The sequence below is a fragment of the Salegentibacter salarius genome (genome assembly GCF_900168265.1).
GTDB classification, from domain to species: Bacteria; Bacteroidota; Bacteroidia; order Flavobacteriales; family Flavobacteriaceae; genus Salegentibacter; species Salegentibacter salarius.
Genome location: NZ_FVZF01000023.1, coordinates 1 through 57,138 on the forward strand (window position 1 = coordinate 1; position 57,138 = coordinate 57,138).

General features: G+C 37.5%; 57 protein-coding genes and 1 other RNA gene (1 of these 58 only partly in view). 34 read left to right on the top strand and 24 right to left on the bottom strand.

Annotation, left to right across the window (positions count from 1 at the left end; translation table 11 throughout):
* Positions 1 to 200, top strand: a 200-nt coding sequence (locus B5440_RS12105; RefSeq protein WP_143533311.1) for a transposase, incomplete at its 5' end; no start/stop codon positions are given.
* Between the two features lie 119 nt (positions 201 to 319).
* Here B5440_RS12105 and B5440_RS12110 read toward each other — a convergent pair.
* The 3 genes from B5440_RS12110 to B5440_RS12120 all read right to left on the bottom strand — a co-directional run bounded on the left by B5440_RS12110 (position 320) and on the right by B5440_RS12120 (position 2,267).
* Positions 320 to 682: a DoxX family protein gene (locus tag B5440_RS12110; protein ID WP_070054130.1), complete on the bottom strand. Its 363-nt coding sequence runs from the start codon at positions 680 to 682 to the stop codon at positions 320 to 322.
* A 113-nt stretch (positions 683 to 795) separates the two neighbouring features.
* On the bottom strand, positions 796 to 1,200 hold the full coding sequence (locus tag B5440_RS12115; RefSeq protein ID WP_070054129.1) for an acyl-CoA thioesterase: 405 nt from the start codon (positions 1,198 to 1,200) through the stop codon (positions 796 to 798).
* The gene (locus B5440_RS12120; RefSeq protein WP_070054128.1) at positions 1,200 to 2,267 is read right to left on the bottom strand and encodes a glutaminyl-peptide cyclotransferase; all 1,068 of its coding nucleotides are present in this window, start codon (positions 2,265 to 2,267) and stop codon (positions 1,200 to 1,202) included. Before B5440_RS12120 ends, B5440_RS12115 begins: the two co-directional genes overlap by 1 nt.
* An 87-nt stretch (positions 2,268 to 2,354) precedes the next feature.
* Here B5440_RS12120 and ffs point away from each other — a divergent pair.
* The 3 genes from ffs (at position 2,355) to fsa (ending at position 4,014) form a co-directional block, all read left to right on the top strand.
* An RNA gene (gene ffs / locus B5440_RS12125) (signal recognition particle sRNA small type) lies at positions 2,355 to 2,453 on the top strand.
* Positions 2,454 to 2,497: 44 nt separating this feature from the next.
* Positions 2,498 to 3,319: an SDR family oxidoreductase gene (locus tag B5440_RS12130; RefSeq protein WP_070054127.1), complete on the top strand. Its 822-nt coding sequence runs from the start codon at positions 2,498 to 2,500 to the stop codon at positions 3,317 to 3,319.
* 38 nt (positions 3,320 to 3,357) lie between these two features.
* Entirely contained in the window at positions 3,358 to 4,014 is a 657-nt protein-coding gene (gene fsa / locus B5440_RS12135) for a fructose-6-phosphate aldolase (RefSeq protein WP_070054126.1), read from the top strand.
* Between the two features lie 147 nt (positions 4,015 to 4,161).
* On the opposite strand, the gene B5440_RS12140 is transcribed toward fsa, so the two are convergent.
* A complete protein-coding gene (locus tag B5440_RS12140) occupies positions 4,162 to 5,580 on the bottom strand; it encodes a TlpA family protein disulfide reductase (protein WP_070054125.1) in 1,419 nt (472 codons plus the stop codon).
* A gap of 176 nt (positions 5,581 to 5,756) precedes the next feature.
* Here B5440_RS12140 and B5440_RS12145 point away from each other — a divergent pair, with 176 nt between their 5' ends.
* Positions 5,757 to 7,388, top strand: a complete 1,632-nt coding sequence (locus tag B5440_RS12145) for an ABC-F family ATP-binding cassette domain-containing protein (RefSeq protein WP_057480140.1) — start codon at positions 5,757 to 5,759, stop codon at positions 7,386 to 7,388.
* Between the two features lie 67 nt (positions 7,389 to 7,455).
* Here B5440_RS12145 and B5440_RS12150 read toward each other — a convergent pair whose 3' ends face one another.
* The 4 genes from B5440_RS12150 to B5440_RS12165 all read right to left on the bottom strand — a co-directional run bounded on the left by B5440_RS12150 (position 7,456) and on the right by B5440_RS12165 (position 12,703).
* Positions 7,456 to 8,391 carry a TonB-dependent receptor domain-containing protein gene (locus B5440_RS12150; protein WP_079711140.1) on the bottom strand — a complete coding sequence of 312 codons (936 nt, stop codon included), beginning with the start codon at positions 8,389 to 8,391 and terminating at the stop codon, positions 7,456 to 7,458.
* Positions 8,392 to 8,400: 9 nt separating this feature from the next.
* A complete protein-coding gene (locus tag B5440_RS12155; RefSeq protein ID WP_079711141.1) occupies positions 8,401 to 9,738 on the bottom strand; it encodes a TonB-dependent receptor plug domain-containing protein in 1,338 nt (445 codons plus the stop codon).
* 81 nt (positions 9,739 to 9,819) lie between these two features.
* Positions 9,820 to 10,125: a hypothetical protein gene (locus tag B5440_RS12160; protein WP_141728126.1), complete on the bottom strand. Its 306-nt coding sequence runs from the start codon at positions 10,123 to 10,125 to the stop codon at positions 9,820 to 9,822.
* Positions 10,126 to 10,345: 220 nt separating this feature from the next.
* On the bottom strand, positions 10,346 to 12,703 hold the full coding sequence (locus tag B5440_RS12165; protein WP_070054123.1) for a TonB-dependent receptor: 2,358 nt from the start codon (positions 12,701 to 12,703) through the stop codon (positions 10,346 to 10,348).
* Positions 12,704 to 13,194: 491 nt separating this feature from the next.
* Here B5440_RS12165 and B5440_RS12170 point away from each other — a divergent pair, with 491 nt between their 5' ends.
* On the top strand, positions 13,195 to 13,557 hold the full coding sequence (locus B5440_RS12170) for a CoA-binding protein (protein WP_070054122.1): 363 nt from the start codon (positions 13,195 to 13,197) through the stop codon (positions 13,555 to 13,557).
* Here the strand turns inward: B5440_RS12170 and B5440_RS12175 are convergent.
* The gene (locus tag B5440_RS12175) at positions 13,528 to 14,973 is read right to left on the bottom strand and encodes a sodium:solute symporter (protein WP_070054121.1); all 1,446 of its coding nucleotides are present in this window, start codon (positions 14,971 to 14,973) and stop codon (positions 13,528 to 13,530) included. The genes B5440_RS12170 and B5440_RS12175 overlap by 30 nt on opposite strands.
* Before the next feature lie 285 nt (positions 14,974 to 15,258).
* Between B5440_RS12175 and recR the strand changes: the two genes are divergently transcribed.
* The 4 genes from recR to B5440_RS12195 all read left to right on the top strand — a co-directional run bounded on the left by recR (position 15,259) and on the right by B5440_RS12195 (position 18,003).
* The gene (gene recR, locus B5440_RS12180; protein ID WP_070054120.1) at positions 15,259 to 15,876 is read left to right on the top strand and encodes a recombination mediator RecR; all 618 of its coding nucleotides are present in this window, start codon (positions 15,259 to 15,261) and stop codon (positions 15,874 to 15,876) included.
* 36 nt (positions 15,877 to 15,912) lie between these two features.
* Positions 15,913 to 16,182 (top strand): hypothetical protein, encoded by a 270-nt coding sequence (locus B5440_RS12185; protein WP_070054119.1) that lies wholly within the window; start codon positions 15,913 to 15,915, stop codon positions 16,180 to 16,182.
* Positions 16,172 to 16,483, top strand: coding sequence for a type II toxin-antitoxin system RelE/ParE family toxin (locus tag B5440_RS12190; protein WP_070054118.1), 312 nt, complete (start codon positions 16,172 to 16,174; stop codon positions 16,481 to 16,483). Before B5440_RS12185 ends, B5440_RS12190 begins: the two co-directional genes overlap by 11 nt.
* A gap of 182 nt (positions 16,484 to 16,665) precedes the next feature.
* Complete coding sequence (locus tag B5440_RS12195) at positions 16,666 to 18,003, top strand: dihydrolipoamide acetyltransferase family protein (RefSeq protein ID WP_070054117.1); 1,338 nt, start codon at positions 16,666 to 16,668, stop codon at positions 18,001 to 18,003.
* A 73-nt stretch (positions 18,004 to 18,076) separates the two neighbouring features.
* Here the strand turns inward: B5440_RS12195 and B5440_RS12200 are convergent, their stop codons facing one another.
* Positions 18,077 to 18,496, bottom strand: coding sequence for a BLUF domain-containing protein (locus tag B5440_RS12200; RefSeq protein WP_070054116.1), 420 nt, complete (start codon positions 18,494 to 18,496; stop codon positions 18,077 to 18,079).
* A gap of 132 nt (positions 18,497 to 18,628) precedes the next feature.
* Here B5440_RS12200 and B5440_RS12205 point away from each other — a divergent pair, with 132 nt between their 5' ends.
* The 13 genes from B5440_RS12205 (at position 18,629) to B5440_RS12270 (ending at position 27,715) form a co-directional block, all read left to right on the top strand.
* Positions 18,629 to 19,405 (top strand): 3'-5' exonuclease, encoded by a 777-nt coding sequence (locus B5440_RS12205; protein WP_070054115.1) that lies wholly within the window; start codon positions 18,629 to 18,631, stop codon positions 19,403 to 19,405.
* A 6-nt stretch (positions 19,406 to 19,411) separates the two neighbouring features.
* On the top strand, positions 19,412 to 20,095 hold the full coding sequence (locus B5440_RS12210; RefSeq protein ID WP_079711142.1) for a carboxypeptidase-like regulatory domain-containing protein: 684 nt from the start codon (positions 19,412 to 19,414) through the stop codon (positions 20,093 to 20,095).
* Positions 20,096 to 20,106: 11 nt separating this feature from the next.
* On the top strand, positions 20,107 to 20,367 hold the full coding sequence (locus tag B5440_RS12215) for a hypothetical protein (protein ID WP_070054113.1): 261 nt from the start codon (positions 20,107 to 20,109) through the stop codon (positions 20,365 to 20,367).
* A 10-nt stretch (positions 20,368 to 20,377) separates the two neighbouring features.
* A complete protein-coding gene (locus B5440_RS12220; protein ID WP_070054112.1) occupies positions 20,378 to 20,992 on the top strand; it encodes a fumarylacetoacetate hydrolase family protein in 615 nt (204 codons plus the stop codon).
* A gap of 4 nt (positions 20,993 to 20,996) precedes the next feature.
* On the top strand, positions 20,997 to 21,338 hold the full coding sequence (locus B5440_RS12225) for an Hpt domain-containing protein (RefSeq protein ID WP_070054111.1): 342 nt from the start codon (positions 20,997 to 20,999) through the stop codon (positions 21,336 to 21,338).
* A complete protein-coding gene (locus tag B5440_RS12230) occupies positions 21,335 to 22,597 on the top strand; it encodes a competence/damage-inducible protein A (protein ID WP_070054110.1) in 1,263 nt (420 codons plus the stop codon). The genes B5440_RS12225 and B5440_RS12230 overlap by 4 nt, the downstream gene beginning before the upstream one ends.
* Before the next feature lie 278 nt (positions 22,598 to 22,875).
* On the top strand, positions 22,876 to 23,115 hold the full coding sequence (gene rpmB / locus B5440_RS12240; protein ID WP_057480126.1) for a 50S ribosomal protein L28: 240 nt from the start codon (positions 22,876 to 22,878) through the stop codon (positions 23,113 to 23,115).
* Between the two features lie 25 nt (positions 23,116 to 23,140).
* Positions 23,141 to 23,323, top strand: coding sequence for a 50S ribosomal protein L33 (gene rpmG, locus B5440_RS12245; RefSeq protein ID WP_057480125.1), 183 nt, complete (start codon positions 23,141 to 23,143; stop codon positions 23,321 to 23,323).
* Positions 23,324 to 23,329: 6 nt separating this feature from the next.
* Positions 23,330 to 23,482: a DUF4295 domain-containing protein gene (locus B5440_RS12250; protein WP_070054108.1), complete on the top strand. Its 153-nt coding sequence runs from the start codon at positions 23,330 to 23,332 to the stop codon at positions 23,480 to 23,482.
* A 229-nt stretch (positions 23,483 to 23,711) separates the two neighbouring features.
* On the top strand, positions 23,712 to 24,665 hold the full coding sequence (gene ftsY, locus B5440_RS12255; protein ID WP_070054107.1) for a signal recognition particle-docking protein FtsY: 954 nt from the start codon (positions 23,712 to 23,714) through the stop codon (positions 24,663 to 24,665).
* Positions 24,666 to 24,745: 80 nt separating this feature from the next.
* Positions 24,746 to 26,368, top strand: coding sequence for an amidase family protein (locus B5440_RS12260; RefSeq protein ID WP_070054106.1), 1,623 nt, complete (start codon positions 24,746 to 24,748; stop codon positions 26,366 to 26,368).
* Complete coding sequence (locus tag B5440_RS12265) at positions 26,369 to 26,650, top strand: hypothetical protein (protein WP_070054105.1); 282 nt, start codon at positions 26,369 to 26,371, stop codon at positions 26,648 to 26,650.
* Between the two features lie 204 nt (positions 26,651 to 26,854).
* A complete protein-coding gene (locus B5440_RS12270; RefSeq protein ID WP_070054104.1) occupies positions 26,855 to 27,715 on the top strand; it encodes an aminotransferase class IV in 861 nt (286 codons plus the stop codon).
* A 68-nt stretch (positions 27,716 to 27,783) separates the two neighbouring features.
* On the opposite strand, the gene B5440_RS12275 is transcribed toward B5440_RS12270, so the two are convergent.
* The 4 genes from B5440_RS12275 to B5440_RS12290 form a co-directional block, all read right to left on the bottom strand.
* On the bottom strand, positions 27,784 to 29,151 hold the full coding sequence (locus tag B5440_RS12275) for an MltF family protein (protein ID WP_232756007.1): 1,368 nt from the start codon (positions 29,149 to 29,151) through the stop codon (positions 27,784 to 27,786).
* A gap of 216 nt (positions 29,152 to 29,367) precedes the next feature.
* Positions 29,368 to 30,210, bottom strand: a complete 843-nt coding sequence (locus tag B5440_RS12280) for an aldo/keto reductase (protein WP_070054102.1) — start codon at positions 30,208 to 30,210, stop codon at positions 29,368 to 29,370.
* A 131-nt stretch (positions 30,211 to 30,341) separates the two neighbouring features.
* Positions 30,342 to 30,848 (bottom strand): YkgJ family cysteine cluster protein, encoded by a 507-nt coding sequence (locus tag B5440_RS12285; RefSeq protein ID WP_070054101.1) that lies wholly within the window; start codon positions 30,846 to 30,848, stop codon positions 30,342 to 30,344.
* Between the two features lie 148 nt (positions 30,849 to 30,996).
* Entirely contained in the window at positions 30,997 to 32,130 is a 1,134-nt protein-coding gene (locus B5440_RS12290; RefSeq protein ID WP_070054100.1) for a DmpA family aminopeptidase, read from the bottom strand.
* Between the two features lie 525 nt (positions 32,131 to 32,655).
* Here B5440_RS12290 and rimO point away from each other — a divergent pair.
* Positions 32,656 to 34,005, top strand: a complete 1,350-nt coding sequence (gene rimO / locus B5440_RS12300) for a 30S ribosomal protein S12 methylthiotransferase RimO (protein WP_070054098.1) — start codon at positions 32,656 to 32,658, stop codon at positions 34,003 to 34,005.
* 20 nt (positions 34,006 to 34,025) lie between these two features.
* Here the strand turns inward: rimO and B5440_RS12305 are convergent, their stop codons facing one another.
* Both B5440_RS12305 and B5440_RS12310 read right to left on the bottom strand, forming a co-directional pair.
* On the bottom strand, positions 34,026 to 34,703 hold the full coding sequence (locus tag B5440_RS12305; RefSeq protein WP_070054097.1) for a TIGR02117 family protein: 678 nt from the start codon (positions 34,701 to 34,703) through the stop codon (positions 34,026 to 34,028).
* Between the two features lie 225 nt (positions 34,704 to 34,928).
* A complete protein-coding gene (locus B5440_RS12310; protein WP_070054096.1) occupies positions 34,929 to 35,219 on the bottom strand; it encodes a GIY-YIG nuclease family protein in 291 nt (96 codons plus the stop codon).
* 278 nt (positions 35,220 to 35,497) lie between these two features.
* Between B5440_RS12310 and B5440_RS12315 the strand changes: the two genes are divergently transcribed.
* Together B5440_RS12315 and B5440_RS12320 are read left to right on the top strand one after the other, a co-directional pair.
* Positions 35,498 to 35,911: a hypothetical protein gene (locus tag B5440_RS12315; RefSeq protein WP_070054095.1), complete on the top strand. Its 414-nt coding sequence runs from the start codon at positions 35,498 to 35,500 to the stop codon at positions 35,909 to 35,911.
* 75 nt (positions 35,912 to 35,986) lie between these two features.
* Positions 35,987 to 36,322 (top strand): hypothetical protein, encoded by a 336-nt coding sequence (locus tag B5440_RS12320; protein WP_070054094.1) that lies wholly within the window; start codon positions 35,987 to 35,989, stop codon positions 36,320 to 36,322.
* Here the strand turns inward: B5440_RS12320 and B5440_RS12325 are convergent.
* The 4 genes from B5440_RS12325 to B5440_RS12345 form a co-directional block, all read right to left on the bottom strand.
* Positions 36,319 to 36,753 carry a hypothetical protein gene (locus tag B5440_RS12325; RefSeq protein WP_070054093.1) on the bottom strand — a complete coding sequence of 145 codons (435 nt, stop codon included), beginning with the start codon at positions 36,751 to 36,753 and terminating at the stop codon, positions 36,319 to 36,321. The two genes, B5440_RS12320 and B5440_RS12325, sit on opposite strands and share 4 nt — an antisense overlap.
* A 113-nt stretch (positions 36,754 to 36,866) precedes the next feature.
* Positions 36,867 to 37,829 (bottom strand): calcium/sodium antiporter, encoded by a 963-nt coding sequence (locus tag B5440_RS12330; RefSeq protein ID WP_070054092.1) that lies wholly within the window; start codon positions 37,827 to 37,829, stop codon positions 36,867 to 36,869.
* Entirely contained in the window at positions 37,829 to 40,648 is a 2,820-nt protein-coding gene (locus tag B5440_RS12335; protein WP_070054091.1) for a M16 family metallopeptidase, read from the bottom strand. Before B5440_RS12335 ends, B5440_RS12330 begins: the two co-directional genes overlap by 1 nt.
* Before the next feature lie 534 nt (positions 40,649 to 41,182).
* Positions 41,183 to 43,663 carry a M14 family metallopeptidase gene (locus B5440_RS12345; RefSeq protein WP_070054089.1) on the bottom strand — a complete coding sequence of 827 codons (2,481 nt, stop codon included), beginning with the start codon at positions 43,661 to 43,663 and terminating at the stop codon, positions 41,183 to 41,185.
* 279 nt (positions 43,664 to 43,942) lie between these two features.
* Here B5440_RS12345 and bshC point away from each other — a divergent pair, with 279 nt between their 5' ends.
* From bshC to B5440_RS12360, 3 genes are all read left to right on the top strand, one after another.
* Complete coding sequence (gene bshC / locus B5440_RS12350) at positions 43,943 to 45,556, top strand: bacillithiol biosynthesis cysteine-adding enzyme BshC (protein ID WP_070054088.1); 1,614 nt, start codon at positions 43,943 to 43,945, stop codon at positions 45,554 to 45,556.
* Position 45,557: 1 nt separating this feature from the next.
* Positions 45,558 to 46,922 (top strand): pyridoxal phosphate-dependent decarboxylase family protein, encoded by a 1,365-nt coding sequence (locus B5440_RS12355; protein ID WP_070054131.1) that lies wholly within the window; start codon positions 45,558 to 45,560, stop codon positions 46,920 to 46,922.
* A gap of 246 nt (positions 46,923 to 47,168) precedes the next feature.
* Positions 47,169 to 47,975 carry a hypothetical protein gene (locus B5440_RS12360; protein ID WP_070054087.1) on the top strand — a complete coding sequence of 269 codons (807 nt, stop codon included), beginning with the start codon at positions 47,169 to 47,171 and terminating at the stop codon, positions 47,973 to 47,975.
* Here the strand turns inward: B5440_RS12360 and B5440_RS12365 are convergent.
* Positions 47,972 to 48,697: an SIMPL domain-containing protein gene (locus B5440_RS12365; protein ID WP_070054086.1), complete on the bottom strand. Its 726-nt coding sequence runs from the start codon at positions 48,695 to 48,697 to the stop codon at positions 47,972 to 47,974. The genes B5440_RS12360 and B5440_RS12365 overlap by 4 nt on opposite strands.
* Before the next feature lie 84 nt (positions 48,698 to 48,781).
* Here B5440_RS12365 and guaA point away from each other — a divergent pair, with 84 nt between their 5' ends.
* The 4 genes from guaA to B5440_RS12385 are packed head-to-tail and all read left to right on the top strand — an operon-like array spanning position 48,782 to position 53,264.
* Entirely contained in the window at positions 48,782 to 50,314 is a 1,533-nt protein-coding gene (gene guaA / locus B5440_RS12370; RefSeq protein ID WP_070054085.1) for a glutamine-hydrolyzing GMP synthase, read from the top strand.
* A 46-nt stretch (positions 50,315 to 50,360) separates the two neighbouring features.
* Positions 50,361 to 52,337, top strand: a complete 1,977-nt coding sequence (locus B5440_RS12375; RefSeq protein ID WP_070054084.1) for a PBP1 and LysM peptidoglycan-binding domain-containing protein — start codon at positions 50,361 to 50,363, stop codon at positions 52,335 to 52,337.
* Entirely contained in the window at positions 52,327 to 52,728 is a 402-nt protein-coding gene (locus B5440_RS12380; RefSeq protein WP_070054083.1) for an OsmC family protein, read from the top strand. Before B5440_RS12375 ends, B5440_RS12380 begins: the two co-directional genes overlap by 11 nt.
* The gene (locus B5440_RS12385) at positions 52,725 to 53,264 is read left to right on the top strand and encodes a DUF922 domain-containing protein (RefSeq protein ID WP_070054082.1); all 540 of its coding nucleotides are present in this window, start codon (positions 52,725 to 52,727) and stop codon (positions 53,262 to 53,264) included. Before B5440_RS12380 ends, B5440_RS12385 begins: the two co-directional genes overlap by 4 nt.
* On the opposite strand, the gene B5440_RS12390 is transcribed toward B5440_RS12385, so the two are convergent.
* The 3 genes from B5440_RS12390 to B5440_RS12400 all read right to left on the bottom strand — a co-directional run bounded on the left by B5440_RS12390 (position 53,261) and on the right by B5440_RS12400 (position 56,134).
* The gene (locus tag B5440_RS12390) at positions 53,261 to 54,205 is read right to left on the bottom strand and encodes an NAD(P)H-dependent flavin oxidoreductase (RefSeq protein WP_070054081.1); all 945 of its coding nucleotides are present in this window, start codon (positions 54,203 to 54,205) and stop codon (positions 53,261 to 53,263) included. The genes B5440_RS12385 and B5440_RS12390 overlap by 4 nt on opposite strands.
* A gap of 183 nt (positions 54,206 to 54,388) precedes the next feature.
* Positions 54,389 to 55,579 (bottom strand): tRNA 2-thiouridine(34) synthase MnmA, encoded by a 1,191-nt coding sequence (mnmA, locus tag B5440_RS12395; RefSeq protein WP_070054080.1) that lies wholly within the window; start codon positions 55,577 to 55,579, stop codon positions 54,389 to 54,391.
* Positions 55,580 to 55,738: 159 nt separating this feature from the next.
* Entirely contained in the window at positions 55,739 to 56,134 is a 396-nt protein-coding gene (locus B5440_RS12400) for a lipocalin-like domain-containing protein (protein ID WP_070054079.1), read from the bottom strand.
* A 227-nt stretch (positions 56,135 to 56,361) separates the two neighbouring features.
* Here B5440_RS12400 and B5440_RS12405 point away from each other — a divergent pair, with 227 nt between their 5' ends.
* A protein-coding gene (locus B5440_RS12405; protein WP_070054078.1) for a fasciclin domain-containing protein crosses the window boundary here: on the top strand, positions 56,362 to 57,138 show its 5' portion. 1,077 nt of this gene lie beyond the right edge of the window; the window shows 777 of its 1,854 coding nt (coding positions 1–777); it begins with the start codon at positions 56,362 to 56,364; its stop codon lies off the right edge, out of view.

Sequence of the window (57,138 nt, forward strand, 5' to 3'; positions counted from 1 at the left end):
AAAAAGCTAGGAACCTACTATTAAGTGAAGCGGGAATAGCACATCGTAAACGTCGGTGCTGGGATGTGGAAGCCGTTTTTGGGAATATCAAGCAAAACATGGGCTTCAAGCGATTTATGCTTCGGGGAATGGAGAAAGTAACTACTGAAATAGGGTTAATCGCTATGGCGCACAACTTAAGAAAATTCAGTATAGCATAGGAAGGGGGCTTCCTTCCTTTTTTATCATTAAGAATATCTACAAAAGAAGAAGCGCTTCTCTCACAAAAACTTTTATCAATAAAAAAGGCCATCTAAATACTTTTTAGACGGCCTCTTTTTTATAGCCATAAAATTGTTAGGCAAATCACAAGCAGAATTATAGCTGGCAAAGTTTGTTTTAAACTGTCCTTAATTTTTAAATGCATCGCAATAGCACCAAGCATCATTACAGCCATCCCAATTGCAGCAGGATCTACCAGCATTTCCAGCCAAATGCCTGCCAAAAGCATTAAAGCTAAGGTAACTTTTATAAAACCTACTAGATAAACCAGTTTCTCCGGTAATCCGTAGGCCTTGAATTCATCTTTCATATTTGCCGCTTCTCCGCCCCGGTAAGTAGTTTTCTTATTGAATCGTAAGAGCCAAACATTAAGTATTCCCAGGCCAACAATTAGCTGAAGTATTATTTTAAAAGTTTCCATAGTTTAAGTTTTAACTAAAGATATAAATGTTATTATTTATTTAAAAACATTGAACAAAATATTATGTTTGTTTCTTAAACTTTTGGTAAGTAAATACTTGATAAGAAGGCTTTCTATTGCTGAAAAACCTTTTTTAATTCTTCTGAAATCTTTGCAGGTTTCTTCTTTTCCTGGTCCATAAGCGCCCAGATGGTTTTTGCTTCAACCAATACCTTCCCGCTATCTGCATTTTTTATAATAACGTGACGGGTAGACTTTACGTGAGAGGTTTCACCAACATAGGTTTGCAGTAATATTTTATCTCCTAAAAAAGCCTGTTGTTTATAGCTAATTTCGTGCTTTACTACAATCCAGAAAAATTTATCATTCTGCTCTTTAGTCGCACGCGCATCCCAGTGAGCCCTTGCTACATCCTGGACCCATTGTACATATTGAACATTATTTACGTGGTTTTGCTCGTCTAAATGTTTTTTTTCAACTAAAAAACTCTGTTCAAATATTTCGGGAGTGGTAGCCATTATTTTTCTATTATTTCTACTTCAAAAATCGTATCCCAGTTTTTTCCGGTTACGTAGAGTTTTTGGGTGTTTTTATTGTATGCAATGCCATTTAGAACATGATTTTGAAGATCTAGACTTGGAAGATTTGATAATTGTTCGCGTAAACCTCTAAAATCTATTACTCCTTCTATTGCCCCATTTTCTGGATTGATAATAGTAACGCTGGGAAACTGGTAGGTATTGGCATAGATCTTTCCTTCAACCCATTCCAGCTCATTGAACTTCGAGTAAATTTTAGTGTTGGTAGCTACCTGTATAAAATCTTTTTCAGCAAGCGTTTCTGCATCTAAGATCCAGATCTTTTCGGTGCCATCACTTTTATAAAGCTTTTCGCCATCGTTACATAGACCCCAACCTTCTTTACTTTGGTTGTAACCGAAAGTACCGGTTTGCTCAAAAGTGTCCAGGTTATAGATCAAACCTTCTTTTTCGCGCCAGGTAAGCAGGTAAAGTTTGTTATTAAGAATAGTAAGTCCTTCGCCAAAATAAGTGTCCTCAAGGTTGATCTTATTTAAAACTTCCCCGGTTTCAAGATCGAGTTTTCTTAAAGAAGAATTTCCATATTGCCCGGTGCTTTCATATAAAGTGTCCTGGTAAAATTCTAAACCTTGCGTATATGCTTCACTATCGTGTGGATATTCCTTAATTACTTTATAGGTATAAGCTTTTGGTGCTTTATTGTTGTAAATTTTCAGTTCGTCACTAATAGTATCGGTTTCTCCTTCAGAAAAAACGATGGCTTCCAGTTTTTGGCGTCCTAATTTTGTTTTTTCTAGAGAAACTGAAAATGAAGTTTCCGCGGTTAGGGTTTTTAAATATTTCTGCTGAAAAAACAGGCGAATAGAATCTATTTGGCGGTCTTTTAGATTTTCAATCGAGCCTTGAATCGTCTCGCCAAGTTGAAATTCAGTCTTGTTTTCGTCGGTTTTCAACTTAAAATAAGAAGTTTTTTTATCAGAATTACTTCCGCAGGAAAAAATAATTAAGCCTAATAATAACAGGCACAGGAACTTAAATTTATTCATTGATTCTTTGCATTAAATACCTTGCTAAAATACTTAATTCACTTCAAAAAATACTTGCGCAAAGTAGGAAAGATTGTATATTTGCAGCGGCAAGTCCCACACAACCAGCTCCTGCTGAATCCCCCAGGGCGGGAACGCAGCAAGGGTAGGCGGTCGTAGCGGTGTGATGTGGGGTGCTTGCCATTTTTTGTTTCTAAAAGGTTCTAAATTTTATCGCATCTTTGCAGCCTATGAAAACAAATGCATCTCCTCACAAAGTAGTGCTTATAACCGGAGCTTCTTCCGGAATTGGAAAATCTATAGGCGAATATCTATCTAAACATAATTTTAAAGTTTACGGTACCAGCCGAAATCCTGCAAAAATATCTCATCCACCTTTTACCATGGTTGCTTTAGATGTAACCAAAAAAGAAACTATTGCTGCTGCAATTGAACAAATAATTGCGGAAGAAGGCAAGCTTGATGTGCTTATTAATAACGCAGGTGTAGGAATTACCGGACCTATTGAGGAGACTCCAGATGAAGAAATCGCAAAAGCTTTTGAAACCAATTATTTTGGACCTATAAAAGTGATTAAAGCGGTTTTGCCTGAAATGCGAAAGCAAAACAGCGGACTTATCATAAATATTACTTCTATTGCCGGCTATATGGGCTTGCCATACCGAGGAATTTATTCGGCTTCAAAAGGAGCTTTGGAACTCACAACCGAAGCTTTTAGAATGGAATTAAAAGATTTCAATATAAAAATGACCAATGTGGCCCCGGGGGATTTTGCTACCAATATTGCGGCGGGTCGTTATCACGCGCCGGTGCTGGAAGATTCTCCTTACAAAGAACCTTATGGCAATACTCTGAAATTGATGAATGAAGATGTAGATGCGGGGAAAGATCCTTTTGTTATGGCTAAAGCAGTGCATAAAATTATTCAGGAAAAAGATCCTCGTGGACATTATAAAGTAGGGGAAGCACTCCAAAAATTTTCTGTAGGCTTAAAGCGAATTCTGCCCGATAAAGTTTATGAAAAAATGCTGCTTAAGCATTATAAATTATAAATTTGCGAACACAACATATTAACAAACAACTATAGATTATGAAATTTTTTATTGATACCGCTAATCTTGATCAAATAAGGGAAGCCCAGGCACTTGGTGTTTTAGATGGTGTTACTACCAACCCGTCTCTTATGGCGAAAGAAGGAATTACCGGAAAAGATAATATTTACAAGCATTATAAAGCGATTTGTGATATTGTAGATGGAGATGTTAGCGCTGAGGTGATCGCAACCGATTTTGATGGGATTGTTAGAGAAGGTGAGGAGCTGGCAGAATTGCACGAGCAAATTATTGTAAAAGTTCCTATGATTAAAGAAGGAATTAAAGCGATAAAATATTTTAGTGATAATGGTATTAAAACCAATTGTACACTAGTATTTTCTGCAGGGCAGGCTTTGTTGGCTGCTAAAGCGGGAGCAACATATGTTTCTCCGTTTATTGGTCGTTTAGATGATATCTCTACCGACGGTCTTAACCTTATTGCTGAAATTAGACTGATTTACGATAACTACGGTTTTGAAACCGAAATCCTTGCAGCTTCTGTACGTCACACCATGCACGTATTAGAATGTGCGAAATTGGGTGCAGATGTTATGACGGGGCCACTTTCTTCTATTGAAGGGCTTCTAAAACATCCACTTACAGATATTGGTTTGGAGAAATTCCTTGCCGATTATAAGAAGGGAAATCAATAAGATTTTCTGATTAAAATTTTCCAGAAAGGCTATTTAAAGAGGTATTAAGTTTAACGTCATCCTGAACTTGTTTCAGGATCTAACAAGTTAGAAGCTGAAATAAATTCAGCTTGACGTGGCGTAATCAGAACTCTTTAAATAGCCTTTTTAATTGTTCAAAAACTCCAGGATTTGCCTTTCAAAATTAGGAGTATTGAGCTGGGCTTTCCCATTAATTATAGTGCCGTCTGTATCCAGGAAAATAAGTTTATTAAGGTAGTTCTTAAGCAAATTGATATTAATATCGGGGGAGTTTAATTTATATTCCCTGTTTTTATTCATATCATAGGCTTGCACAGTATTCTTCCATGCTTGTTTAGAACCTTCATCAATATTTATTCCTACAAACTCCAGTTCAGGATATTTCTCCCTTAGGTTGGAAATAATAGAATGTTGCCATTTATAATGTTCGGGTGCTTCCAAGGACCAGTGATAAGTAACAATAGGTTTATTTGAAATATCTTCTAATCGAACTATTTCGTCTTCAAAAGTGACTAAAGGTAGATTACCGATATTATTTCCGGGGAGCAGGCTCTTTTGAATATTAGCCATTTGCTCTAGATGTGGAAGGTTCTCACCATTGTAATTAATACGATCAAGAATGCCTAAAATGCTATCGATCTTTTCAGTATTACTTGAAAAAATTAGGCCTTGAATTGCCAGCCGGTTTATAAAAATATTCTTGATCTCATTTTGCTCAATTAAAGAATCGGCAAGATTAATTCGGTATTGGATATTTTCTACAGAATGGAGTTCAAAACAATTAGAGTTAGTATCAAGTTCATCCAGGCATCGCTCAATAGACCGGGTTCTTAGATGGTCTTCAATGAAGTTTAGATATCCATAATATTCTTTGAGCTGGGTATCGTTAAAATTCAGGTTTTTCCGGTAGCTATTAAAATCCTCCGGAATTTGCTGGGCAAGTTCGTTATAATATTTTTTTACTAAAAATGTATAGCGTTCTCTAAGGTGGTAGAAATCGTAGTCTATACTATTATTGGCGAGTTTCAGAAACGATTCAGAAAACTGCTCCTTCTCGTTTAAAGCTTTTAATTTATTTTTTCGTGATTTCTTTATGGAATCGGTGATCTCGGCAAATTCGGTAGGATTAATCTTATAATAGGAAAGCATCAAATTATTGTTCCTTTCGTTGTTAAGGAACATATCGAGTAAAAAACTACTCTTTGCCGCTCCGGTACCACTAAAATTAAGAGACTCGTCAAATTGCATGGTATTTAACCACACCAAAACACTATCTCCAGGTTCCAAATACATGATCTGGTTTTCGGGCGGATGTTTAAAACTATAAATTCCGGGCTCTATATCTTCCAGCTTTTTCCCAAACTGATTGTTTTGATCTAAAAAAAGCGTATCAATGGTTTTGTTGTCTTTAGAAAGTACAAAATAAGGATTGTAGGGGTTCATTATTTGCCCTCCAATAAAAGTTCCTTCCTGGTCTTTTTTAGAGTCTGTGCAACCGGTAAAAAGTATAACTCCGATAAGAAAAAAAAGTAGATGATATTTCATGTAAATCTTAAGAACTAAGGGACTGGAATGCTGTTAAATAATGCAGTAGGAGCAAATATAGCCAGTGCCCTATATACGGGATGTTAACCGGGAGTTAAAAGAATAATAAAAACGTTAATCTTTAGATAAGTCTTGAAGATTGGTTATTTTTGCAAAAATTTACAAATTCTATTTTTATGCTTTCAGTATCAAATCTTTCGGTTCAATTTGGCAAGCGGGTCTTGTTTGATGAAGTGAATACTACTTTTACCCAGGGCAACTGCTACGGAATTATTGGAGCCAATGGCGCCGGAAAGTCCACATTTTTAAATATCCTCTCCGGGAAATCTGAGCCTACTTCTGGTCACGTAAGTCTGGAGCCGGGTAAACGAATGTCTGTACTGGAGCAGAATCACAACTTGTATGACGATACCCCCGTTCTAGAAACCGTAATTATGGGGAACCAGCCTCTTGCGAAGATCAAGAAGGAAATGGATGAGATCTATATGAAAGAAGATTTCAGCGATGCCGATGGGGAAAGAGTAGGAGTTTTACAGGTAGAATTTGAAGAAATGAACGGCTGGAATGCTGAGAGTGATGCCGCTTCTTTATTGTCTAATTTGGGAATAAAAGAACAATATCACGCAACCTTAATGAAAGACCTTGATGGTACTCAAAAAGTAAGAGTGCTTTTGGCCCAGGCACTTTTTGGAAATCCGGATGTGCTAATTATGGATGAGCCTACCAACGATTTGGATTACGAAACCATCTCCTGGTTAGAGCATTTCCTTGCTAATTACGATAACACGGTAATCGTGGTTTCTCACGACCGTCACTTCCTGGATGCCGTATGTACTCATATTTCTGATATTGACTTCGGAAAAATAAATCATTTCAGTGGTAATTATACCTTCTGGTACGAGTCTTCTCAACTTGCCGCGAGACAGCGTGCTCAGCAGAATAAAAAATCTGAAGAAAAGAAGAAAGAATTACAAGAGTTTATACAGCGTTTTAGTGCGAACGTAGCTAAATCTAAACAGGCTACTTCCCGTAAAAAAATGATTGATAAACTTAATATTGAAGATATAAAACCTTCCAGCAGAAGGTATCCTGCAATTATTTTTGAACGCGAACGGGAAGCCGGAGACCAGATCTTAAATGTAGAGAAACTGGAAGCATCTATAGAAGGTGAAACGCTTTTTAAAAATGTAAATATCAACCTTGCTAAAGGCGATAAAGTTGTAATTTATTCAAGAGATTCCAGAGCTACCACGGCTTTTTATGAAATTATAAACGGAAATCAGGAACCGGTATCCGGTAAATATTCCTGGGGAGTTACCACTTCTCAATCTTATCTTCCGCTAGATAACTCAGAGTTTTTTGAAAATGATCTTACTTTGGTGGATTGGCTTAGACAATGGGCTAAAACCGATGAAGAAAGAGAAGAAGTTTATATACGCGGATTTTTAGGTAAAATGTTATTTAGTGGGGAAGAAGCGCTAAAAACCTGTAAAGTTCTCTCTGGAGGTGAAAAAGTGCGTTGTATGTTAAGCCGAATGATGATGATGCGGGCTAACGTTGTAATGTTAGACGAACCTACAAACCACCTTGACCTGGAATCTATTACTGCTTTTAATAATTCGCTAAAGAATTTTAAAGGAACGGTAATGTTCACCACACACGATCACGAATTTGCACAAACAGTTGCAAACCGTGTAATTGAACTAACACCTGGAGGAGCTATAGATCGTTATGCTACTTTTGATGAATATATGAGTGATAAAAAGATTAAAGAGCAACGTGATAAAATGTATGCTGTAGAGGCTTAAAACAACTGAATTATAAAATAATAAATCCCGCTATCTGCGGGATTTATTATTTTGTAATAGCCTTTAATTAAAAATTATAATTAATAAAAATCGTAAAATTTCTGCCCGGTTCGGTGATTGGTTGGCGGGTAAAGTCTGCCTGGTTATTAAATGCGAAATTTAAATGGCTGTAATAATATTTATCAAAAACATTTAGGATGCCCACACCAATATTTAGGTTTTTAATAGCGGTAGTTCCGGCTTTTAGATCCATTAAACTATAACCTGGAGTTCTGGTCTCTCCAAAGGAAGGAGCAATGTTCTCCTGGTCTGCGGTGATATTGTAATAGATCCCGGTCCAAAACTTAGAATTTTCATATTCTACTCGTGATCTACTTACCAATGGTGGAGACAGCGGTAGCGACTCTCCAAGATCTTCATTTTGGGTGTAAGTGTAAGCCAGGTCTGTGCTCAGTTTAATACCGGACTTAAACACTAGTTCTCCCGAGAGTTCAAAACCTGTTTTGTAAGCATCATCAAGATTTCTAAACACTTTTGGGTGCACAGGCGGCTGATTTGGCATATTCTTTCGCGTTAAGCTTTCATCTACTAAACCAACGATATAATTCTCATATATTGAATAAAATGCGCTTACGGAGAAATTGAAATTTTCCAGGGCACCGGTATAAACTTCTTTTCCATTAAGGCCCAGTTCGAATTGATTATTTGCTTCCGCTTTCAGATTAGGGTTTCCTACATATTCATAAGGATCTCTTCCAATATTAAAAAAGGCAATATAGCGTTCTTCCATATTTGCCGGCCTGGTACCTCTTCCGTAGGAAAGTTCCAGGGAATAATTCTCTTTTAATAGGTGTTTATAGGCTACAGTTCCACTAAAAAGCTGTTCGTTGCGCTTTCCATTTTCCGGGTATAATTCAGCAAAACTTTCGTCTGGGTCGCGGCTTTCTGAAACAATATGATCTATACGAGCTCCAAAATTAAAAATATTCTCTTTGTTGAGTATAAACCTGGCTTAGGCAAAAACGCCATAATTATTTACATAGCTATCCTGCCAAACTTTATCCTGGAATTCCATAGGCATTGCTAGAGGTTCGCCTGCCATATTCATTTTAACAAGTCGTTCTCTTTGCCCATCACGGGAGAGATTTGTGACATCTATTCCAGAAAATAACCGCCACTTGTTGTTTAGTTTCCATTCGGCTTCCAGTTTTCCACCATAAGTGGTTGCCTCTACATTAGAAATTGCTTCAATTCGATTAAAAGAAGGACGCTGGTAATTGTCCATAATATGGTCTACAAAAGAATAGTAGACCTTTGCGGTTAAACCTTTAAATTTTCCAGCTTCAGCCCTGTAGTTATAATCCAGGCTAAAAATACTGCTATTGTCTTCATCGGTATCCATCATTAATCCCGCGTGTTTTACATCGCGTCCAAAGGATTGCCTGAATCCTGCTTTTAACCTATTATTTTCGTTGAAGGAATAGCCTGCTTCCAAATTATAACCCAGACTGCGGAAGGAGGAAGGAATGCTTCTCCCATCTCCATCTTCATAATCTCCATAATCTCTTTGGCTAAAATTCCCCGAAAGATCCCATTTATTTAGGTGGCCTTCCAGTTGAACCATATTTACCATAGAATTCCCGTTACTTTCGTATCCTGAAGAAATGTTGCCGGAAAATTTATCAGTGGTTTCCACTGCATTGTCGGTTACCATATTAATAATTCCACCCGAAGTATTTCCGTATCGAACGCTAAAAGGGCCTTTAATAATTTCAATTCTACTAACTTCTTCGGGATTTACCAGGGTGGTAATGGGATCCATCCGACTTGGGCAGGCATGCATCGCCTTAGTACCACCGTCAAATTGAATGTTTATTTGTTCATATTGGCTGGCACGCATACTTGGATCCATAGCGTAACTACCTCGCTTAATAAGTGAAAACCCGTTTATATCGCTAAAAAGCTCTCCGGCATTCTTGGGCTGCACCACCTTTTCTCTAAAATTAGTTTTTACCAGGCTTTGTGCAGGATCTATTTGTGGGTTTCCCAGGAGAAGGATTTCACTTATTCTAAAAGTGAATCTTTTCAGGTAGATAACCTCACCCGGTTTGATGTTTGACATATTTTGTTTTCGGTATTTAAGGTGACTTATCTGAAGCGTATCTTCTTCAGAAAAATTTATAAAAACTTCTCCCTTTTTGTTGCTGACAGCTGCTTTACTGCTGCCTTTAACCTGTATAGTTGCATCTTTTATAGGTTCCATACTAAATTCGTCTACAAGACTTATTTTAGACTGCGCTTGTAGCAATAGGGTAGAGAATAGGAATAATAATATGCTTAAAATTCTCATTTAATTCTATTTAAAAATTGATATAAGTAGATTGTATCCGCCGGTTTATACCGATGGATTTTTATGATAAATCTGAAAAAATTAAGCTTTAAGAGAAGGTGGATGGAAAGACTTTGGCAAGTATTGGTAGGTATAATTATTTAAATAAGCTACTGGAGTTTTTTCGTCTTTTGAAAACTGAAAAACTTCCAGTTGTTGCATTGGGTTAAAAAAGAGAACTAGTTGCCGCTGTAGAAAATCAAGATGTGTTGGTTTCTCCTTGGTGGTAGAATCCTGACTTAATTTGGAAATTTCACACTTTCCATTACATTCCAATTCAGGTTTGTCCTTATTAACACAGAATAATTCAGTAAAACTTGAATTATCTACCAGGTAGAAGCTTATCATAAAACCACTCTTTACGCTGTTAAACAGCATAACTACCGTGAATAGTAAAATGATAAATGTGCTTCTTTTTTCCATTTAAATGCAAAGGTAAATGTAATTGTAGGTATTAGAATGTGACTTGAATCACATTGAAGAAGAATTAAATGTTAAAATAAAAAACCCGGTATCATCTACCGGGTTTTTTGGCTAATTAAACTAAACTACAAACTATCTAAATTCTTTAGAACATTCCGCCGCCATCGGCTTCGTTATCGTCTCTTTGTTTTCTTTTTAGAGCCCTGTTTTTTCCGCCACCAAATCTATATGAAAAGCCTACATATACGTTCTGGGTTTCTCCTTTAAACCTTCCTTCTTGAGGTAAAGGCCTTCCATTGGTGAAGCTGAATTCCTGGGTGTCAAAAACATCATTAAAATTAAGGCTAAGTGTAGCTTTGCCGTCCAGAAAAGAATATCGGCCTCCTAAATTCATAAAATACATTGGGTCCATATCCATTTGCAGGTCTTTGGCTTTGCTTCGGTAAAACCCGAATAATTGAAAAGTCAAATTCTCGGTTGCTTTAAAACTATGGTTGGTTCTAAAAGTCCAGGCTGTATTGTCGGTTTCTAAATACTCGGTGCCAACCACGCCTTTTAATTTCTGGCTATATAAGTCTAAATTTGTATTGGTGCTCCACCAGTCGGTGAATTTATAATTGGTGCCAAGTTCCAAACCATAAGCATTATTATCTTCAAAATTGTCAAATTGCAGTAGAAGTGAACCTTCTTCGTTGGGATCTTCTATAAAAACCTGGCTGATTTCATCATTAATATTTCTGAAGAATACTCCGGCAGTTAAGCTTCCTTTTTTAGTGAATTTTCGGGTGTAATTAAGTTCCAGGGAATTGGTAAACTGTGGGTCTAATTCAGGATTTCCCGAAACAGTTAATCTTGGTGTGCTGATCTCTCGAATAGGACTAACCTGCCCAAAACCGGGGCGATCAACTCTTCGGCTATAGCTTAATTGATAGGAATTTGTTTCACTTGGAGTATAATTCAAGAATCCGCTGGGATAAATATTGAAGTATTCATCACTAAAAACATTTTCGCCCTTGTAAATTGCATCTACGCTAAAATTCTCCAATCTGGCACCAAGCTGGTAAGACCATTTTTCGAAATTCTGCCCGTAAGTAGTGTAAAAGGAATAAATATCTCTTTTGTATTGATAAGTAGCAGCGTCAAGAAAAGTGCTGGTAGTCGTGTAACCGTTATCGGTTTCTAAAAGTCTAACTTCGGCACCAACTTCCAGCTTGCTATTTTCTGAAAGAGGATTTTCATAATCTACGTTTGCAATAATATTTTCCCTTGTTTCTTTTACGTGATCACGGTAATCTGTGAAACCATCAGTGTCTCCTTCAAAGTTGAAGACTGAATTTTCATCTTCATCAAAAGTATTGTAATCTAATTCAAATAGAATTTTATGACCTTCTTTCTCAAATTTTCGGTCATAAGCAAAATTGTAGGTGCTATTAATATTATTGAAATTAGCATCAAGGTTTTGCGTTAGATTTAACTCGGGATTAGTAGGATAAATTATTCTTAGTGCGCCCAGAGGTCCGCCATCGTAATGGTTCTGGTTTGTGTAAAATGAAAATGTATTCTTGTCGTTCAGGTAAAAATCTACCCCAAGCTTGTATAAATAAGATTCTCTGCTATTGGTGATATCGAAAGCCTGACGGTAATTATCTTCGGTAAAATTAATTCGTCCAAGGTTGTTGCGATCCCCAAACTGGGTGCCGAAATTTCCGTAGAAATTCAATTTCCCTTTTCTATAATTCATATCCAGCGAACCGTTATAGCGAGTGTTTTCACCAATGGTTACGCCAGTATTTAGATTCCCGTTGAAACCATCGTTAGCATTTTTATGTAATACAATATTGATGATCCCACTCATTCCTTCCGGGTTATATTTAGCTGAAGGATTAGTGATCAATTCAATAGTTTTTATAGAAGTCGATGGAATTTGTTTCAGCAATTGGGCCGGATCCATATTGGTTGGCTTGCCGTCTATAAGAATACTTACGTTAGAATTTCCGCGAAGCGCAATATTACCATTCTGGTCTACATTAACCGAAGGTACATTGTTCATTATTTCTGAAGCACTGGCGCCGGTAGTAGTAAGATCCTTTCCAACATTTATCACCTTGCGGTCAATTCTTTGTTCTATGGTAGTGCGTTCTGCAACTACCGTAACACCCTCCAGCATCGCTACATCTGGTTCTAACTCGATATTACCAAAGTTGTATGTTTTGTGATCTTTGGTGATTTCAATTTCTTTTGAAAAGGGTTTATAGCCCATAAACTGGACTTTAAAGGTGTAAGTGCCATTAGGGATTTTATCTATGCTGAAAGTACCATCGGCTGCTGAGGTGTTTCCTGAAACCAGGTTGCCTTCCATATCGGTAATACTAATGGTGGCGTAAGGAATAGGTTCTTCCAGGTCGCCATCCATTACTGAACCCGAAATTTTGCCCACGGGTTCATTGGCCATTGCAGTAAAACTGCCTATACATAATGCTAAAATTAAAAATAACTGTTTCATTTTTTGATTGATTTTGATGATTAGTATGTTTAAAATAATTCCTTGTAATACATATTACTTAAATGTATTTCTTGATAAATTCATAGTTGTGATGAATAGAATTTATCGGTTTTGATCGATGAATAACCCCGTTAATTTGTTATACCATATACTTTGCATAACATAATAGAAAAACATCGTTTTTTGCAATTTTGATCTTTCTCCTACTATAAAGACGAGTAGAAAAATGAAATGTTACAGTATTTTCAAAAGAATTAAAAAAAGCCATCTGAGCGTTTTAAAAAATGGTCCTCCTGTCAGGATCCAAGCTGCTATTAATTAAAACAACTTAGAAGTTGATACTAGTTTAGCTGAACCACAACTCCCAGACAGCCTAAAGATAAGTCGCCGGTTTACTAACCATCACATCTATATTCCAGCAAGCCTATCTACACAAAAGACTCTGCTAAAGTATATTTGTTACACTTGGGCCTAAGCCTTAGCTTTGTAATATGGAGAAGAAAACATTAGTTCTTGGAGCCTCATTAAATTCGGCGAGATATTCAAATATTGCCATAAAGAGATTGGTTAGGTATAATCAACCTACAGTGGCAATTGGATTGCGTAAAGGAGAAGTGGAAGGAGTGAAAATTGAAACCGAGAAAATTCCGTTTCAGGATATAGATACGGTAACACTTTATCTTGGCCCACCGCGACAGGGAGAATACTACGATTATATTGTTTCTTTAAATCCACAACGGGTAATCTTTAATCCCGGAACCGAAAATCAGGAATTTTACGAAATACTTAGAAAAAATAATATTGAAATTGAAGTAGCCTGTACTTTAATTATGCTTGGAACGAATCAATATTAATCCCAGTAGGGTTAAGAAACCATTTAGAATTAAAATAAAGAAGCCAAATTCAAAACCAAACCACACCAGGCTATTTATACTAATTATATAAGATAAAATTGGTGCCAAAATCGCTACTATAGGTACAAGCTTATCTTTCACATTAATGCTGGTAAACAAACCAAGCGTATAGAGTCCCAGCAAAGGCCCGTAGGTATAACCGGCAAATTCAAACAATTTATTGATCACACTTTTATCGGCTATCGCATATTTGAAAATCAGCATTACTGCGATAAATAAAATTGAAATAGTAATGTGAATTTGCTTCCTGATTTTCATTTGTTTAGCCTCTTCATAGCGTTTTTCGATATTAAGAATATCAATACTAAAAGAAGTGGTAAGCGCGGTTAAAGTACCATCGGCACTGGAATACGCTGCAGCGATAAGTCCCAGGATAAAAAGAATAGCCACGCCAATTCCTAGTTCACCGCCGGTTGCAATAGCAGGGAAAAGTTCATCTTTAATGGCATCTATTCCGCTTAGATCGGCGTATTGCGTAAGTAGAACGCCCAGAATAAGAAACATCATGTTTACCACGGTAAGCACAATGGTAAAAGAAAACATATTTTTTTGAGCTTCTTTCAGGTTTCGGCAGGTTAGGTTTTTCTGCATCATATCCTGGTCAAGGCCCGTCATTACAATGGCAATAAATGCACCGCTTACAAATTGTTTTATAAAGTGATCACTGCTTTTCCAGTCTTCAAAAAAGAAGATTTTTGTAAGTCCGCTTTCTGATAGGTGATTGATCATTCCACCCGCTTTAAGCCCTAATTCATCTGAAACCACGATTAAAGTCACTCCAAGCGACAACAACATAAAAAATGTTTGCAGGGTATCTGTCCAGACCACGGTTTTAATTCCGCTTCTAAAAGTATATAACCAAATAAGGAATATAGTTGCAGAAACGGTAACGTAATATGGAACTCCCAGTTCATCAAAAAGAATAAGCTGCAGCACATTTGCGACTAAAAAAAGCCTGAAACTAGAGCCGACTATCCTGGAAAGCAAGAAAAATGAAGCCCCGGTTTTATAGGAATATTTTCCGAAGCGTGATTCCAGGTAAGAATAAATAGAAGTAAGGTTTAACCTATAATAAAGCGGCAGGAGAATAAGCCCTATCACCGCATAACCCACGGTATAACCCAGAACTACCTGAAAATAACTAAAACTATCTGTAGCTACTGTACCCGGTAATGAAATAAAAGTAACCCCGCTAAGCGAAGCACCAATCATCCCAAAAGCAACAATATACCAGGGTGACTCCCGGTTAGCTCGAAAAAATTCAGCATTACTACCCGCTCTACTGGAAAAGAAAGAAACCAAAAATAAAAGTCCGAAATAGGCGGCGATTAGAATTAAAATCTGGTAGGGCTGCATAGCGATGATTTTGTGAAGTGGCGAATTTACAAATTAAGCTTAAACTTTCACCCGCTTACTCGATAATCGAAATTAAATGCTCCGAGGCTTGCCTCGAAAATCAAATTATATTTACCAATAATAATGCTTCGTGAGCTTGCTCCGAAGTCGTTTACTTAAAATGAACGATCAAGAACCTCTGGGCTGGGCAAGCTCAAAAGACGTGGATCTGAAAATTATTTTTCAGTCCTTGCAGGACAGCATATTTAAATCTCGATTATCGAGTAAAAATCATAAATTCGCAATATGGATTTTTCTTCAAAACTATTGGAACAGGCCGTAGATGAAATGTCTCAACTTCCGGGCATTGGTAAGCGTACCGCTTTAAGGCTGGTATTGCATATGCTAAAGCAGCCCGAATCGCAAACCAAACAACTGGCAGATGCACTTACTAAGCTAAGAACCGAAATAAAACTTTGTAAAAATTGCTATAATATTAGCGATACAGATTTGTGTGCCATTTGCGCTAATCCTTCCAGGAATTCAGAAATTGTTTGCGTGGTAGAGGATATTCGCGATGTAATGGCTATTGAGAATACCGATCAATACCGCGGGCATTATCACGTTCTTGGCGGTAAAATAAGTCCTATGGATGGTATTGGCCCTTCTCAGCTTAGTATTAAACCATTAATAGAAAAAGTGCAGGCAGGAAAAGTAGAGGAGATCATTTTTGCCCTAAGCAGCACGCTGGAAGGCGATACCACTAATTTTTATATCTACAGGCAATTGGAAGGTACCGGTATTAAAACTTCAACAATAGCACGCGGAATTTCGGTAGGAGACGAACTGGAGTATGCAGATGAAGTGACTTTAGGAAGAAGTATTACCAACAGGGTTCCTTTTGAAAATTCTGCTAAAAATTGATATCTTTAAGTGAACTTCTCGCTACAAAATAAACAGATGGAAATTTCAGCATTTAAAAAAGCGATTATTGAAAAATTAGAGGGACTTAATGAAGCTCAACTGATTCAAGTTCAGGAGTTAATTGAAAATTTTCATCAACAAGAAAATATTGAGGAACCGCAAACCGATTATCACCTTGAGGAGTGGGATCTAATGCCTGATTGGCAAAAAAAAAGAATTGAAGATGCTGAAAAAAGTTTAGGTAGAGTAGCAGGAGTTCCTCATAAAGAAGTTGCAAGAAGAGTAAAAGATAAATATGGCTTCTAAAAGGGAAGTTATTTGGGCTGTTTCAGCCATAAAGGAGTTAGACAGTATTCTTGATTATCTTGAAAATAAATGGGGCAAAACAGTTAGTGAAAATTTCTTTAATACCTTAGACCATTCGGTAGAGCTAATTAAGTTAAATCCTTATCAGTTTCTTGCACTCATAAAAGAAAAGAGGTTTTATAAATGTGTGGTGACAAAGCATAATTCTATTTTTTATAGTGTTCCGAATGAAACTCTTATTAGGATTCTACATGTTTTTGATACACGACAGGATCCCCGAAAACTTCCACTTAATCAATAATATTTCTACTGAAAAATTTAGTTTCAGCTTATGAAATTGTAATTTTACCCAAAAGCGGATTTCATTTCTACGAGAGAAAATATATAATGAGAATTTAATTTATTGATTTTTTAATACTTTTAAACTTGAATTTTCATTAAATTCGCAAACATAAACCTTAAAATAAGCTTTCAATTATAGATATGGCAAAGTTTGAACTTAAGCTACCAAAAATGGGCGAAAGTGTCGCCGAAGCAACGATTACCAACTGGCTAAAAGAAGTTGGAGATACCATTGAAGCCGACGAGCCGGTATTGGAAATCGCTACCGATAAAGTAGATAGCGAAGTCCCCAGCGAAGTAGAAGGAAAATTGGTAGAAAAACTTTTTGAAGCCGATGATGTAGTGCAGGTAGGCCAAACAATAGCTATTATTGAAACCGAAGGTGAAATTCCTGCCGGTAGTGATGATGAATTAGATCTTGATCTTGACGATGAAAGCGAAGAAGAGGAGTATGCTGACGAAGTAGCTGAAAGTGTAGAGACTGCAAAAGAAACTGCGGGAAGTAAAGATTTTTCTGATGCTTCCAGGTTTTACTCTCCACTGGTAAAGAATATAGCAAAAGAAGAAGGTATAGACCTTGACGAGTTGGAAGAAGTAGAAGGTACCGGTAAAGATAACCGGGTAACTAAGGACGATATTTTAGCTTACGTTGAGAACCGTGAGAAAGGAACTTCTGCCAAGCAAAAGCCAAAGGCAAAACAAGCACCTTCTGCAGATACCGGCAAAATGGCCAGCGCCAAAGCCGAGTCTGAAAAAGTAGTTCCTTCAGGAGAAGATGAAATTATAGAAATGAGCCGAATGGGTAAAATGATCGCACACCATATGGTTGATAGCGCTCAAACTTCAGCTCACGTTCAATCTTTTATAGAGGTAGATGTTACCAATATCTGGAACTGGAGAAACAAGCACAAAAACGATTTTCAGAAGAAAGAAGGAGAAAAACTTACGTTTACTCCAATTTTTATGGAGGCCGTGGCAAAAGCTATTCGTGATTTCCCATTGATCAATATCTCGGTAGATGGCGATAAGATCATTAAGAAGAAAAATATTAATCTTGGGATGGCTGCAGCTCTTCCAGATGGAAATTTAATAGTGCCGGTAATTAGAAATGCTGATCAACTTAACCTTGTTGGCCTTGCTAAAAAGGTAAATGATCTTGCAAACCGTGCACGCCAGAATAAATTAAAGCCAGACGATATTCAGGGTGGAACTTATACCGTAACCAACGTAGGAACTTTTGGAAGTATTATGGGAACGCCTATAATTAACCAACCGCAAGTTGCAATTCTTGCCCTGGGAGCCATTAGAAAAGTACCCGCAGTAATAGAAACTCCAGATGGCGATTTTATAGGAATTCGTTACAAGATGTTCCTTTCGCACAGTTATGATCACAGGGTTGTAAATGGAGCGCTTGGAGGCCAATTTGTACAACGTGTAGCGCAATATCTTGAAGGATTTGACAAGGATCGAGAGATATAAATTCAAATAATATTCTAAAAAAACCGGCTAATTTTAGCCGGTTTTTTCTTTTTAAAGCTTTTTGATATCGTATTCAAAGATTCTTTACGTAGTTATTTAATAGGTTTAAAGCAGGATGCTCATCTGGGCTTTGGTAATTGTCAAAAAGCTGCTCTGTTTCCAGGTCTTTATAACCAAGAATTTCAAAAGCTTCATCTTTTTGTAGCTTTTTAAAGGCCATAGACCAGTCAGAAAAGGCTCTTTCTTTACTGAAGCCAGAATCCAGTTCAGTTATGTTTTGGTGGCGTTTGTCTTTAGCTATTTTACTATACAGCCAATCAACATTTTCTTCTTCTCCTTCAATATATTGAATAAAAGTTCCCTGAAAATAGATCAGCATTCCGGTAACTGTAATCGCAGTGTTGTTATTTCGCGCTTTTTCAAGCAATTCTTTTAAAGCCTTATCAGTGATCACGTGACTTTGCCTGCTTACGTACGCAATATATTTAAGCATTCTGTTTCTTTTGATAAATTCAAAGGTAAAAAATGTAATTTATTTTTGTTCAAAAGAGCTTAAATTGCAAGTTTCTGGAAAAGCAAAGCTCATAAATTATAGTATCTTTATCCCCAAAATCAAGCTCCTTTTATGGAATTAAACTTAACCAAACCCATTTGTTTTTTTGACCTGGAAACTACAGGAACAAATGTGGCGAAAGACCGTATTGTAGAAATTGCCATTTTTAAAGTTTTTCCCAACGGAAACAAGGAAAGCAAAACCTGGCTGGTGAATCCTGAAATGCCTATTCCCAAAGAAGTTGTTGCTATTCACGGGATTTCAGATGAAAAAGTAGCTAATGAGCCTACTTTTAAAGAACTTTCTTCGCAGGTTCATGATATGATAAAAGGATGCGATCTTGGAGGTTATAATTCTAATCGTTTTGATATTCCTTTGTTGGTAGAAGAACTTTTACGGGCCGGAGTAGATTTTGAAATGAAAAACGTGGTGGCAGTAGATGTTCAAACCATTTTTCATAAAAAAGAACAAAGAACTTTAGCAGCTGCTTATCAGTTTTACTGCGGAAAAGATCTAATAGACGCCCACAGTGCCGAAGCTGATACTACGGCTACTTACGAAGTTTTAAAATCTCAATTAGACCGCTATGAAGATTTGCAAAATGATATGAAATACCTGGCCGATTATTCTTCCAGGAAACGTTTTGCTGATTTCGCAGGATTTATTGCGTTCGATAAAAAAGGAGAAGAAGTTTTTGCTTTCGGAAAATTTAAAGGTAAAAATGTAGAAAAAGTACTGGAAGACGAACCCGGTTATTACGGTTGGATCCAGAATGCCGATTTCCCGCTGTACACCAAAAAAGTGCTTACCGCTATAAAGCTAAGAAAGCTGAATAATAAATTGTCCTAATAAGCAATGAAGCAAACCTTTATCGTACTGTTTTTGCTGTGCTGCAAGTTTTCTATAGCCCAGGAAAATCGTGTGGTAGGTCAGGTGGTAGATGCCGTTACTTCGCAAGCCTTAGCCTATGTGAATATTGTTTTAGAGGAAGAACATAAAGGCACTTCTACAGATGCGCAGGGAAGATTTTCTTTTGTATTAAAAGGTGTCGATACTTCAGCTAGCTTAAAATTTAGTTATGTAGGTTTTAAAACAAAGAATATAAAGCTCGCCGATCTTAATAGCAGGGTTGTAAAATTGGACCCAGCTGTAAATTCACTTTCTGAAGTTCAGTTATATAATATCACCGAAAATAATTCTGAAAAGATCAATGATTTCCGCGGAAGGGAAAGTATAGGTTTGGGGAATTTTAGCGGCGGACAGTTTCCAAGTATGGTAGCGCGCTACTATACAAGACCCGAAAATTTTAAGGCAGGCTGTTTTTTGGAGGAGGTAGAGGTGAGGTTTTTTTCTACTGATATAAAAATGAATAAAAAATCGAAATTCAGGTTAAGAATACTAGAAGTTGGCGAAGACGGAAAACCAAATGGAGACTTGTTAACCTCGAATTTAATTATAGAACGCGGCGATCACCGTTTTAAAACTAAAATTCCAATGCTTAGGTATCGAATTCCCATACCAAAAGAAGGTTTTTTTTAGCGGTAGAACATTTGTTTATTGAAGAAAACAAGTATATTGAAGAAAAAGACTACCGTGTTTATAGGCAAACCGATACGCTTATTTACGAAGATTTTAAGGTAGTTAAATATTTACCGGTTTTTAAAGGTGTGCTGGAAGAGGAGGATGAAAATTTCAATTCATTTTTTAAGGATACTAATGGTTGGAAAAAAATGAATAAATTAGATAATTCTCATTCGGTTTTTAAAGGAGAACTTCCGGCGCCGGCCTTTAAAATCACCCTAACCGATTAATTATTGAAGCATGAAGATAATTTGTATAGGTAGAAATTATACCGATCATATTTCTGAATTACAGAATGAAAAACCAGAAGATCCGGTGATCTTTCTAAAACCTGATACTTCCATTTTATTAAAAAAACAGCCTTTTTTTATACCAGATTTTTCTGAAGAAGTACATTATGAAGTAGAAGTTTTGGTAAAGATCAAAAAAGTAGGAAAACATATTCAGGAGAAATTTGCTCATAAATATTATGATGAAATTGGCCTTGGGATAGATTTTACCGCCAGAGATCTTCAGCAAAAATTAAAGGAAAAAGGTTTGCCATGGGAAAAGGCAAAAGCGTTTGATGGCGCCGCAGTTATAGGCGAAAAATGGTTAGCTAAAGATTCGGTAGCCGATATAAATATGCTTAACTTTAGTTTAGAGAATAACGGAGAAACTGTTCAGAAAGGCAACACAGAGTTTATGCTTTGGAAAATTGATGAACTAATTGCTTATGTTTCCCAATTTTTCACCTTAAAAATAGGCGATATTATATTTACAGGAACCCCGGCCGGAGTTGGCAAGGTTTCCGCAGAAGATAGATTGACAGGTTTTATAGAAGACAAACAAATTTTTTCAATTCAAACAAAATAGCGATATGAGCAACTACAATTTAAGTGAAGTTAAAGAAATGGCCGGTGGTGACGATGATTTCATGAAGGTGGTGGTGCAGACTTTTTTAGAGGAAATTCCGCCAGATGTAGAGGCGATGAACGATGCTATTTCTAATGATAACCCAACGCTTGCTTATCAATATGCCCATAAAATGAAACCAAACTTGCAACTTTTTGGTTTAGAACTTATGGAAGAAGTAAAAGTGATAGAATCCTGGGCAAAAGCCGGGAAGAAAAAAGACGATGTGCCTGAAGCGGCCACTAAGATCACCAAAAAGGTAAATGTGGCCAGTATTGCCCTTAAAAGAGATTTTGAGCTGGAATGAAAGCAGAGATAATTACCATTGGAGATGAGATCCTTATCGGGCAGATCGTAGATACCAATTCAGCTTTTATCGCGAAAGAACTCAATAAAATTGGGATCTCGGTAAAACAAATTTCTACGGTAGAAGATGAGAAAAGTCATATCCTGGAAGCTTTAAACGAAGCCAAAGTTCGAGCCGATATCATAATCATTACCGGTGGATTAGGACCTACCAAAGACGATATTACTAAAGATTGTTTATGTGAATTTTTTGAGGACAAACTCGTGAAAAACGAGGAGGTGCTCAAACATATAGAATTTCTCTTTGAGAAATATATAGACACTCCAATTTCCGATCTAAATAGAAAACAAGCCATGTTGCCGTCAAAAGCTTTGGCCTTGATGAACAAATTCGGAACAGCGCCCGGAATGTGGTTTGAAAGTGAAGGCAAAGCTTATGTGTCTTTGCCTGGTGTGCCATTCGAAATGAAAGCTTTGATTGAAGATGAGGTAATACCACGGCTTCAGCAAAATTTTAAAAGGCCGGTGATCTTGCATAAAACCGTTTTAACCTACGGAATGGGAGAGAGCGCCATTGCTGATAAAATTGAAGCCTGGGAAGATGGCTTGCCGCCATATATCAGGTTGGCTTATTTGCCAAATTTGGGGCGCGTACGTTTGCGCTTAACTGCTAAAGGCGACAATGAAGAACATCTAAAGAATAGTGTAGAAAGTCTTATTAGCGATCTTCATAGTATTATTGGCGACATCATTGTAGGTTATGAAGATGATGAACCGGTGGAAATACAAATTTCAAGATTACTTTTAAAGAACAAAGCGACCATTGCTACAGCCGAAAGTTGTACAGGAGGAAGATTGGGTAGTTTATTTGCGACCCCACCGGGGGCTTCCAATTATTACAAAGGCAGTGTGGTGAGTTATGCCACGAGTTCTAAAGTAGATGTGCTGAAAATTGATAAGAAGTTAATCGAAGAACATTCTGTAGTAAGCGAAGAAGTAGCTATGGCTATGGCTAAAAATGTTCGGGAGATCTTTAAAACCGATTATGCGATCTCTACCACTGGAAATGCCGGCCCGGCTAAAGGCGATAGCGATGCCGATATTGGCACTGTATTTATAGGAATTGCAACCCCAGATAAAGTTTATGCTAAAAAATTCACCTTTGGGAATCATCGCGATAAAGTGATTGGCAAAGCGGTAAATAAGAGTATTGAATTGATTAGGGAAGAACTGTTTCAGGAGGTTAAAACGCATCCATAAGAGCTTAAATTTCGGTTTAAAAGTTTAAATTTGCCTTCTGGAAGATTTGAAATTCAGAAGTTTAAATATTTTTGAACAACCTGAATTGCTAAAATTTAAACGAACCTATATATTGAGATCCTTCCAACAGGAGGTAAACAGCGAGTTTCCGGCTAAAAGATTGGATGGCCGGGAAAATTTCAGAAACCTTGAATATTTTTTTAAATTAATATTGTTTGTTAGGTGAAAAAATCGTTAATTTGCAGCCTGTTTTGAAATAACGAGAAAAGAATAGAGCAATGTCAAGAGTTTGTGAACTTACTGGTAAAAGAGCAATGGTTGGGAACAATGTTTCTCACGCTATGAACAAAACCAAACGTAGATTTAATGCCAATTTGGTAAAGAAACGTTTTTTTATTCCTGAGGAAGATAAATGGGTCACTTTAAAGGTATCTACATCTGCACTTAAAGATATTAATAAAAAAGGCATCTCTGCCGTAATTAAAGAGGCAAGAGAAAAAGGATTTTTGAAAAAATAATCCTTAAGCATAAAAACACATTACAATGGCAAAGAAAGGAAACAGGGTACAGGTTATACTAGAGTGTACAGAGCATAAAGCTACCGGACAACCGGGAACATCAAGATACATTACTACCAAGAATAAAAAGAATACGCCGGACAGGATGGAATTAAAGAAATTTAATCCAATCCTTAAGAAAATGACGGTTCATAAAGAGATAAAATAATAAGTTATGGCTAAGAAATCAGTAGCATCGATACAAACAGGGTCTAAGAGATTGACCAAAGCAATAAAAATGGTTAAATCTCCAAAGTCTGGTGCCTATACTTTTGTTGAACAAATTATGGCTCCGGAAGACGTGAACGACTTTTTGAAGAAAAAGTAATTCGAGCAAACTTCCTTGAAAACATTTACGAAGCCGTCTGGATAATCTCTGGACGGCTTTTTGTTTTTACTCGATAATCGAGATTTAAATATTCCTGGATTTATCTCGAAATTGTAAATTAGTCTTCTTAATGCTCCGTGGGCTGGCCTCGAAGTAATTTACGTATATTTACAACGAAAAATTTCGGAAGCGCATTTCCGGAGTTTGTTGATTTTAAACCTTCCAAAAAATGAGTTTATTTAAAAAGATATTTTCAAAAGACAAAAAGGAAAACCTGGATAAAGGGCTGGAGAAATCTAAGACCAGCTTTATGTCTAAGATGAGTAAGGCTGTAGCCGGAAAATCTAAAGTAGATGAAGAGGTTTTAGATGATCTAGAAGATGTATTAATTAGTAGTGACCTAGGCGTGGCTACCACTATTAAGGTGATTAATAGAATTGAAGAACGAGTGGCTCGCGATAAATACCTGGGCACAGAGGAGCTTAACAAAATACTTCGCGAAGAGATTGCCGGGTTACTTTCAGAAACCGAAACCGGGGAAGCCGCAAATATCCAGTTGCCAGATGTAAAACCGTACGTAATTATGGTAGTTGGTGTAAATGGTGTGGGGAAAACCACTACAATCGGGAAACTTGCACATCAATTTAAAAGTGCCGGTAAAAAAGTAGTTTTAGGAGCTGCCGATACCTTTAGAGCAGCTGCAATAGACCAGTTACAAATCTGGGCCGATAGAACCGATGTGCCAATTGTACGTCAAAAAATGGGAAGCGATCCGGCTTCCGTAGCTTTTGATACCGTACAAAGTGCTGTAAAACAAGGTGCCGATGTTGTATTAATAGATACCGCCGGGAGATTGCATAATAAGGTGAATTTAATGAACGAGTTATCCAAGGTAAAACGTGTAATGCAAAAGGTGATTCCTAATGCGCCTCACGAAGTCTTATTGGTTTTAGATGGTTCTACAGGTCAGAATGCTTTTGAGCAGGCAAAACAGTTTACAGCGGCTACAGAGGTGACTTCACTTGCTGTCACAAAGCTGGATGGAACGGCAAAAGGCGGTGTGGTAATTGGCATTAGCGATCAATTTCAAATTCCTGTGAAATATATTGGAGTAGGCGAGGGTATTGAAGACTTACAGGTTTTTAATAAATATGAATTTGTAGATTCTTTCTTTAAACAATAAACCAGTTTGATGCTGGAAACAAATAATTTGAATTGCTATAAGTAGCGAATTACTTTGCTCCCTTTGAAATTTATAATTAGATGAAAAAACTTTTATTCCTTCTTTTACTTCCGGCTTTAATTTCCTGCGGAAACGATCAAAAATCTAAAGAAAATCTCGAAAATAATCCTGAAACAGATTCGCTAGAAACTGAAAAGGAAATGGAATTTAAAGTTTTAGATTCTAAGAATATTTCCCAGGATTCTTTATGGGCACCTTTTAAAAGCGATTTAGCTCAATTTTCTGAAGAAAAATATAACGAGCTGAAACCGCTTATTTTTGATAAGAATATTCCCGAAATCCAGTCGGCTATTAAAAATGGAAAGCTTACTTATAAAGAACTTTCCCTGTTCTATCTCTATAGAATTCAGCAATTTGACCGCGAAAATGAACTTTCTTTAAATTCGGTGATTTCCTTAAATCCTAATTTACTTGAAGAGGCAGAGAGAAAGGATGAGGAGCTCAAAAATGCTGCAGAAAATCACCCTATTTACGGAATTCCGATTTTGCTTAAAGATAATATCAATACAGAAAATATGGCGACTACCGCCGGGGCTTTAGCTTTGGAAAATAACCACACCGAAGATGCTTTTATTGTTCAGAAATTAAAAGAAAACGGTGCGCTAATTTTAGGGAAAGCCAATCTAAGCGAATGGGCTTATTTCTTTTGTAACGATTGCCCAAGCGGATATTCAGCAGTTGGAGGACAGACTTTAAACCCTTACGGTAGAAAGATTTTTGATACCGGTGGTTCCAGTTCGGGTAGTGCTGTTGCCGTGGCTGCTAATTTGGCTCCGGTAGCGGTAGGATCAGAGACTTCTGGTTCAATTCTTTCACCTTCAAGTCAAAACTCTGTGGTAGGTTTAAAACCTACGATCGGGAATTTAAGTCGGGGTGGGATTGTTCCTATTTCGAGTTACCTGGATACGCCCGGGCCAATCACAAAATCTGTGATAGACAACGCGATCATGTATTCAGCAATGATCGGTGAAGATAAAGAAGACGCTGCGTCAGTAGAAGTGAAAAACGCTGATTTTAATCTTGAAAATCAAAACCTGGAAGGAAAACGCTTCGGCGCTTTTAAAGAATTAATGGAAGATTCCCTTTATTATCGTGCTGTGCAGGATTTAAAAGATTTAGGAGCTGAAATTGTAGAATTTGAAGCCGAAGAAGTTCAAATGGATAATTTTCTTCGCTTATTAAGCCTGGATATGAAAAAAGATCTGCCTGAATATTTTGAAAAATATGGTGGTGAAACCGGTTTTTCTTCCGTAGATGATATTGTGAAATTCAATAATGAAGATTCTACCGCAAGAATGCCTTATGGACAGTCTTTATTTACCGGAATCATAGAAGATTCAGCAGATAATGCTACCCTGGATTCCATAAAAACTGAATTAAGCGCAAAGGGTAAAAAGTATTTTGATGCTCCAATGAAAGAGCACAATTTAGATGGAATTTTATCTATCAATAATTATCATGCCGGTTTTGCCGCGGTAGCTCATTATCCTGCTATTACTGTTCCTATGGGTTATAACGAAGAGGGTGCGCCAAAAGGCTTGACTTTCTTTGCAAAAACATCTGAAGAAGATAAGTTATACCAATGGGCATTAGCTTTCGAAAATGCTACTAATCGCCGGAGATCTCCAGAAAATTACGAGTAAATGAAGCAACGAAATTTAAAAGCGCTAATAAGTAAGATCATTTTATTTTACAGTATTTTTTATGGTGCGATGAAGATCATTGCGGTGTTATTTAGTGATGCCTGGCCCTTGCCAAATCTTATTATGGCTATTCCTTTTGTGGTCTTTGCGGTAATAGGTGGAATTATGCTAAAAAGAGATAGCTACTCCTGGGTGTATGTAGCTGCCGGTGTAATTATAATCAGTATTGTGCGTTATTACGAAATACAATGGTTGCAGCAATTGCATCAGTATTTTAGTTAATGTATGTCTGTTTTTACTTATAAGATCAAAATCATTAATAAATCGTCATGCTGAATTTATTTCAGCATCTAACATAGCAATACGATACACTCAACTTAGATCTCCGAATAAATTTCGGAGCAGGCTCTGAAACATCCCGAAGCGTCGGGACAGGATGACGACCATTTTAAATTATGACTTTTTACGGAGAACAAATCTATTACTATGAAACCTGAAAAGAAGTATCCTTCGGAAGTTTATTTAAACGGAAAATGGCTAAAACCAGATGAAGCTTTTGTTTCGGTTTTTGACCGGGCGTTTATGTTTGGCGATGGTGTTTATGAAGTAACTCCATTTTATAAAGGCAAAGCTTTTAAGTTGAAGGAGCACCTAAAACGCCTTCAATATTCCCTGGATCAAATACAAGTAGCTTTTGATGCATTTTCATTGGAGAATTTGATGTATGAAGCCTTAGACCGCCTTAATCTAAATGAAACAGATGCTGCGGTTTATATCCAGGTAAGTAGGGGAACTGCAGCCAGAAGTCACTTTGTTCCCGAAAAGATTGAAACCAGTATTTTACTGTATGCTTTTCCAGTGACCCTGGAAGGTTTTGAAAAAAAGACCTGGGATGTTATGGCTACTGAAGATAAACGCTGGCATCGTTGTGATATTAAATCGACAGCGCTACTGGCGAATGTGATGGCCAACGAAGAAGCTATTGCTGCTGGTTTTGCTGAAAACCTGCTGGTACGCAAAGGATATTTTACCGAAGGTTCACACTCCAGCCTGTTTTTTGTAAAATACGGTGTGCTCCATACTCATCCCGAAGGTCCCGAGATTCTCTCTGGCGTTACTCGTGCAGAAGTGATTAATATTTGTGCCGACTTAAACATAAAGGTAGTTGAAAAAGCGGTGCATATTGATGAACTGGTAGAGGTAGAAGAAATTTTTGTCACCGGCACCACCACGCAGATTATTCCTGTAAGCTCCATTACCCACAAGAATAAAAAAGTTTATACCGCCAGAAAGGATAGTATTACCAGGAAATTACAAAAGGTTTTTATTGAAAGGACTAGAGGCTAATGTTTGCTATACATAAGAGACATTTTTTTAAGAGACAGAATGATTTATCACCAGTTTCAAGACAGAATTTATTCTTCAATAAATTTTTTATAATGCTCGTAGCGTAAAAATATATCCCTTACATAGTTGTATGGTTCTCTTCCTCGAACAAAACCGTGTCTAACCACATCATCCAGGTAGTATTTCCTGTCTTTTAATTTCAGTATATATTCTTCTACATTTTCGTCCCATATATTGGGATTTTTACCATTTTTCTCAGCCAGGCGCATAGCATCGTATACATGACCTGCACCACAGTTAAAAGCAGCTAGCGTGAATTTTACTTTTTGAATAGAGTCCTCAACAGCTTCAAAATTATCGCGCATCCTGTCTAAATACTTTACGCCTCCTCTTATATTTTGTTCTGGATTATAATTGTTGCTCACACCAACTTCTTTTGCCGTAGCCGGCATTAGTTGTATTAAGCCGGTTGCACCTGCCCACGACTCTGCTGTAGGATCAAACCTTGATTCCTGGTATACCTGGGAAGAAAGGAAGCGCCAGTCCCATCCTAATTCAGAAGCATTTTCTTTAATGATGTCGTCGTATTTACTAATCTTGTTGCTGTTTTTGCTGTAAAAATCGCTTTTAATCCTGCTTCTGTTAGACCTGGTATTTTTAAAATACTTATTATAAATCACATAATAATCGTCTGACTTTTTCTCTTTGTTTATCCACTTATTTATCGCCTTTAGCAAGTCGGGGGAATTCTGTCTTACCGCCCAGGCTATACGTTGCGAAAACGAAACGCGGGTGTCAATATTTAAGATAGGGTAGTAGGTTTTGTTGATAGATGCAATATTGTGATCTGCAACGGTTCTTTCAATTTCACCATCCACTACCATTTTAATTATTTCATCTGTAGTGACATTTCCGTTAATATGTGCTACCGGAATTTCAGCACCAATCTCATTTTCTAAGTTTTTAATTCTTTCAGCATAAGATGAATTTTCCCTAACCCAAACGGTATCGTTGCTTAATTCTAGCGTGTTTGAAATGAGTTGTTTATCGATTTTGTAGCCGGGCAGGGAGCGCCAGTTAGAGGGCATCCGCTGTACTAAAGCCTGGTGTGTTACGTAGTGATTTTCTGTGAAGCTTACGAGTTTTTTTCTTGGTTCGGTTATGGTTAACCCATAGGCAATGATATCCCCTTTGCCATTGTTCAACATATCAAATAAGTCATCGATATCTTCAGCTATGGTGATCTTAAGCTTTAAACCTAAGTTTTTGGCGAGGCGAGATAATAACTCATACTCAAAGCCCATAGGCATTCCTTTATATAAAAAATAGCTTGTGGAATTGTAGATGGTTATCGCATGTAAAACGCCATCTTCTTTTATGGCCTCTAAGTCTTTAGAAATTTTATAAGGTTTGGTGTCTGGTTTGCTTCCAAACATTGCACTACTTGCACTATTATCTCCTTGAGAACAACCTGATAAAATTATAAGAAAAACAATGAAAAAAGTACACTTCTTTAAGATCATAGCCTTCAAAATACGAAAAAATAAGCGAGCTACGTAAAAAAATGTTAAAAAAATGAGGTCTTGACACTTGTTTAAGCGCTTTAAATTGCCCCGTATTATAAAAAACTTCGTGTGTATTTAAAGAACTTTTTAAACTCTATCTGGCCAAATGTTAGGTAGTTCGCCACTGAAACCCATTTCAGGAAGCTGATCTATTTTTTCCATTTCAGCTGATGTCAGTTCAAAATCGAACAGCTCTATATTTTCCTGAATTCTTTCTGGGTTTGTAGATTTTGGGATTACAATTACCTCATGTTGTATAATCCATCGCAAACAGACCTGCGAAACCGATCTATTATGATTTTTGGCGATTGCTTTCAAAACTTCATTTTCAAATACTTTCCCTCTGGCCAAAGGAGACCATGCCTCCAATGTTATATTCTGTTTTTTACAGTAGGAAACTAATTCCTGTTGCCAATATCCGGGATGAAATTCTATTTGATTAACAGCAGGAATTACCTTTGCAGTTTCAAATAAAGCCTCTAGATGTTCTTCAAAAAAATTACTTACTCCTATAGATTTTATTTTGCCTTCAGCCTGTAATTCTTCCATTGCTCGCCAGGTATCGGCATTGGTTTTTTGCCAGTTGGCATAATTTTTAGCATTGGCAGGCCAGTGAATCAAATAGAGATCAATGTAGTCTAGATCAAGTCTTTTTAGGGATTTCTCAAATTCCTTTTTGGTTGATTCATAACCTAAACTTTCACGCCATAATTTAGTAATTATAAAAATGTCTTCTCTTGCAACACCGCTAGCTTTTATTCCTTTTCCAACAGCATCTTCATTTCCATAAATTGCTGCCGTATCTATTAGCGAATAGCCACTGGAAATAGCAGTGGAGACTGCTTCAATTCCCTCCTGGTCTGTAGCTTTGTAGGTGCCGAAGCCTACTATTGGTATTTTTTGTCCATCATTTAAGTTTAATTTCTTCATAATTCTTTCTTTAAATTCTTAAATGTTTTTTTATAAGCCGTTTATATCACCGGTTAGTTTTACTGGATAATCGAGATTAACTGTTCCGAGGCTACTAATAATAATGCTTCTTGAGCTTGCTCTGAAGTTGTTTACAAAAACGAAACACCAAAACTCTTTGTTATTAACTTTTCAAGTGCCTCGAGCTCCACTATTAATTCCTGATGGCTTTGTGAGAAGGATAATTCAGACTTATCTTTCCGAAGCAACTTTTTCAATTCGAGCATTTTAAAGTGAAATGATTTGGATTGTAGTTCAATCTGTAGTGTTGCTACGTGTTTTTCAATGGCTATCTTTTTTTGTTTAACTACCTCAATCACATCAGTAGCCTTATCAAAACTCAACTCCTTTTTTTCGACAGATTTCAAAACTCCACACTCAAAATTTCTACAGGCTTTTGGTCTTTGAGAATAAATATTACAACCATTGCAGCCAAGTTCATTACAGGGTAGAAAAAACATTCCATTTTTACCCGTTTGTTCAATATCCATCAGCTGTTTTACTGGTGCCAGCTCTTCAGTATCCAGCTGTACAAAACCAATTAAAGTGCCATCACAACAGAGACCACAAGACAAACAGATATTTGTTGGGTCACTCATATTTCCTGATTTTTAAGCTATTTAATATTTTCTTATTCATATCCGGCTAATGTAGTATAAACATAGCCGTTTGCGCAGGTATAATTTCCGTATTTGTTTTTAATTTAAATTCTTTAGACCTGGTGTAATAATTAAAATATTCTTAGTGCTAATCTTCCAAAATCCCGGCTTCTTTTAAGTATTGTAAAACTTCCTCTTTAGGTAAAGCTTTTATAGTTCGGCCTTTAAAACCCGTAGTGGTTTCAGCCATAAATAAAGAATTTAAAATGGCTTCTTCGGTAGCTTCAATGGCGGCCATAAAGAGTGGAGACATTAAGTCGTTGGGCACTACTTCCTGTGTTAAGGTTTTGGTCTCTATTTTATAAGGAATTCTCATTCCTTTGGCGGTAGAAAAAACGATCACATAATCGCCGCTGCCGTTGGAAGCGATTCCCCCGGTTTTTGCCAGTCCGAGGAAGGCTCGTTTAGCCAGGCGTTCCAGGTTTCGGTTGTTCAGTGGCGCATCGGTAGCGACTACCATCATACAGGAACCGTCTACATTATTCTGTAAATTATTGCTAAAACTGTAGTTTCCCAGCTTTTGTCCCACGGGTACGCCGGCAATTTGCAAAACCCCGCCAAAATTACTTTGTACCAAAACGCCTAAAGTATATCCGCCCAGGCTTTCGGGCAGTTTTCGGGAAGCTGTGCCAATCCCGCCCTTATAACCAAAAGCGATGGTGCCCGTGCCGGCGCCAACGTTTCCTTCAGCCACTGCAACGGTTTTCGCATTTTGGATCGCTGAAATTACGTCAGCATTTTTCACATGTTGCCCGCGGATATCGTTTAAATAGCCATCGTTAGTTTCGCCAACCACGGCATTTACCGAACGCACGTTTTCATTTCCGGGCAGGTTTAGGGTATATTTTATCACCGCATCCATCGCGGTGGGAACGTTTAAGGTGTTGGTAAGGATCACCGGGGTTTCCAGGTTTCCCAGTTCATTAATTTGTGTGCTGCCAGCCAGTTTTCCGAAACCATTTCCCACAAAAACCGCTGCGGGTACTTTCTGCTGAAAAATATTTCCTCCGTGCGGAAGAATAGCCGTCACGCCGGTACGCACCGAATCGCCTTTTATCAGCGTAGTATGCCCAACTTTTACACCTTCAACATCGGTGATCGCGTTTAAGGCTCCTCTTTGCATCACCCCAATTTTCAGCGGAATTTCTTCTACACGCTGCTGTGCGGTTAACGTATTCAGCATTAAAAATACTAATGAAGTGAGCAGGAGGGAATTTTTCATTGATAACTGGATTCTTAAATTTTCATAAAGTGGAAAGTTACAAAATACTTTGAATGGTAATTTTCGAAATTATTAGAAGGATTTTTTTCAACGGCTTACTTTTGTACATCCTTTTTCGCAGAATATGTGGACAAAACCCCGAGATTCAGGATGGTCGATTTTTTCAATCGGGCATCCGCGGGGTTTTGGTCACGGTTTTTGGCATTTTGCCAAAAAATTCCTTGAAAAAGGCGTCTTTTTCTTTGCTTCGTTTCTTTTGGACGAGCAAAAGAAACCGATAGGTTCACGAACCCATATTTATTGAATAGAAACTGTGAGCTAAATGAAGGGCAGATTAAAACCGACTAGGATTCAAGTGGAAATAACAAGAAAAAAGAATGTGAATGAAGAAGTTATTCCTTTCAATATTAACCTGCTGTAGTTCAAATTATAGATTGTATCTTTGCACCCGCTTTTGGGAAACCAATGAAGACCTCACAGGTTTTCAAAACCTGTGAGGTCTAAGAGCTTTGAAAATAGAATATTATGAGGACAAAGTCGATAAAGAAGAACCGTATTAATGTAGTAACCCTTGGTTGCAGCAAGAATGTGTATGATAGTGAGGTGTTGATGGGGCAGCTTAAGGGCAACAATAAAGACGTGGTGCACGAGCAGGACGGCAATATTGTGGTGATTAATACCTGCGGATTTATAGACAACGCCAAAGAAGAATCGGTGAATACCATCCTGGAGTTTGTAGAACAGAAACAACAGGGAGAAGTTGATAAAGTTTTTGTAACCGGGTGTTTAAGCGAGCGGTACAAACCAGATCTCCAAAAAGAAATTCCTGATGTAGACCAGTATTTTGGAACTACAGAACTTCCCGGCTTACTAAAAGCGCTGGAAGCAGATTATAAACACGAATTGCTTGGGGAGCGTCTAACGACCACACCTAAGAATTACGCTTATCTTAAAATTGCTGAAGGTTGTGACAGGCCCTGTTCTTTTTGCGCTATTCCGCTTATGCGTGGTGGCCATAAATCGACTCCGATTGAAGATCTGGTTACAGAAGCTAAAAATCTTGCGGCTAATGGCGTAAAAGAATTAATTCTTATCGCACAGGATCTAACCTATTACGGGCTTGATCTCTACAAGAAAAGAAATTTAGCCGAATTGCTTGAAAACCTTGTTAAGGTTGAAGGCATTGAGTGGATTCGTTTGCATTATGCATTTCCAACCGGTTTCCCAATGGATGTACTGGATGTGATGAAGCGTGAGCCTAAGATTTGTAATTATATAGATATTCCGTTGCAGCATATCAATACTGAATTGTTGAAATCTATGCGCCGCGGAACTACGAGCGAAAAAACTACAAAACTGCTAAAAGATTTCAGGAAATATGTTCCTGAAATGGCTATTAGAACCACACTTATTGTTGGTTATCCGGGAGAAACCCAGGAGCAGTTTGAGGAAATGAGAAATTGGGTTGAGGAGATGCGCTTTGAGCGTTTAGGTTGCTTTACTTATTCTCACGAAGAAAACACACACGCTTATAATTTGGAAGACGATGTGCCGCAAGAGGTAAAACAAGATCGCGCCAACCAGATTATGGAAATACAAAGCCAGATTTCCTGGGAGCTAAACCAACAGAAAATTGGTCAGATCTTTAAAGTGGTGATCGATAGAAAAGAAGGAAACTACTTTGTAGGTAGAACCGAGTTTGATTCGCCTGATGTGGATAACGAAGTTTTAATAGATGCGAGTTCAATTTATCTAAAAACCGGGGAATTTTACGAAGTTAAAGTGACCGATGCTGCCGATTTCGATTTGTATGCTGAACCAATTCACGAAGCGCCAAAACCGGTAAGAAAAGAGTTGAAGGTTAAAACGGTATAAAGTTCGTAGACCGGTAACTTTCAATTTCTATACTGAAAAAATATACCCTGCGGAAAAGGTGTCCATAAACAGGCTTTAAGTCCGGAGGCTTTTAATGCGGAATTTGTCCAGGTATTGCAGGTTTTAAAAAGGTGGAAAGAAGTTTCAGCTAAATAAAACGCATCATCCTGATAGTAGTGTAAACCTGAAATAGGTTGAATTTCTCCCTTATTTTCAGCGTTTACAGTTTCCAGAATATATTCAGTTAGCTTTTTATATTGATCTTCTGAAACTGAAATTTTTACCAGGTTTTCTGAAACTGGTATTTTTTGATAAAATCGAGTGTGTAGTGCACTTTGTGATCTTAGAAAAAGCGCTTTAAAAGCCACATCCAGTTTTAGATCTTCCCATTGTGGTGTATTTCTATAAAAATTAAGATCACCCCAGCCAAACCCGATAAATTCCGAATTCTGAGGATTTGATAAGCTATGTTCCGGTTTAAAAATCCAATCCCATTTTATAATTTCCGACTTTACCGGTAGCAAAATATCGGTATGCATATCCTGTTTATAAAGATAAATATCAATTTTCTCGTTTTTAGATCCAGGATTAGAATTCACAGGAATTAACGAACCAATTAGTGCCATCACCAGATAAACAACAGCCGGAGATATTAGGATCAAAAGGAATTTGAAGAAGTAGCGTAAAGCTTGTTTCATCGTTTTAAATTATGAATTATTTCCTATTTATAAGAATATCGTCATTTCGAGTAGATTTTAAGGCGGTAGCCGAAGAAATTATATCGAGAACTCGATACAATCCCGATTATCATCGGGACCACTCGAAGTGACGCGTTATTTCATCTTCATATTTTATTTTTTACAGGGTGCTACGTCGGTTCGAGTAGGTTCTTGAGGCGGTAGCCGAAGAAACTGTATCGAGAACTAAGTGAAGTATTTCTTAGCCAGATTCGGTAAGTTTTCAAACCTCCCATTTATCAACGCTTTCTTTTTGGCTCGAGACCATTTTTTAATTTGCTTTTCCCGCATTATGGCAAAGTTGATATCTGAAAATTCTGCGAAGAATACCAGTTTTAAAGGTCTCCTTTTAGCGGTATAACTTGCGGAATGAGCTCCGGTGTTATGCTCAATCATTCTTTTTTCAAGGTTAGAAGTAACTCCAGTGTAATAGGTGTTATCAGCACATTCCAAAATATATACAAAGCTTATTTTCATTCTGCCGTTTTAAAGGAATATTAAGTTACTAAATTCTCACGTCAGTTCGAGTAGATTTTTGAGACCGTAGTCGAAGAAATCGTATCGAGAACTTCTCGATACAAACCCGATTACCATCGGGCTCACTCGAAGTGACGCGTAATTTCAGTTTAAAATTTTTATATTTTTCAGGGTGTTTCGTCAGGTCGAGTAGGTTTTTGAGACGATAGTCGAAGAAACCGTATCGTGAACTCAAACTTTAAAAAATTTATTATCTTTCTTTCGATATTCTAAAACCTATGCCACAAATTTCTAAAAAGGTCAGTTTTTTCCGAAGAAACTATTTTTATATCACCGGTGGTTTCTGGTTAGGTATGGGCATAGCTCTTATCTTGGTCGGAGGGAATGATTTCATTGCTTATCCTTACACTATCGTCGGATTAATAGGAGCCGGATATGGGTACTTCAAAAACGACCTGCCCTTAGAATTCATTCGCTGGGATAATGAAAAAATAGAGATCAGCGAATGGCAACAGAGTACCAGATCTTATAATTGGCGAAATATTGATGGTATAAATGTTTCGGCCACTAACCTGACCATAAAATCTGGACCTGCAGGTGGAACTATGGTCGAGCTTAAAGGCTATTCCGAGGTCGATATTGAAAAACTAAAAACCGAATTAATTCCCGAACAAAACTTGGCTACCGCCTGATATGGAAAGAATAGAGAAAAGGTCAATTTCTTTAAAAGGAATCTCAATTATATCTTTGCATTTTTCTGGCTGTCAATGGGCCTCGCTTTTTACTTGAATTCTGATTCAGGGCGATATTTAATCTCTTCCCTGTATCTGATTTCCGGTTTGCTATATGCTTTTCTTGCTTTTAAACAAAGAGGTAGAAACACTGAATATATCGCCTGGGACGAAGAAAAATTGATTATTGCGAGATTACATCAAAAACCAAAGACCTATTATTTTGGACCCGAGGTAAATATTCATTTAAGCAGTTATAACCTGATTATAAAGGCGCCCAGGGCTACCGGAGATATGGTTGAATTAAAAGGATTTACTGAAGAAGATCTGAACTTACTTCGGGAGAAATTTGCCAACCCAGCCGTTGCTTAATTATTAACTTCCGAAATTAGTTTAAAGTCAACGCTATCGGCTTCGTTTAATTTATATTGAAAAATTGCTTCGCCGGCTAAGTGACCGTCTTCATAAGCAGCCCAGATAAATCTTTGATTTAGAATTTCGGTATCTATAAAGCGCATCGTACCTCCTAAAACAGATTTTTCGGGTATAAGCTGTGAATTTCTTTCCAGGGCTTCTACTATATACACTTCCGGCTTTTCCAGGGAATCAAAATCTTTGCTGAAAACTACAGGATTTCTACTTTTCAGTAATTCTAATTCTTTTTCCAGTGAGTCTTTTTCAATCTTAAGTTCAGTAACCTCAGCTTCAAAATTGTCTATTCGCAATTCTGTCTTTTCCTTTTCCGCTTCATTAGTGCAACTAAGCAATAATGCTACCGCGGGGAGTAAAAATATCTTTTTCATTCAGCTAAATTAATTGAATTAAAATTTCGAAAATGAGAAGAAATTTATAAAAATCAGCAAGCAACTCGTGACCGTTTTTATCTGCTATTTTTTACAATTTCTTACTCAATAAATTACAATTCCTGCATTATTAAATAGGTGGTGTAACCTAAGTAAAAAACCAGTAAAATTAAAGCTTCCCAGCGGTCTAAGCGTTTCCTTTTTCCCGTGAACATAGCCAGAAGAAGAAAAAGAGTACCTCCGGCAAGAATATAAAGATCCTGGTTGAAATTCAGGTTAAAATCAATGGATTTTATCAGGGAGGCCGTAGAAAGAATTAGGAAGATGTTGAAAATATTAGAACCAATAATATTTCCTACGGCTATATCAGCATTTTTCTTAGTGGCAGCCACTATAGAAGTTGCCAATTCGGGAAGAGAAGTACCTGCCGCAACCACCGTAAGCCCAATAATTTTCTGACTAATTCCCATATTTTCGGCAATATCTATGGCATTATTCACCACCAGTTGTCCGCCCAGAACAAGTCCGGCAAGACCTCCAATTATAAAAATTGTTGTTTTTAAAGGAGAAAGGAGTTTAATATTATCTTCTTCGGCTACATCATCATTTTTAAGTTGCTTATAGACATAAAATAGAAAAGCCAGGAAACAAAATAGTAAAATAAATCCGTCAAAATTACTTAAAAGACTTGTTTGATCAGGCGAAATAATTTGGTCGTTAACCATCATAAAGAGAATGACCACGGCGATAAGCGAAATAGGGATCTCTTTCCAGGCGGTGCTGGATTGCACTGCCAGCGGAGTAATAAGTCCGGTAATTCCAAGAATAATAAACAGGTTGAAGTTATTACTGCCAATCACGTTTCCAAAAACAATATCAGAATAGCCATCAGCGGCGGCAAAACTATTCACCACCAACTCCGGCGCCGAAGTTCCAAAAGCTACAATGGTGAGACCGATAGCAAGATTTGAAATATTGAATTTTTTGGCGAGGGCAGAGGCGCCATCAACCATATAATTCGCTCCAAAAATTAAAATAACCAGGCCTAAAACAAGTAAAAGTACAGGAACCAGCATTATTCTTCAGTATTATTTAATAGAACAGGTTTTCCTAAACCAAGATTTTCCAGTTTATCCATTTGGGTTTCGGCATCGCCCACAATTAAAAAATACATTTTTTCAGGGTTAATATACTTTTCCGCGAGTTCTCGAATATCTAAAACCGTAAGTTCGTTTACTGTTTTTTCTCTTTGCTTTATAAAGTTTTCATCGCGGCCAAAAGTGCTTATTTCGCTTAGCATATCTAACTTAGAATTTAAAGTTTCGAACTTTCTGGCGTTACTCTTTATCATAAATCCGCGGGTTACTTCCATATCTTCGCCATCAAAACTAGAAGGATAATCTTCAATAATTTCTTTAATTAGTTTTACGGCATCATAAGTAATATTAGTTCTTACCCCGCTGGAAATTAAAAATGCACCTTTATTTTTTCCTGCATTAAAGCCTGAGCGAATTCCATAGGTATAACCTTTTCCTTCTCGTAATTCCTGGGTGAGCTGTGAGGCAAAGCCGCCGCCGCCCAAACGGTAATTCATAACTTCTGCTGCATAAAAATCATCATCGGTAGCGGCCAGGGCAGGAGCCCCAAATCTTATAACCGACTGTTTTGCGCCGGGTACGTCATAGAAATAGATCTGCGATTTCTGCGGAAGCTGAGGTTGAGCAACCTCTGGCATTTTAACCGATTTAGGCGGCCAGGCAACTGAGAGTCCACGTATTCCTTTAACCGCTTCCTCTTTTTGAATAGCACCGGCTACGTGAAAAACACTGCGCTTTGGGGAAAGATTTTCGGAATAATAATTTTTTACATCTTCTAAAGTAATGGCTTTTACCGAAGCTTCAGTTCCTAAATTATTTTGACTTAAAATATGGTTTTCGCCATAAATAAGCTTTCTGAATTCGTTATTGGCAATACTGTTAGGATCGGCTTCCTGTCTTTGAATTCGGCTAAGCGCCTGTTGTTTTATAAGTTTAAATTCGGTAGAATCCCAACGAGGTTCCAATAAGATCTCCTGTACCAGGTCTATAGTTTTCGCATAGTTTTTAGCAAGTGTACTTCCGCTTAAAACCATTTTTTCATCCTGAGCATTTACTTGAATATCTGCGCCTAATAACTGAATGGCTTCTTCCAGTTCTTTAGGAGTTTTATTTTTAGTGCCTTTAGTCATTAAATTGGCTAATAGATTAGAAACTCCAACTTTATCTGGACTTTCAAGCAATAGACCGCCCTGCATTTCCAGGCTGAATTTTACTAAAGGAACTTCATTATTGGTAATTCCGTAAAGTTTAAGTCCGGAAGGAAGTGTTTTTTTCCATATATCGGGTGCGTTCAATTGCGGAGTGCTGCCATAGGGCGGTTCTATACTACGGTCAAAACTGGAAGGAGTTTTTTCGTAAGAAACATCTGTAGAAGCATTAACTTCTTCTTCGGCATTTTCAACTATTTTTTCTTCTGCAACTTCAGCTTCTTCAGAGTTTTCTAAGGCAAGTTCGGTTTGACCTTGCGGCACAAAACTGGTCGCTACAAAATGTTGATCTTTAATATATTCCTGGTAAACCCGCATAACATCTTCTGAAGTAACAGCCAGTATTTTTTCTACGTCTTTATTGATATAATTCGGATCGTTGGCGAAAATTTGATATTGAGCCAGTTGGAATCCTTTTCCTAAAACGCTGGAAAGGCTATTGTAAAAATTGGTTTCCTGCTGCGCTTTAATACGCTCTAAGTCACGCTGCGGAATACCTTCGGCTTCAAACTTTTTAAAGGTTTCAAAAACTGAATTTTCTACAGAATCTAAATCAACTTCGTTATAAGCGGTAACCTGGAGCATTAGTTGTCCCGCTAATTCTGAAGTATAATTAAACATTTGTACGCGATCTGTAAGTTCTTTTTCTGCAACCAGGTGTTGATAAAGCGGAGCGTTTTTTCCATCGCTTAAATAATTCGCTAAAACTTCAAGCGCATAAGAATCTTCGTGATAAGAATAAACGCTTGGCCAGGCTAGGGTTAACTCTGGAAGACTGGCGAAATTATCTTCGTAATACAATTTTTTTGTTTCATCCAGCTCCACCATTTGTTTTTCCTGGCGGGATACTTCTGGGCCACGTGGGATTTCATCAAAATATTTATGAACCCATTCTTTGGCCTGATCCCTGTCAAAATCCCCGGCGATGGTAAGCGTTACATTGTTGGGAACATACCAGCGGTTATAAAAATCCTTTACGTCTTGCAGCGTGGCATTCTGAAGGTCTTCTAAGGAACCAATTACCTGCCAGTTGTAAGGATGATCTTCAGGATATAGGTTTTTATCCAGAACATACATGGTATGGCCGTAAGGGCGATTATCTACACCCTGTCTTTTTTCATTTTTTACTACCTGTTTTTCTTTGGCAAGTACGGGTTCGGTTACGGTATTTATAAAATAACCAAGTTTATCGGCTTCAGCCCAGATCATTTTTTCCAGAGCGTCTTTTGGTACGGTTTGAAAATAATTGGTACGATCTCGGCTGGTAGAACCATTGGCGCCAGAACCGCCAATTCTAGCACTCAGTTTATCAAGTCCTCCTTTCCCAAGGTTTTCAGATTCTAAGAATAGCAAATGCTCAAAAAGATGTGCGAAACCGGTACGGCCTTCTTTTTCCCGGGCAGAACCCACGTGAGCAGTTAAAGCTACAGCTACTACGGGATCTGATTTATCGATATGAAAAATGACATTTAAGCCGTTTTCCAGAGTAAAAGTTTCAAAATCTACATTGAAATCGGTTGATTCCTGGGATTGAATAGTTGAGGAAAGCGCAAAGCTGCAAAGCAGTAAAAGTATAATTCTGAATTTCATTAAGATGAAGTTTTAGCTACCCAAAATTAGTGTTTATTTCGATTATTTCAGAATAAATCATTTGTGGTATTGCGAGGACTGCGATAGCAGGACGCGGCAATCTATACTAAAAAATGCCACGAATACACGAATATTAGGTTTTGTCATTGCGAGACCTGTTTTTACGTGGCGCGGCAATCTTTTGTTGGGAATTACACTACCTGTTTAGCGTTTGTGGTTTATATTAGATTGTAAGAGAAAACTCCACAAATGAGTATAGGAAAATTTTTTTTTAACTTTCCTTCTAAAATACCTACGAGGTTAAAAGAAACCTCGCAGGAGAACCACATCCTGCAAGGTTTTCAAAAACTTGTAGGTTTGATTCAGAGCAAATTCATGCCGGGATTTAAAATCCTGAAATTTTTACTTCTTCCTTCTTTGGTCAAATGAATTCGAGTAAATTGATAGTGGAATATACCTACGAGGTTAAAAGAAAACTCGCAGGATAATTCTATAAAATTATTCGTGCATTCGTGGCAATAAATTTTCAGATTTCTATAAACTGAATTTGTTATTATTCACAAAGAAAACTGAATTTGCGAAGAACAATTTCCCGTTCTCCCAAAATGCCCGGAATAAAGGATTATCTACCAAATAAATAATGCTTCCGCTTCCCAATCTTTCTTCTCCGAAAATCAGTGAATTTTCAAGATTTTTTATAGCTGAACTTCCCGCAAAACCTGCAACTATTTCCGGTTGTTGAACGTAAGAAACATTAAAGCCTTTATCCAGAAGTTTGTAGCTGTCACTACTTAATTTTAAACTCAAATAAGTGTCGCCGTAGCCAAATGCCATAGGATGAGTATTATCTAATTTGGTTTTTATAATGCTCCCTGTAATCATATCTTTCGCGCCTTCTCGCTCTCTTTGCGCATACGGAATTAAATTCCCTGTAGCCGTAGAATCTTTGGCTTCTGATTTATTTTCTTTAAGTGCAAAATCGTCTTTTCCGGCAAAAGTGCCTACAGAGCGACCAATCGCGATGAGTTTCCCGCCATTGCTAACCCAGTCTTTTACTTTTTTCAAGGTATCTTCATCTAAAATATCAGCGTAATTACCTTCCGGCATTATCAATATATCAAATTGAGCCAGGTCAATACTTTTAAAATAGTCAGTATTTAAAGAGGTTAGCGGATAATTAAGATCCTGTTCGAAAAAGTACCAGATCTCGCCATAATTTAAAGAAGAAGTGCCTTCGCCTTTTAAGACAGCAACTTTTGGAGGATTGATAAGTTTTACCTCGGGAGATCCAAAATCGGGTCCGCTACCGGCGAAACTGGTGTTTGCTGCTACAAGTTCTCTTTGATGTTTATTAGCAATTTCAACTACAGTTTTGTCGAAATCTTCTTTGGTCTTATTATCGCTTTTGGTAATAATTAAACTTCCACGATCAAATTTCTTTCCTTCACTGGTAAAAGGAATTTCAGTAAAACGCACCTTAATGTTTTCCTTTAGCAATTCAGCTAAAAACTGGGCGTCTTGCATGGCATTCCATTTTGAAACATAACCCGCTCCCGAAGGATTTACCGTATTTGTAATTTCAGCATTTGTAGAATTTGCTTCTGAAGAAACTTCGCGTGTACTCGCTACTGCTTCCAAACCGTAAGCATAAGGCAAACTCCAGGCAGTAATATCATAGGTTAGAGAATCGGTTAGGGTAGTGGAAGGCTCAAAAAGTACGTCTACCATTTTACCTTTTGGCTGGTTTGTATTGATCACCAAAGTATTTTCATCAGCCTTCAAATTCCCTCTTTTGCCTTCGGAATAATTAAAGCCTTTTACTTTTCCTGCTGCGGCAGTTTGATATTTGATTTCGTGTTTATCCAGCAATTCTTTTAATGAAGCAATTTTATCTGCATTTCCTTTTACCGCGAAAGATTTATATTCTAAATCTTCATTATCAAAATACTTTTTGAATTCTGTATTTAAAGTTTCCGTATTCCTACTGGCTACTTCCACGGTTGAAAGTCCGGTGGTGTGATGATGCGCCACGCGGTCTTTAAGAGTGAGTTCGTAACCTTCATCGGTATTAATTCCCAATCCGGCACGGCCGTGACCAGCTTGTTCGTAGGTCATCCCAATGGCGCCCATATATGTTGGATAAGTGTCACCGTAACTTGGGTACAGCAAATCAAATCGTTCTTTGGTGAAAAATAACCAGCCTTCTTTATCAAAATACTCGGCGTGGTTTTTTCCTATTTCGGTTTGAAATTCTCTTTGAAATGGTGTGATAATTTTGTGAAAAGGTTCTGCTGCAGGTGCGAAATAATAGGGTTCGTTAATTCCCTGTTCATGAAAATCTACGTGAATATGAGGCATCCACTGGTTGTAAATTTTAAGACGTTGCTGGGTTTCCACCTGCGTGGCCCAGGCCCAGTCGCGGTTAAGATCAAATAAATAATGATTTGGTCTTCCGCCCGGCCAGGGTTCATGGTGCTCGGCTGCAGCCTGCAACGGGCTGTAAGGTTCGGCTTTCACCTGATTGTACCAGTTTACGTATCTGTCGCGCCCATCAGGATTTACATTGGGGTCTATAATTACCACGGTATTTTCCAGCCAATCCTGTTTTTCGGTGATCAATTCGTATAAAGTTTTCATAGCCGCTTCGGTACTGGAAGCTTCATTGCCGTGTACATTATAACTTAACCATACAATAGCTTTATCAGCTTCGGTTTCAGTATCTGAAATTCCGGTATTACCAAGATGAGCATTTCTTATTTCATCCAGGTTTTTTAAGTTTTTTTCCGAAGAAATCACCGCATAGGTAAGCGGCCGGCGTTCGTTGGTTTTTCCGTAGGTATGATAATTTACCAGTGGGGAGTTTTCGGCTACGTGTTTAAAATAATTCACCACATCGGCGTGACGGGAGAATTGCTCCCCAATCTCGTAGCCTAGAAATTCTTCCGGACTTTGTAATTGTGCATTGGTTTGTAAACCTAAAAATAGAAAGACGACAGCAAGTAAAGTTGATTTCATTGATTGATTTTAAATGTTGAATGTGTTTGTAAACTACCTCGGGCTTCTCGATAAGCGATTAAATCTTGTTCTCGTCAAGCTGAACTTGTTTCAGCTTCTAACATGTTTCATATTAATAAGATTTTAGATCCTGAAATAAATTCAGGATGACGGCTTTAAGCAAAATCAAAAATACATACCACCAATAATCGAGTAAAAACAGTATCTAACGCCAAATTAACTAAAAATTAGTGAATAAAATTCTTAACTTCGGTATCTTTACCATCCAAAAAATTGCTAATGCCAACCGAGTGTATTCCGTACAAAGAAACCAATTATTTTACCGAGCTTATTTTAGATTATCTCGCTGAAAAAGAGGAGCTAAAAACTTTCTATAATCGTTTCCCAGACCTGGAGAATTTTAAAGCGCAAATAGAAGAAAAGTCTTCTTTTCCGATAAAAACGCGAGAAATCCTGGTAAAATCTTTAAAAGAGCAATATTCCGGATTGGAAGTTTCAGAAGCCACACAAAGAAATATTGACGCGCTGGCAAAGGAAAAAACTTTTACCGTAGTAACCGGGCATCAACTTAATTTATTTACCGGTCCGCTTTATTTTTTATATAAAATTGTCTCCACAATTAACCTTACCCGAAAATTAAAAGAAAAATATCCTAAAAATAATTTCGTGCCGGTGTATTGGATGGCCACCGAAGATCACGATTTTGAGGAGATCAATTTCTTTAATTTAAACGGAAAGAAGTTTCAGTGGGCCAATGCGCCTAAGAATGCCGAAAATGATGCGGTAGGAAATTTATCTACCGATGGCCTGGAGGATGTTTTTAAACTTTTTTCAGCTGAAATTGGTGGAGGTAAAGATGCCGATTATCTAAAGCAACTATTTGAGAAATCTTACTTGAAGCACGATAATCTTGCCGAGGCAACTTTGTACCTCGCCAACGAACTTTTTAAGGAGGAAGGTTTGGTGATACTGGATGCGCAGCAAAAAGAACTTAAAAAGCTTTTTATCCCTTATGCTGAAAATGAACTTGTAGAACAAATTTCTCATAAGACTATCACGCAAACTGCAGAAAAACTGAATGAACTTGGGTATAATGTTCAGGTGAATCCTCGGGAAATCAATCTGTTTTATTTGAGTGATGGTTTGCGGGAAAGAATTATAGAGCGTGATGGCGAATATTTTGTGCACGAAACCGAAATACAATGGAGTAAGAATGAAATCCTGGAGGAATTAAAAGAATTTCCGGAGAGATTTAGTCCAAATGTAATGCTTCGTCCTTTATACCAGGAAGTAATTTTGCCCAACCTTTGCTATATAGGCGGTGGCGGAGAGATCGCATACTGGCTCGAATTAAAAGAATATTTTAAAGCTGAAAATGTTGTTTTTCCGGTTTTATTGCTTCGGAATTCTGCTTTGATCCAATCGGCAAAACTGGATGAAAAGCGAAAGAAATTAAATATTTCAAACAAAGAATTATTTTTGAAACAACACGAGCTTATCAATAGAAAAGTGCGGCAAATTTCAAATATAGATATTGATTTTTCTGAACAGAAAGAACATTTGGTGGAGCAATTTCAGCAGATGTATGAGCTGGCAGAGAAAACCGATAAATCTTTTCTTGGCGCGGTAAAAGCCCAGGAAGTAAAACAATTAAAAGGCCTCGATAATCTCGAAAAACGTCTTTTAAAAGCACAAAAACGAAAACTGGAAGATGAGGTAAGTAGAATTGCAGAGCTTCAGAATGAGCTCTTTCCGAATAATGGTCTACAGGAACGCCAGACCAATTTTTCGGAAATTTATGCAGAATACGGCCCCGAATTGATTTCAGTATTATTAAAAGAATTAGACCCGCTGCAGGCGGAATTTAAAATTTTGACATTTGGAAAAGAATAAAATGCACACCATAGATATGGACCTGGTAGAAATGACGCTAGACGTTATGAAATATACCATAGACCGTATATCCAACATTACTCCCGAAATGGGAGCCCCAAAAAAGGAAGAAGAATTATTTAGAATTGTTGGCGAAACCGTAACTCCGGAAGGGATTGGCGGAGAGAACGCCTTCCAGCTTTTTCGTGACGTTTTGGTTAAAGCAACGGTGCCCATAGATCACCCAAGACATTTGGCCTTTGTACCCGCAGCCCCAACTAGGGCGGCTATTATGTTCGATTTGGTGACTTCGGCTTCCAGTATTCACGGTGCTTACTGGATGGAAGGTGCCGGCGGAATTTTTTGTGAAAACCAGGCGATGAAATGGTTGGTTTCGCTTACAGGATTGCCTGAAGGTGCTTTTGGCGTTTTTACCAGTGGAGGTACGGCGGCAAATCTTTCGGCTATGGTGGCAGCACGAGAGGCATGGCGTTCTAGAGATAGCCAGAACGTAGGGAAAAAAGCGTTGATGCTTACTTCTCACGGTGCACATAGCTCTATACAGGCCATGGCAAAGGTGATTGATGCCGATGTGGTAATGATAGATTGTGAAGAAGAAAATCTTACTGGTCGCGAACTACAGAATGCAATTAACGAACTGGAGGAAAAAGACCGAAATCGGCTTTTTGCAGTAGTTGCTACCGGTGGTACTACAAATGCGGGAATTATAGATCAATTAGATACAATTGCTGATGTTTGTGAAAAAGAAAAAGTTTGGTTTCACGTAGATTGTGCCTATGGCGGCGGAGCTTTAGCGGCACCATCGGTAAGACATTTATTTAATGGCGTGGAGCGAGCCGATAGTATTACGATAGATCCGCATAAATGGTTATTTTCTCCTTACGATTGTGGAGCGGTTATATATAAAGACCTGGAACTTGCGAAAAATGCACATTCCCAAAAAGGTGCTTACCTGGAAATTTTTAAAGATGAAGGAGCCCAGGGTTTCAACCCGGCCGATTATCAAATTCAGTTAACAAGAAGGGTTAGAGGAATGCCGCTTTGGTTTTCTTTAGCGATGCATGGTACCAATAAATACCGGCAGGCCATCGAAACTGGAATTTCCCTGGCACAAATTGCGGCTAAAAAGATTGAAAAACGGGAAAATCTTGAACTGGTAAGACCCGCAAGTTTATCGGTTGTTTTATTCCGAAGGAAAGGTTGGACGCCGGTACAATATAAAGACTGGACTTATAAAAATCATCGTGATGGTTTTGCCCTTGTCACTCCAACCACCTGGAAAAAAGAAACGGTAGTAAGGTTTTGTTTTATCAATCCTGATACAACCGAAGAAGATATTGATATGATTTTGGATACTATGGATTAGAAATAGTTCTATTTTCGTCAAGCTGAACTCGTTTCAGCTTCTAATATGTGTAATTAATCGATAATGTTAGATCTCCGAATAAATTTCGGAGCAGGCTCTGAAATGAATTCAGGATGACAATTGTTTTAAATTCTTACTTCAATCAATTTCATAATTTAACCGCATCGTAATAGATGCGGTTTTTTATTCTAATAGTTTGACTCTTTTTTTATATTTGGTTTATATTAAATTAATAATAAATATTAAATGACTAAGAATAAAATATTATTTTTCATTTTTACTGGTTTTTTTTCAATTTCAAATAGCCAAGAAGTCGATATAGAGAAAATGGTGGAAAAGGAAATAGAGTTAGAAGAAAAAATCAATACGCTCCAGGATTCCCTGAAGAAGGTAAAAAGTATGATTGCTTTTAATAATGCACAATTGAAAATAAATAATACCAAAATAGAATCAATTGCAATAGAAGTTAAGGAGGGAGGTAAGTTACGAGAAAAACCAAGGCCTTCTGGGGATATTTTAATGGCTTTTGAGGAACCTACAAAAGTAGATCTAATTGGGTATGAAGATAGGTATTATGAAATCTGTTTGGATAACAAAAAATGTGGTTATGTTAGCCATCTATGGATTGAGTCAAATTCGGAAATAAGGAAATTTGTAAACAAATATCAAGAATTGAAGAATTTGAAAATTGAAACTGCTAAATTAGAGGAAGCTAAAAGAATGGATAAATTGAGAGCTGAGCATCGTAAAAGGTGGGATAGTATTGAAAACGAGCAAGAAAAAAGAAAGTCAGAAAGGGAAAATGAGATTTTAGCGAAGAAGGAATTAGAAGAAAAGAGATTATTAAATAAATATGGTAAGAAGGTCTTCGATCAATTAAAAAGAGGTATGTACTGGATAGGAATGAATAAAGAGCAATTGACCTTCTCTTTAGGTTGGCCAGAGGATATTAATAGGAGTGTAGGAAGTTGGGGGACTAAGGAACAATTTGTTTACAGCACAGATTTATATATTTATCTTGAAAATGGCGTGGTTACTTCCTATCAAAACTAATCAATCTCATAATTTAACCGCATCGTGATAGATGCGGTTTTTTTCTTATCGCCGGTATTGTAAGCACCACTCCAGGAATAATCCTCTCCGCTATTTTGACCGGTGATCTGGAAAACGCCCATATTAGCATTTTTTAGTTCACCTAAACTTCCACCGCTATTCTCAGCAATTCGTTCTGCTCTTAATCGGGCATCTTCAGTAGCTTTAGAGATCATTTCAATTTTAAGATCGGCGAGTTTAGTGTAATAATATCTAGGTGGGGTAGAATTAAACTGTACACCTTTGTTAAGAAGTTCAGTAATTTCACGAGAAACTTCTTCTACAAGCTCCACATCTGCAGATTCAATTTTTACATTCTGGGTAAGTTGGTACCCCTGGAAGATGCTGCCTACATAATTTCCATTCTGGTATTGATTTTCACGCTGCTCTGATGTTTGCACCGAATTAAAAACAATATTATCTTCTTTAATTCCTTTTTCTATAAGGTAAGTTCTTACTGTTTCTTTATCAGAATTCAAGTTGTTGTATGCTTCTTCTAAATTAGGGCTCATTCGGCTAAAACTACCTTCCCAAACAATAAGGTCTGAGGTGAAATTTTCGCTCCCGGAACCGGTTACCGAAATAACTCCATCGGGATTTGCCCTGCTCACATAAGATTCTCCAAGGAACCAGGCGGCAAGTACAATTGCGATGGCAAAAATTATAGCACTTAAATATTTCATTTTCTGAAAGTGAGGGTTTATAATAAAGATAGAAAATAAATCGGTTGGCTATTTTATTTTTGTCTCAAATTCTTACTTTTGCCTATGCAAAAAAACGTACTCATTTTAGACTTCGGCTCGCAGTACACGCAACTGATTGCAAGGCGTGTGAGAGAACTCAATATTTACTGCGAAATTGTTCCATTCAACAAAATTCCAGACGATATTTCAAGCTTTAAAGCGGTGATCCTTTCGGGGAGTCCGTTTTCGGTTAGGGGAGAAGATGCTCCGCATCCCGATCTTTCTAAGATTCGTGGAAAACTGCCAATTTTAGCCGTTTGCTATGGAGCGCAGTATTTTGCTCATTTTCATGGCGGAAAAGTTGAAGCTTCGGAAACCAGGGAATATGGAAGAGCAAATCTTTCGTTAATAAAAGATGGCGAAACCTTGTTTGACGGGATTATGGAAAACTCACAGGTTTGGATGAGCCATAGTGATACCATAAAAGAATTGCCGGCTAATAGCGTGAGAATTGCCAGTACTACAGATGTTTTGAATGCAGCTTACCGAATTGAGGGCGAACAAACTTTTGGAATACAATTTCATCCAGAAGTTTATCACTCTACCGACGGAAAGCAATTACTGGAAAACTTTTTAGTGAAAATTGCCGATGTAGCACAAACCTGGACACCGGGTAAATTTGTTGATCTAACGGTTTCAGAATTAAAGGAGAAAATAGGAGACGATAAAGTAGTCTTAGGTTTAAGTGGTGGCGTAGATTCTAGTGTTGCTGCGGTTTTATTACATAAAGCTATCGGGAAAAACCTGTATTGCATCTTTGTAAATAACGGTTTGCTTCGTAAAGGAGAATTTGAAAGTGTTTTAGACCAGTATAAAGATATGGGGCTAAACGTGAAGGGTGTTGATGCTTCGGCACGATTCCTGAATGCCCTTTCAGGAATAAGTGACCCCGAAGAAAAACGAAAAGCTATTGGAAATGCGTTTATTGAAGTTTTTGACGATGAAGCGCATAAAATAAAAGACGTAACCTGGCTGGCACAGGGAACTATCTATCCCGATGTTATCGAATCGGTTTCGGTAAACGGAGGCCCTTCTGCAACAATAAAGTCGCACCATAATGTTGGTGGACTACCCGATTTTATGAAGTTGAAAATCGTTGAGCCGCTAAAAATGATCTTTAAAGATGAAGTGCGAAGAGTAGGTGCCGAAATGGGAATTGATAAGGATTTATTAGGTAGACATCCATTTCCGGGACCGGGACTCGCAATTAGAATTCTGGGAGATATTACCGCCGAAAAAGTTCGTATTTTGCAGGAAGTAGATCATATTTTTATCCAGGGATTAAGAGACTGGATGTTGTATGATAAAGTTTGGCAGGCAGGTGCTATATTGCTACCGGTAAGTTCTGTAGGAGTTATGGGAGATGAGCGAACTTATGAGAAAGTAGTAGCCTTAAGAGCCGTAGAATCTACCGATGGAATGACGGCAGATTGGGTGAATTTACCTTACGAATTTTTGCAAAAAACCTCGAATACTATAATAAATCGGGTTAAAGGCGTTAATAGAGTAGTGTATGATATAAGCTCAAAACCACCGGCTACTATAGAATGGGAATAAAATTTGAGCTTAATTAAACTCTCTTTGAGAGATTAAACCAATAAATATGAAATACCTTTTAATAGTTTGTTTTTTATTTCAGCTGTCTACTCTTTCGGCATCAGCCCAGGAATTTAAATACCATACGGTAGAAGCGGGGGAAACTGTTTACAGCATCGCTAAATCCTACAATATTTCAGAAGAAGCGATCTATAAATACAATCCCGATGCTAAAGGCAATCTAGAGGTATCTTCAAAATTGGTGATCCCATTGAGTAAACAGAAAAAAGAAGTTTCGGCTGAAACTGAAGATATTCAGTTTATCACCCATACGGTAAAGCGAAAAGAAACTTTATATAGACTTTCCAAGGATTATAATGTTGAAATTGATGAAATTAAAAGGTTTAATAAGCACCTTTATTCTGAAGAATTACAGCGAGGTGAAGAGATCTTAATTCCGCAGCGAAAAAAAGCTGCAGGGAATACCGAATTAGCTTCTTCCAGAGAGCTTGATATACCCAGAGCTGCCAATCAAGAAATATCAGAAACCCGTGAGCACGTAGTTTTACCAAAGGAAACCAAATACGGGATAGCTCGTAAATATGGAATTACGGTAAAAGAACTTGAAGAACTAAACCCAAAGGTAGATGTTTTGAAACCCGGGGTAATGATACGTGTAGGTACCGATGTTTTAGATGAACCGGTAATTCTAACCGATGAGGTTTTTGAATTTTATGAAGTAAAACCTAAGGAAACATTATTTGGTCTCTCCAGAAAATTTGATGTTTCACAGGATTCTTTAATGTCTTTAAACCCGGCTTTAGAAGACGGACTCAAAATAGGAATGGTTCTAAAAGTTCCTAATACCGATGATGGGGAGAACTTACCTGGAGACCTTGAAGACCTTGCCGGTGATGCTGAAAATGACAATGCTAATAAGAAATTAGATCTTTCAAGTAAATTAAGCAATTTCAATACAAAAGAGCTCGTAGTATTATTGCCTTATAATCTAAACCAGATAGATCAGGATTCTATTTCAAGTTATAGAGAGGCCATTTTAGATGATCGCGTATTGCGAATTTCTTTAGATTTTTATAGCGGCGTAAAAATGGCGGTAGAAAAGGCGAAAAGCTTCGGGATTTCTACTCAATTAAAAACTTATGATACCCGCAGAAATGTTCAGGAAGTTACCAATATTATCAACTCTAACGATTTTAGTAGTGTAGATGCGGTTATTGGGCCTTTGTTGCAGAACACTACAGAAGCCGCGGCTGCAAGATTAGTTCAATATAATATTCCGGTGATAAGTCCGCTGTCTAACCGCGAAATGAGATCTTATCAAAATCTTTTTCAATCCCGTCCTACCGATGAGATCTTGAAAAATGCGATGTTTGATTACCTGCAGAAAAACGCAGTTGGTAAAAATGTAATTATTATTGCTGATGCTGCTAAAAATCAGGAAAAGAACGAACTCACTCAAATTTTGCCAAATTCCAGGGTGATATTTCCTTCAGAAGCTTACCTAAGTGCTGAAAAAATACAAGGAGTACTTTCTAAAACCCAGGAGAACTGGGTAATCCTGGAGTCTTCTAATATCGGTTTAATTAGTAGTACAACTTCAGCATTAAATCGTTTGGCAAGAGAGCATCAAATTAAATTATTCACTACCAATAGAAACAGTGGTTTTGAAGACGATGTGGTAGATAATGAGCATTTAGGTCGACTTAATTTCCATTATCCTTCAGTAGATAAACAGTACGACGATATGATGACTGAAGAGTTTATTGAGGATTATAAAGAACAATTCAATATGATCCCTAATCAATATGTGGTTAGAGGTTACGATCTTACCTTAGATATTTTACTAAGATTGGCTTCGGCTGAAGATCTTTATGATTCGTTTGAAAAATATACCGGATTTACTGAATATCACGAGAATAAATTCCATTATACCTCAAAGCGAAATGGCGGATTTTATAATGATGCCGTGTATATTATGAGTTTAGATGAAGAACTTAATTTAAAAGTCGCTAATGACCAGTAAAGTTATTTATACCGGAAGTTTAAGAACCGAAGCCGAACATCTTAAAAGTGGTGCGAAAATAATTACTGATGCGCCTACCGATAATCATGGCAAGGGCGAAGCATTTTCGCCAACCGATTCTGTAGCGACCGGTTTAGCTAGCTGTATGCTTACGGTTATGGGAATTAAGGCTGAAGAACTTGAGGTAAACTTAAAAGGAACCACCGCCGAAGTGACTAAAACCATGGCGGCTAATCCCAGGCGAATTTCCAAGGTAGAAATTATGATTAATTTTCCTGAAACTTATTCGGAAAAATCTCGTAAAATACTGGAAAATACAGCGCGAACCTGCCCTGTAATGCAAAGTCTTCATCCAAATATGGAAAAGCTTATTAGCTTTAAATATTCATGAGATTCTGGAGTGTCTTATTCATTTTTGTTTTAAGTCTTCCATTAGTGGCGCAAGACGTTGAAAAAATAACCTGGGATAAAACTCGGCTTTTAGAATGGGAAGATTTTAAGGCCAATCCTAAAAAACACCTTCCTTATAAAGCCAATACCAATTCCGGGCTTTCCTTTTCCTGGAATGCTACTGAAAGTAGCGACGGAACAACACTTACCTATGAAGTTGGTAGTAATTTTTACCCAAACCGCTCCTGGGTTAAGGAAATTGAAGAAGTAGATTATTTACTTGCCCACGAGCAATTACATTTTGATATCACCGAGTTACACGCCAGGAAACTTAGAAAAGCTTTAAGCAATTACGAGCCCGGCCCGAAGATGAAAAAAGTATTGAATAATATTTATTCGGAAACCGAACAGCAGCGGCAGCATATGCAAAATCAGTTTGATAAAGATACCAACCACAGTATTAATAAAGAAGCCGAATATAAATGGCGCAAATTTGTTGAAAAGGAACTGAATAAACTAAGTGAATATTCCAGTTAAAGCGCTGAAACTTCTTTCTTAGCGGTTTCAAATTCTTCTATTATTTCCTTTACAATTTCAGCGGCAGGTTTGATCTCGTGGATTAATCCTGAGATTTGGCCAATTTCCAGCTCTCCTTCTTCTAAATCGCCTTCAAACATTCCTTTTTTAGCCCTGGCGCGCCCAAGTAATTCAATAAGCTGCTCTTTTGAAGGATTTTCAGTATACAATTTCTGAACATCATCAAAGAATTTGTTTTTCAGAAGTCTTACTGGAGCGAGTTCTTTAAGAGTAAGTTTGGTATCACCCTCCTGGGCTTTCACCACCATCTCTTTAAAATTCTGGTGCGAAGAAGCTTCAGGGCTGGCAACAAAGCGGCTGCCAATCTGCACAGCATCTGCACCTAATACCATAGCAGCCAACATTCCGCGGCCTGTGGCTATACCACCTGCTGCAATTAAAGGAATATCAATTTTTTCTTTTACCATTGGGATCAAGGTGAAGGTAGTAGTTTCATCTCTACCATTGTGACCGCCGGCTTCAAAACCTTCAGCAACAACGGCATCTACACCGGCTTCCTGCGATTTTAAAGCGAATTTCACACCGCTAACCACGTGTACTACTTTAATACCGTGTTCCTGCAAATGTTTAGTCCAGGTTTTGGGATTTCCGGCTGAAGTAAAAACAATTTCTACTTTCTCCCTGATTATAATCTCCATGATCTTATCGATATCAGGATAGAGTAGGGGAACGTTTACAGCAAATGGTTTATCGGTGGCTTTTTTACATTTTTCAATATGTTCTTTTAGAATTTCAGGATACATAGAACCCGCACCAATAATTCCGAGTCCGCCGGCATTACTCACGGCGCTGGCGAGTTTCCAGCCGCTGGCCCAAACCATTCCGGCTTGAATTAAAGGATATTTAATATTAAAAAGCTGTGTGATCTTATTTTTGGGCATTTGCTTAAATTTTCTTTATACTCCTAAATAGTTATATTCCAAAATTTGGACGTCAGCCTGAACTTGATTCAGGGTCTAAGTCGAATGTATAGTACTATTTATATTAGATGCTGAAACCAGTTCAGCAAGACGGTATGTTTATTTTATAAGTAAAAACGAACCTACATTAAATTTTCTCCGAATTTAAGAAATAACCCCCGAACCTAATAATTCTTCGCCCTCATACCAGGCTACAAATTGACCTTCGGTAATTGAAGCTTGAGGTTCATCAAAAATCACATACATTCCAGCCTCGGTTTGATGTAATGTTGCATCTTGTAAGGGTTGGCGATAACGAATTCTGGCTTTTACTTTTAAAGTTTCATCAGTACTTATAGCAAGGTCTTTTCTAACCCAATGCACTTCGTCTTTATTGATAAAAAGTCCTTTCCTATAAATTCCCGGGTGGTTTTTTCCCTGCCCGGTATAAATTACATTATCTACCACGTCGGTATCTATAACAAACAGCGGCTCTGGCGTGCCCCCAACGGCAAGGCCTTTACGCTGCCCTTTGGTAAAGTAATGAGCGCCCTGGTGTTTTCCTACAATTTTACCGTCCTCAGCAGCATATTCATATTTCTTAGCAAGAAAATCGAGTTCTTCCTGTTTATTGCTGAATTCTGGCGTTTCAGAAGAATATAAGTCCTTTTCGGCTTCAATTTCTATGATCTTACCTTCTTTAGGTTGTAATTTTTGCTGAAGAAAATCTGGTAACCTTACTTTTCCAATAAAGCAAAGTCCCTGTGAATCTTTCTTATCTGCAGTAACCAGGTTTTGTTCTGAGGCGATTTTTCTCACTTCAGATTTTTGCAACTCACCAATAGGAAAAAGCGTTTTGGAAAGTTGTTCTTGCGTAAGCTGGCAAAGGAAATAAGATTGGTCTTTATTATTGTCTTTCCCTGAAAGCAATTGATAAATAGTTTCCCCATCTTTTTCAATTTCTCCTTTTCGGCAGTAGTGTCCTGTAGCTACATAATCGGCGCCTAAAGAAAGCGCGATTTTCATAAAAACATCAAACTTTATTTCACGATTGCATAGAACATCGGGATTTGGCGTACGGCCACGTTCGTATTCATTGAACATATAATCAACGATACGCTCTTTATATTGTTCGCTAAGATCTACGGTTTGAAATGGTATACCAAGTTTATCGGCTACCATCATGGCATCATTGCTATCGTCCAGCCAGGGGCATTCATCGGAAATAGTTACCGAATCGTCGTGCCAGTTTTTCATAAAAAGGCCAATTACCTCGTAGCCCTGCTGTTGCAAAAGATATGCTGAAACACTGGAATCTACTCCACCCGATAAACCTACAACCACTTTCTTTTTCATAAACCTAAATTTGAAATTCCTTCCGCATAAAGTCGGAAAAGAATTTGCAAAATTACGAAATATAAGAGATTTTGAATATTATAAGTATAATGCTTTCTTATTTTATCATCAATAAAAAAGGGTGGCAAAAGCCACCCTTATATCTATAATATTCATTTATTATTTTTCGAAAGTAAGGCTAACTCCGGGTAACGATGGTACTGAAAATTTGAATCGGTCATTCCCTGAAAATTCAACATTTCCGGTTTGTCTACCAAAGAAAGGTAAATTAAAGGTGTATTGGCCGTTGCTGTTTCTTTCCCAATCCCCGGTACTCATTTCTGACTGGCATTCTCCTTCAGCTTCTTCATGAACTTCAGAATCTGCAGTATTGTCAGCGTAAAAAGTAATATTAGAATTAAGATTACATTCACTTAATTCATCATCAGAAAAGGCATTTTCTAATTCTACTACATACCAGGTACCAAGAATTTTATCGTCTCCATTTGCGTCATCATCTTCGCTGCAGGAGGTAAATAACGCTATACTAAAAAGTATTAAAAAAAGTTTTTTCATAAGCTAGGTTTTAGTTTTATGTAAATATATTCAAATTTAAACACGTCTTTAGAAAAAACGGCATTGAAGTATGGAATATTATTCTCCAATTGTTTAAATAAAATTCTGTTTAAATAATTTCTATTATAATTAAACATTTAACTCTTGTTTCATGATAATTAACAAAGAATAAACAGTTTGTAGTTTGCTTCTCGTTTACTTTTACTACATAACAAAAACTTAGAATTATGAAAACTATTAAATTTACTAAAATCGCTTTACTGGCATTTTTGACTTTTGGTCTCTTTGCGTGCAGTGATGACGATGATGGAGGAGATGTAATTACCCCTTCAAACACAATTGCCGATTTTGTTGCGGGCAACCCTGATTATTCTTCTTTGGGCGCAGCATTAGAAGTAACCGGGCTGGATGCTACTTTAGACGGAACTGCTAACTTCACCGTATTTGCACCTAACAATGCCGCATTTAACTCATTTTTATCGACCAATGGCTTCAACAGTTTTGATGAAGTTCCAGAAGATGTTTTAACTGAGATCCTTCTAAACCACGTTCAGGAAGGTGAAATTATGTCTAATGCCTTATCTACCGGTTATATTGAAAGTATGGCTACCGGTATGGCTTCAGACCAACCTTTAAGTTTGTATATTAATACTGATGATGGTGTAACTATTAACGGAGTTTCTTCGGTAACCACTGCCGATGTTGAAGTAGACAACGGGATAATCCACGCTGTAGATGCCGTAATTGGACTGCCGGATGTAACCACTTTTGCAACTGCCGATCCTAATTTTGATATTCTTGTACAAGCACTTACTGCAGATGAATCTTTTACTTTCGTTGAAACTTTAATGATGAGTGAAGATCCTGCACCATTTACTGTTTTTGCACCAACAAATACTGCTTTCGCTAATGTACTTGCAGAACTTGAATTAGCCGGGTTAGGAGATGTTCCTGCCGATCTTTTATCGAGTATTTTGAGCTACCACGTAGTTACGGGAGCAAAT

Excerpts from the sequence above, each read along its gene's own strand:
- B5440_RS12110 (WP_070054130.1), bottom strand. The coding sequence starts at position 682 with ATGGAAACTTTTAAAATAATACTTCAGCTAATTGTTGGCCTGGGAATA.
- B5440_RS12115 (WP_070054129.1), bottom strand. The coding sequence starts at position 1,200 with ATGGCTACCACTCCCGAAATATTTGAACAGAGTTTTTTAGTTGAAAAA.
- B5440_RS12120 (WP_070054128.1), bottom strand. The coding sequence starts at position 2,267 with ATGAATAAATTTAAGTTCCTGTGCCTGTTATTATTAGGCTTAATTATT.
- B5440_RS12130 (WP_070054127.1), top strand. The coding sequence starts at position 2,498 with ATGAAAACAAATGCATCTCCTCACAAAGTAGTGCTTATAACCGGAGCT.
- fsa (WP_070054126.1), top strand. The coding sequence starts at position 3,358 with ATGAAATTTTTTATTGATACCGCTAATCTTGATCAAATAAGGGAAGCC.
- B5440_RS12140 (WP_070054125.1), bottom strand. The coding sequence starts at position 5,580 with ATGAAATATCATCTACTTTTTTTTCTTATCGGAGTTATACTTTTTACC.
- B5440_RS12145 (WP_057480140.1), top strand. The coding sequence starts at position 5,757 with ATGCTTTCAGTATCAAATCTTTCGGTTCAATTTGGCAAGCGGGTCTTG.
- B5440_RS12155 (WP_079711141.1), bottom strand. The coding sequence starts at position 9,738 with ATGAGAATTTTAAGCATATTATTATTCCTATTCTCTACCCTATTGCTA.
- B5440_RS12160 (WP_141728126.1), bottom strand. The coding sequence starts at position 10,125 with ATGATAAGCTTCTACCTGGTAGATAATTCAAGTTTTACTGAATTATTC.
- B5440_RS12165 (WP_070054123.1), bottom strand. The coding sequence starts at position 12,703 with ATGAAACAGTTATTTTTAATTTTAGCATTATGTATAGGCAGTTTTACT.
- B5440_RS12170 (WP_070054122.1), top strand. The coding sequence starts at position 13,195 with ATGGAGAAGAAAACATTAGTTCTTGGAGCCTCATTAAATTCGGCGAGA.
- B5440_RS12175 (WP_070054121.1), bottom strand. The coding sequence starts at position 14,973 with ATGCAGCCCTACCAGATTTTAATTCTAATCGCCGCCTATTTCGGACTT.
- recR (WP_070054120.1), top strand. The coding sequence starts at position 15,259 with ATGGATTTTTCTTCAAAACTATTGGAACAGGCCGTAGATGAAATGTCT.
- B5440_RS12185 (WP_070054119.1), top strand. The coding sequence starts at position 15,913 with ATGGAAATTTCAGCATTTAAAAAAGCGATTATTGAAAAATTAGAGGGA.
- B5440_RS12190 (WP_070054118.1), top strand. The coding sequence starts at position 16,172 with ATGGCTTCTAAAAGGGAAGTTATTTGGGCTGTTTCAGCCATAAAGGAG.
- B5440_RS12195 (WP_070054117.1), top strand. The coding sequence starts at position 16,666 with ATGGCAAAGTTTGAACTTAAGCTACCAAAAATGGGCGAAAGTGTCGCC.
- B5440_RS12200 (WP_070054116.1), bottom strand. The coding sequence starts at position 18,496 with ATGCTTAAATATATTGCGTACGTAAGCAGGCAAAGTCACGTGATCACT.
- B5440_RS12205 (WP_070054115.1), top strand. The coding sequence starts at position 18,629 with ATGGAATTAAACTTAACCAAACCCATTTGTTTTTTTGACCTGGAAACT.
- B5440_RS12210 (WP_079711142.1), top strand. The coding sequence starts at position 19,412 with ATGAAGCAAACCTTTATCGTACTGTTTTTGCTGTGCTGCAAGTTTTCT.
- B5440_RS12220 (WP_070054112.1), top strand. The coding sequence starts at position 20,378 with ATGAAGATAATTTGTATAGGTAGAAATTATACCGATCATATTTCTGAA.
- B5440_RS12225 (WP_070054111.1), top strand. The coding sequence starts at position 20,997 with ATGAGCAACTACAATTTAAGTGAAGTTAAAGAAATGGCCGGTGGTGAC.
- B5440_RS12230 (WP_070054110.1), top strand. The coding sequence starts at position 21,335 with ATGAAAGCAGAGATAATTACCATTGGAGATGAGATCCTTATCGGGCAG.
- rpmB (WP_057480126.1), top strand. The coding sequence starts at position 22,876 with ATGTCAAGAGTTTGTGAACTTACTGGTAAAAGAGCAATGGTTGGGAAC.
- rpmG (WP_057480125.1), top strand. The coding sequence starts at position 23,141 with ATGGCAAAGAAAGGAAACAGGGTACAGGTTATACTAGAGTGTACAGAG.
- B5440_RS12250 (WP_070054108.1), top strand. The coding sequence starts at position 23,330 with ATGGCTAAGAAATCAGTAGCATCGATACAAACAGGGTCTAAGAGATTG.
- ftsY (WP_070054107.1), top strand. The coding sequence starts at position 23,712 with ATGAGTTTATTTAAAAAGATATTTTCAAAAGACAAAAAGGAAAACCTG.
- B5440_RS12260 (WP_070054106.1), top strand. The coding sequence starts at position 24,746 with ATGAAAAAACTTTTATTCCTTCTTTTACTTCCGGCTTTAATTTCCTGC.
- B5440_RS12265 (WP_070054105.1), top strand. The coding sequence starts at position 26,369 with ATGAAGCAACGAAATTTAAAAGCGCTAATAAGTAAGATCATTTTATTT.
- B5440_RS12270 (WP_070054104.1), top strand. The coding sequence starts at position 26,855 with ATGAAACCTGAAAAGAAGTATCCTTCGGAAGTTTATTTAAACGGAAAA.
- B5440_RS12275 (WP_232756007.1), bottom strand. The coding sequence starts at position 29,151 with ATGTTTGGAAGCAAACCAGACACCAAACCTTATAAAATTTCTAAAGAC.
- B5440_RS12280 (WP_070054102.1), bottom strand. The coding sequence starts at position 30,210 with ATGAAGAAATTAAACTTAAATGATGGACAAAAAATACCAATAGTAGGC.
- B5440_RS12285 (WP_070054101.1), bottom strand. The coding sequence starts at position 30,848 with ATGAGTGACCCAACAAATATCTGTTTGTCTTGTGGTCTCTGTTGTGAT.
- B5440_RS12290 (WP_070054100.1), bottom strand. The coding sequence starts at position 32,130 with ATGAAAAATTCCCTCCTGCTCACTTCATTAGTATTTTTAATGCTGAAT.
- rimO (WP_070054098.1), top strand. The coding sequence starts at position 32,656 with ATGAGGACAAAGTCGATAAAGAAGAACCGTATTAATGTAGTAACCCTT.
- B5440_RS12305 (WP_070054097.1), bottom strand. The coding sequence starts at position 34,703 with ATGAAACAAGCTTTACGCTACTTCTTCAAATTCCTTTTGATCCTAATA.
- B5440_RS12310 (WP_070054096.1), bottom strand. The coding sequence starts at position 35,219 with ATGAAAATAAGCTTTGTATATATTTTGGAATGTGCTGATAACACCTAT.
- B5440_RS12315 (WP_070054095.1), top strand. The coding sequence starts at position 35,498 with ATGCCACAAATTTCTAAAAAGGTCAGTTTTTTCCGAAGAAACTATTTT.
- B5440_RS12320 (WP_070054094.1), top strand. The coding sequence starts at position 35,987 with ATGGGCCTCGCTTTTTACTTGAATTCTGATTCAGGGCGATATTTAATC.
- B5440_RS12325 (WP_070054093.1), bottom strand. The coding sequence starts at position 36,753 with ATGAAAAAGATATTTTTACTCCCCGCGGTAGCATTATTGCTTAGTTGC.
- B5440_RS12330 (WP_070054092.1), bottom strand. The coding sequence starts at position 37,829 with ATGCTGGTTCCTGTACTTTTACTTGTTTTAGGCCTGGTTATTTTAATT.
- B5440_RS12335 (WP_070054091.1), bottom strand. The coding sequence starts at position 40,648 with ATGAAATTCAGAATTATACTTTTACTGCTTTGCAGCTTTGCGCTTTCC.
- B5440_RS12345 (WP_070054089.1), bottom strand. The coding sequence starts at position 43,663 with ATGAAATCAACTTTACTTGCTGTCGTCTTTCTATTTTTAGGTTTACAA.
- bshC (WP_070054088.1), top strand. The coding sequence starts at position 43,943 with ATGCCAACCGAGTGTATTCCGTACAAAGAAACCAATTATTTTACCGAG.
- B5440_RS12355 (WP_070054131.1), top strand. The coding sequence starts at position 45,558 with ATGCACACCATAGATATGGACCTGGTAGAAATGACGCTAGACGTTATG.
- B5440_RS12360 (WP_070054087.1), top strand. The coding sequence starts at position 47,169 with ATGACTAAGAATAAAATATTATTTTTCATTTTTACTGGTTTTTTTTCA.
- B5440_RS12365 (WP_070054086.1), bottom strand. The coding sequence starts at position 48,697 with ATGAAATATTTAAGTGCTATAATTTTTGCCATCGCAATTGTACTTGCC.
- guaA (WP_070054085.1), top strand. The coding sequence starts at position 48,782 with ATGCAAAAAAACGTACTCATTTTAGACTTCGGCTCGCAGTACACGCAA.
- B5440_RS12375 (WP_070054084.1), top strand. The coding sequence starts at position 50,361 with ATGAAATACCTTTTAATAGTTTGTTTTTTATTTCAGCTGTCTACTCTT.
- B5440_RS12380 (WP_070054083.1), top strand. The coding sequence starts at position 52,327 with ATGACCAGTAAAGTTATTTATACCGGAAGTTTAAGAACCGAAGCCGAA.
- B5440_RS12385 (WP_070054082.1), top strand. The coding sequence starts at position 52,725 with ATGAGATTCTGGAGTGTCTTATTCATTTTTGTTTTAAGTCTTCCATTA.
- B5440_RS12390 (WP_070054081.1), bottom strand. The coding sequence starts at position 54,205 with ATGCCCAAAAATAAGATCACACAGCTTTTTAATATTAAATATCCTTTA.
- mnmA (WP_070054080.1), bottom strand. The coding sequence starts at position 55,579 with ATGAAAAAGAAAGTGGTTGTAGGTTTATCGGGTGGAGTAGATTCCAGT.
- B5440_RS12400 (WP_070054079.1), bottom strand. The coding sequence starts at position 56,134 with ATGAAAAAACTTTTTTTAATACTTTTTAGTATAGCGTTATTTACCTCC.